This is a genomic window from Bradyrhizobium sp. Leo78 (genome assembly GCF_059512425.1).
Genome location: NZ_JCAMOT010000052.1, coordinates 1 through 44,249, shown reverse-complemented (window position 1 = coordinate 44,249; position 44,249 = coordinate 1). Strand labels below are relative to the sequence as shown.

Sequence of the window (44,249 nt, the reverse complement as noted above, 5' to 3'; positions counted from 1 at the left end):
CAAAGCGTCGCCTTCGGCTCCTGCATGCCGGTTGCTGGGTCGTAGCCATAGGTCGTCAGAGTATTCACGCTTTCGCCGAGCACGATCGGATCGGCGCCCTTCGGATATCTGGCGCGGAGGTCGGCGCCCTCGAACCAGCCAGCGAAGTGATAGGGCATCCAGGCGACGCCCTTGCCGACGCGCTCGGTGACCATCGCCTTGACACGGGTCCGCGAGCTGTTCTCGGCACCCGTCACCCACACCCAGCCGCCGTCCTTGATGCCGCGCTCGGCGGCGTCGGCCGGGTTGATCTCGACGTACATGTACTGCTTCAATTCAGCGAGCCACTTGTTGGAGCGCGTCTCCTCGCCGCCGCCTTCATATTCCACAAGCCTCCCGGAGGTCAGAATCAGCGGAAACTGTTTGGCGATGCCCCTGTCGACGGCAGACTTCTGCACAGTGAAGCCGATATTAGGTACGCGGAACTGTCTCGCATCCGGTGACGTCGGATAGTCCGCAACCAGATCGGGGCGCGGAGTATAGATCGGCTCGCGGTGAACGGGAATTGGATCGGGCAAATTCCAGGCGATCATCCGCGCCTTGCCGTTGCCAGACGGCGAACAGCCGTGTTCGATCGACACACGCTGAATGCCCCCGGAAAGATCGGTCGACCAGGACACCACATCGGGATTGGCCGGATTCACACGTTGGATGATTTCCATTTCCTGCGCGGTGAGATCCTTGTCCCAACCGAGTTTCTTCAGCACGGCCAGGGTGAATTCCGGGTATCCATCCTTGATTTCAGAACCGACTGAATAGGAGCCTTCGGCAAGCAGGTTGTCGTGTTCTTCCTTTTCGACTTCCTGTCCGTTCTCCATCACCTTGCGTTTGACGATGCGTTCGACGCCGAACCGGGCGCGGAAAGTGCCGCCGCCTTCCTTCACCGAAAGATTGTTGTTGTAAAGGATCGGCGTGCCCGGATGCCTGAACTCCGGCGTGCCCCAGCATGGCCACGGCAGGCCGTAATAATCTCCACCAACCTCCGGATCGTCTTTCGGCGCTCGCAGGGTGACCAGATCGAACTTGGCCTGGTTCCTCATGTGCGCCTTGAGCCGTTCCGGCGACTGCCCGCAATAGCCCGTTGACCAGCCGCCGCGGTTGATTTCGCGTAGAATATCTTCCGCCGACACGGCGTTGTTTTCGACCTTGATGTTCTTGAACATCCGGTCGGCGAAGCCGAGCTTGCGGGCGAGCAGGTACATCGTGTCGTAGTCGTTTTTCGCCTCGAAGACGGGATCGACGATTTTCTCGCCCCACTGCAGCGAGCGGTTCGAGGCGGTACGCGAGCCATCCATCTCGAAGCTGGTGCAGGCCGGCAGAAGGTAAGTGCCGTCTTTGCGTTCTGAGACGACCGACCATGCCGTGGGATAAGGATCGCAGACCACCAGCAGATCGAGTTTCTCCATGCCACGCCTGGCTTCCGCCATCCGGGTAATGGTATTGACGCCATGTCCCATAATGAACATGGCCTGCACATTGTCAGGCTGGCTCACCTGGTCTTTCGGCAGCAAGGTCGCGTCGAACCAGCGCGTACTCGGAATACCCGGTGTTTCCATCAGCTTCTTGTTCGGGAAGCGCGAAGCCATCCAGTCGTAGTCCACCTCCCAGACACCGCACCAATGGCGCCAGGCGTCTTCAGCAAGGCCGTAGTAGAGCGGCAGCGTTGTCACATCGAGACCAAGATCCGTCGCTCCCTGCACGTTGGTGTGGCCGCGGAAGATGTTGGCGCCGGCGCCGGCCATGCCGACATTGCCGGTGGCAAGCAGCAGAATGCAGCTCGCACGGACATTCGCCGTGCCGGTCGCGAACTGGGTCTGCCCCATCGCCCAGATCAGGGTTGCGGGCTTTTCCTTGGCGAAAAGTTCGGCGATGTGCTTGACCTGCGCTTCAGGCAGACCTGTGACGCGTTCAACTTCGGTGGGCGTCCACTTCGCCACAGCTTTGCGGATTTCGTCGACGCCATATACCCGCTGACGCAGATATTCCTTGTCCTCCCAGCCGTTCTGGAAAATGTGCCAAAGCATGCCGAAGATCGTCGCGATATGAGTGCCGGGACGCACGCGGACATATTCGGTTGCGTGCGCGGCGGTCCGTGTCATGCGCGGATCGATGACGATCATGTTGGCGCGGTTCAGTTCCTTGCCCTCAAGGATATGCTGAAGCGAAACCGGATGTGCCTCAGCAGGATTGCCGCCCATGATCATAATGGTCTTGGCATTGCGGATATCATTGTAACTGTTCGTCATCGCGCCAAAGCCCCAGGTATTGGCTACGCCGGTGACCGTAGTGGAATGACAGATACGCGCCTGATGATCGGAATTATTGGTTCCCCAGAAGGCGGCGAACTTGCGATTGAGATAGGCAGCTTCGTTGGTGAACTTGGCCGATCCCAACCAGTACACCGAGTCCGGTCCAGACTTCTGGCGGATCTCAAGCAGCTTGTCGCCGATTTCGTCGATCGCCTTTTCCCAGGAAAGCCGCACCCATTGACCGTTGACGAGCTTCACGGGGTAGCGCAAGCGGCGCTGGCCTAGTACGTCGTCACGCACCGCCGCGCCTTTGCAGCAATGCGATCCTCGATTGATCGGGCTATCGTAGTCCGGTTCCTGGCCGATCCACACGCCATTTGCGACGAGTCCGATGACCGAGCAACCGACCGAACAATGGGTGCAGACATTCTTGCGAGTTATAACCGCGGCCCCCGTGGGAGGTGGCGGACCAGCCTCGGCTTTGCGCACGCCGCCGAGCGGGAGATTGCCAAGCGCAGCCAACGCTCCGGCGGCGACGCCGGAGCGCTTCAGGAACGTCCGACGATCCAGGTCATTACTTGTTTCACCCGCCTGCGCGGCGGCCACCCTTCCGCGATACCGATAACCTTCCGTCCTCTTGATCAACATGGACGTCTCCTTTATCGGGTCGGATAACTGTTGACGCGGTAGAAGTCTCTGACCTCCGTGGAGCTGGCCCGGTAGCGCGCCTTGGGCTTATCTTTGAGATCGACGGATTTGGCGGCAGTCCGTTCAGGCACCACGGCGCTCGCGGCCGCTGCTCCAGCGCCGGCAACAGCAAAGCTCAGCAGATCGCGCCGGCGGATAATTGTGTTGAGGCGTTCCTTCATGAAGGCCGCACTCCCCACTCGAGCTGCGGCTCCATCGCCCGCACGCAGCTCGCCTTTGACTTCGCTGAAGTAAGTTACCACGCAAGTACCACGCTTTCAATCGCTCCAAGGAGGCGCGGTTACGGCCCGCGCGAAATTTTTCTTGTGAAGGCATCCAATAGAAGCCAGAAGCGTTAGGTAGGCTCGAAGATGCAGCCAGAATATTCTGCCTCGAGACGCATTCAGATGAATGCTCGACTTCACGGTGCATGGGCCGAGTAACCACGATGGCGCGAAGAAGCACGACGCAACGAAGCAGGAATCCTCTTCCGGTACCCGACAAGATGTCGGTAGCGATGATCGTCAACGGTGTCGAAACTCAACTCAAAGTCACGCCATGGACTACGCTCCTCGAGTTGCTGCGCGACCATCTGGATCTGACCGGCACCAAGAAGGGTGAAGCAGCCATGTCACAAACTCCCTTGGGTAGGCTAAAGCAAAGCGAAGGGCGCATCTCATTTGTTGATGACTAAGCGACGACGTCACACTCCTTCGTAGACAAGCCGAGTGAAGAAATCGGCGTCGATGACGAACGGTCCCCACTTCGTATCGAAGGCTGCGGTTGGCTTCGCAACTACGACCTCTTCTCGGGACTTGCCCTGCTTTTTTAAATTGGCCACCTTGTCTCGGATGGTCACGAGCATATCCCTGCATTCTTTGAGTTCAGCTTTATTGCTCACGGGTTTGCCGTGGCCGGGAATGATGATCGTATCGTCAGCCACGCGGGCAAGATTCTCCTCCGTTGCCTTGATCGTCCCGTCGATGCTTCCGCCCGTGGAATAGTCGATAAACGGATAGATCCCGTTCCAGAACGTGTCTCCCGTATGCAAGACGTTTGCCTCAGAGAACAAGACCGAGATGTCACTGTCCGTGTGGGCTGGCCATGCCCGTTTTGTCATGATGTCTCTACCTCTCGTGAACAAGGGCGGCCAAGCGCACCTGACCCGGATTTACGGGGGAGATCAGGACGACCTCGTCAGCGACGCGCGGCCGGGTTTCGTGGTCGACCAGCAGGGGTCCGCAGAATTGCCCGGCGCAACGCCTGCTCGTCCCACCGCCGCGGTCAGGCTGCGTCGCGTGCAGCCCTGATCGGATAAGCAGGGAAGTCCGTGAAACCCACCTCGCCGCGTCGGGTGTAATAAGTTGATCGGTCCGCTACGGCTAACGGCCAGCCGTGCTTGAGACGCTCAACAAGGTCCGGGTTTGCGATATATGGTCTGCCGAAGGCGATCAGGTCCACCAGCCCGGTGTCGAGCGAAGCTTGGGCGCGCTCGCGGTCCTTGAAGCCGCCACACCAAATGAAGGCGCCAGGAAACGCCGCCCGAGCCTTGGCAAGCAGAGCGTGGTCGAGGTACCGAGGTTTGAACTCCGCCGTCTCCATATTTCCTTCGGGCATCAGCTCGTAGAGCAGATGGATGTATGCCACGCCGCGTCGCCCCAATTGCTCGGCAAGGTACAAAAACGTTTCCTCGACAAGCGGCTCCGGCGGCATGGAGTTGTACTTGCCGAACGGAGACAGGCGAACACCCACGCGCCCCGGACCGAATTCAGCCACCACTGCATCGACGACTTCCATCAGGAAGCGCGTACGATCTTCCATGCTGCCCCCGCCGTAGCGGTCGGTGCGCGTATTGAGCACTGAGTTCATGAACTGGTCGAACAGATAGCCGTTGGCTGCATGGAGTTCGACACCATCGAAACCGGCGTGCCGTGCATTGGCGGCGGCTTTGGCGAAGGTGCCCACCATGGCCGACACCTCATCCGTGCTGAGCGGCCTCGGCGTCTCCGCAGGCATATAACCCAACCGGCCGTCCGGACCGTGGGCAAACACCGACGAGCCCTCGGCCCGTTGCTCGGTGACACCCACCGGGGCCTGGTCGTTCGGCAGAATCGAGGAATGGGCCATCCTGCCGACGTGCCACAACTGCAGAAAGATCGTGCCGCCATGACGGTGAACCTCATCGGTCACCAGACGCCAGCCCTGCATTTGGGCTTCGGAGTGAATTCCGGGTGTCCTCGCGTAACCGTGGCTGGACTGATCCACGTCGGCGGCCTCGGTAATGATCAGACCGGCACTGGCCCGCTGGCCGTAATAGGTGGCGATCAGCTCGTTCGGGAGGTCACCATCGGTCGGGAGGTCGCCTTCAGACGTTCGCGTGCGAGTCATGGGCGGCATGACGATGCGGTTCTTCAGCGGAACAGTGCCGCCAAGCAGTTGAGATTCGAATAGGTCAGTCATAGCTTTTCCCTCGGTCGGTTGCCATCGAAGGTTTACTTTTCGGCAGCCGTACCCATCTACACACCGTTTAGTCAGTGGTGGCGAATGAAGATCATGAAGAGACTCCCGGGCTTGCCGGCCGAGCGCGCGCTAGGCGTCTTTTCGGGACGTTGGAAGGCGGTCATTCTTCATGTGCTGTTGGATGGCCCGCAACGCACATGCGAGCTGGAACAGCGCATCACCGGCATCTCGCAGAAGGTGTTGCTCGAGCAACTGCGAGCGCTTGAGGAACACGGAATGGTGAGCCGGCAGCCCAGCGCCGGACATCGTCAGGGCATCGAATACCTGCTCACCCCGCTCGGCGAAAGCCTGCGGTCCATCTTGGAGGCGGTCATCGAATGGGGAGCCCATCACGCCAAGGAGCTCGATGAGGTCCATAGGCTTCTGCCATGCGACGCTGTCGTTCGAGATCGCACTGTCCGAGAGGTTCAGGCGCATTCCTCATCACGTGAGCCCCGCGCGACACCGCGTCCAGGCGTATCGTTGTCGCGCATCCGCCGTCCATAACTCCCGATCGGAAAGGCCCTTCGTTAGCTGATCTTTTGCGCGACGCTGGCCCGTCAAACACATCGTCGACCTCATGCCTCGACAAACTCCTGAACCGAGGCTCCGCGACCATGCCCGCTGCGTTCATGAAGATGCTGCGTTGGGCTGCGGTCGATAAGCAAACTAACCAGTTCCGGCCGGCTGTAATGACCGCGGGAATCCATCAGGCGTTTCCGCTGATCAATAAGCGCGAAGTCGAGATCTGCGATCACTTCACCCTCGCCCGAGCGAAGCGGCTCTCCGATCAATTGCCCATCCGGCGACACGATTGCGGTGAAGCAACCTCCCGAGATCGGCCCTATGCTGCAGCCAGTATCCTCCATGATTTGTGCCTGCTGGTCTGGGCTGAGCCAGGCGGTCGCATTGACCACGAAGCATGCCGATTCCAGCGCATGTTGCCGGATATTGACCTGCGTTTGTTCCGAGAACAGGTCGCCTGCAAACGAGCCGGGATACATTGAGGAATGGATCTGTTCGCCGTCGGCCATCAAGGCATAGCGCGCGAGCGGATTGTAGTGCTCCCAGCAAGCGAGCTGCCCGATACGCCCCACCGCGCTGTCGACAGCACGCAAGCCCGACCCGTCGCCCTGTCCCCAGATCATGCGCTCGTGGTAAGTTGGGGTCGTTTTCCTGCGGCGTTGAATCAGAGTTCCATCGGAGTCAAACAACAGTTGTGCGTTGTATAGGCTTCCTCCGTCACGCTCGTTGACGCCGATCGACGCGACCAAACCAGCTTGCCGGCACGCCTCGCCGATCGCGGAGGTGACTTCCGAGGGAACGGTGACCGCCTGATTGATCAACCGAAGATGTTCCTTACCGAGATTGAGCTGAAAAGCGGACTGCACGAACGAGAAGTAGGGATAGTACGGAATGATCGTCTCGGGGAACGTCGCGAACTGTACACCTTGACGTCCGAGCTCGGCGATTTTTTCAACTACTTTTCCCACCGTACCCTCACGGCTATATAGGACCGGACTGATTTGCACCGCGGCGGCTCTAACTTTACTCATGGATTGTACCTCCTTATGTTGTATCTACAACGGAATGGGCAAAAGGCTGCCTCTACGCGTCAAGCCGTCAGAGTCCCTTGGCAATACTCTTAACGGCCGCCACACCACTCTCGCCCAGCAGATCCTTTCCGAGCTTTTGGGCAGCGCGCCATGCTGGCGCGGCCTCGCTCAGCAGCTTTCTCCCTGCCTTCGTTATCGCGATTGCCCGGCCCCCCCGAGAATTGGAAGCCGCCGTTTCCATGATCCAGCCTTCTGACAGCATCAGCTGAAGATTTCGCGTTAGCGTCGATCTTTCCTGATGATTTTGCCGGCCGATCTCGGCGCGGCTCGCCTCTCCAAGCCGTGCGATGACGACCAGGAGAGAAAACTGAGGTGCGTTGATGCCGAATGGTCGAAGGTGCTGATCATAGATACTAGTGATAACCCGTGAAATCTGGCGCGTCCGCGTCAGTAGACACTCACGATTTATCTCGTTCGCCAAAGCGTCGATCATTTGCATTCCCTTGCTATAACTCACTTAGATTAGTGTATATGCAACATAAATCAACGGATTGCTCTCCAAATCGTGAATATGTTCTCGCAGTCGTCCCACCCACTGGAACCATGGCCGGACCGGGCGCGCCAACGTGTAACCGACTTACGTCAGTCGCGGATATACGGTACCCGACGGTGATTGAGCGCAAGAGACACGTCCTGTGCTGGCGCGCTTGATGATCAAGGCTGCGCGGGTCGATCACTTGCGGATGTCGATGTTCTTCTGCCCCCTTTCGACTTGGTCAATGACAAGCAACTTGACCGGCTCCAAGCCCTCAGCCCTGCCTGTGTGCCACCGCTCTATCGCCTCAACGACAAAGTCGCCAGGTCCGTAAACGTCGCTTCTACCGGTTGCGGTGTAGGTCACACGAAGCTGCCCGGACAAGACATACCCGTATCGCGGGTACTTGTGCTGATGTTCTGGCAGGACAGTGCCTGGACGGATCTCGTACACAGACACAGTCACCTGTGGGTCGTCTAGCGACAGGACAAGGGGTTGGTCAATCGCAGTTGTCGAAGTCGACAAAATCGGCTTCTCCACGATGCCATTCTCACCCGCTCGCAGCGGCGCCGCTAGTAGCATTATAACTGAACCTAGGTATGCAAACTTCATCGCAAGCTCCTGTCGAACTTTCACCGATGCTGTAGCAGCTGGACTGTCAGCTCTTTTGGCATGTCGAGCATCACATCATGTCCGCACGCAAGCTCCGCCTGCCACCAGCGGCGCTCTCCTGCCTGGGTGAAAAATTGCCTGAATGGCCCCTCAAAGCCGGCCGCCAGAATGTATCCGATGGCTGGGACGCCATCGCAGGCCCCGCTGATCTGCGCCGGCACTTCAAAAGTGGACAACGGGTGCATCGTGCACTGTCGGTCCACCCACTCGGCATCTGCCGCGTTGACCGCGAACGACCGCGCCGGGGGTGGCGGGACCTTCCAACCATCGCCGTTGGCCACAGCCAGCTCCCGGTACCTCCTGCCGCTATCAGGCAAGTAGTCAAAAAGGGCTTTGCCGTTGTCAGGCACGAAAGCATCGAGATAGACAAGAGAGCGAACCCGGTCCGGCATACGGTCGGCAACGTGACGCGCGACGACTCCGCCGTAGGAGTGTCCCACCAGGACGATTTCGCGCAGGTCTTCAAAAATCATGAGGTTGGCGACATCTGCGATGTGGGTGTCGAGGCCGACATCGCGGCTCAAGAGATGCGAGCGTTCTCCAATGCCCGTCAGCGTTGGCGTAAATACCCTGTGCGCTTCCGACGCCAGCAGGCCGCGCACGCGACTCCAACACCAACTGCCATGCCACGCTCCGTGGATTAGGACGTAATCTGTCATTGCGATGTATTCCTTGCGATATCGGCGCCGAACACGAGACGACCTGAAGGTGAAAGGGACCGCGCAAATAGCGGCATCGCGCCGACATGTGGAGGAGGCGCCTCCTTCTGCCTAGTCTGTTTTTCATACTTGAAGTTGACCCGCGGGTGACTACATCGCGCGCATGTCAACCGATTACGGTCAGTTCTGTCCGGTCGCAAAGGCATCGGAGATTTTCGCCAACCGCTGGACTCCGCTCATCGTGCGCGAGCTGATGGCTGGCTCACTCTCTTTCAGCGACATCCATCGCGGCGTGCCGCTGATCTCCCGGGCCGTCCTGGTCGCCCGGCTGCGTGAGCTGCAGAACTACGGTGTCATTGATCGCCGGCCGCGCTCCGATGGCGCCGGTCATGAGTACTGGCTCACGCCCGCCGGCGAGGACTTGCGTGCGGTGGTGGAAGCACTCGGCCAGTGGGGAATGACCCACACCCGGGACCGGATCAAACGTTCCGATCTTGATCCCGCCCTCCTGATATGGGGATTGCGCAGGCGTGTTGATCTGAGCGCGTTGCCGGATCGCCGGATCGTCCTGCGCTTCGAATTTTCAGGCGTGCCGGCGAGCCGTACGAAATTCCGAATCATGTGGTTGATCCTCGGACGATCGGGCGTCGATGTATGCATGAAGGACCCGGGATTTGCCGTCGATCTTACACTTCGCGGCAATATCCGCGATTACGTCGAGGTCTATCTTGGCCATAGGAAATGGCGCGACGCGGCCAGCACTACGCTGCAGCTCGATGGCGATCTGCAGATTGCAAGAGCGTTTCCTGTCTGGCTGCGATTTGAAATGGTAAACGGCCGAAATGCTCCAGCCCCGCATTTGGCTGCTGGGCCTGCTCCCGTTCAGACCGATCACTCGGATCGGCTGCCGTCCCGCCCCCGCGGAATGCGGGCTCGGTCGCCCGGCGGTTCGCGCGCGACAGATCGCAGGCGCGCGTACGACTCGCGGTCACCGTAACGCCGTCCTTGGCTCGGTTGTTCGTTATCCCTGGAGTGATCTCGAGCGGGGGCCCGCTGCAACCTCCCGGGGGACATCAGCCGCCCGTCTGGTTGTCTCGAGTCCCCCCGACTCTCATGGGCCAGCTAAGATGCGCGAACCAGCCCGACCTCGATTTCGCTCCGAGGACCGCTTCGGGTCAAAATGCGAAGAACTCAGCGTGAGCCCATGTTTTCCGCTTTGCCCCCGAATGCGGCCATTCATCATAGCAGTTGGCATGTCTCAGAAGGCCACATGCGGACTTCTGCACCGCAGCAAACAGGAGAGCGCCATTGCGGTGCGTGGCAACGTCGGATCTACTAGTTGCCCACTAGGGAAGCCCGACATGAAGGAAGCGCATCCGGACTCCAGCCATCTCTATGAGGTGGAGCGTCGTGTTGAGCATGCAGTCCGCCCGGGATTTCGTATTCTGGAGTTTGCAGCTCTCGCTGACGCAGAAGGTGCCCTGGCACAGCCACACCAATATCTCCGATACTTTCTACGTTCTGGAAGGACACGTGAAGCTGTTCTTGCAGGACCCAAAAGAGGAAGTGAATCTGAAGCCCGGCGAAGTCTATGTAGTCAGACCGGCGCGACCGCATCTGGTGACCAACGGTGGCGCGAAATCGCTCACGTTTCTGAATTTACAAGGTGTGGGTGAAATCGATTTCGTTCCGGCGCGTTGACTTTTCGCCACCGCGATTACTCGCTGCGCGCAGCCGACCACTCAAACCGGCAAAGCGTTATCCGCCGCTTTGCCCCTGGTACGCTCCCTGACTCCAGCCGAAAGCATGCGATGTCTCACGCGGCTCAACGCCGCTTCACGTACCATGCATCCGGGTCATCGCGGCCGAAGCGAGTCGTCGACGCTATGTCTGGTTTATCCGCGATAGTGACCGAACTGCGAACGTCCTTGATTGACGACATTGAGCGAAAAAGAAGCCGCCAATTACTGCAGCCCCCTTTCTCATGAGGTGAAAGTCACCACCAATGGCGATGATGCCACCAGCCACAGTGGTGGCCGCGGTGCCAACCGTAGTGATGGCCACGGTACCAACCAAAGTGATGGCCGCGACCGCCGTGATGGCCCCACCCATGCCCATGCCCGTGGCCGCCCTTGACCTGAATAACCGCTTCATCGGCTCCGCCCAGCGTATAGGGGGTTGCTACGGGCATAGCCGATGCCGAAACGGTTGGCGCGAGTGCAAAGGCACAGACGGTAGTCCGATTATCAGAAGCCGCTTCATTTTGGTGCCTCCTCCTTTCTGAGAGGTGCTCGCGCGAACTATCCGCTTCGTTTTGAATATTGACTGAACAGGCGTAAACGCCCGTTCAGCACCGTTGCGACTGACTGCTAGGATCGACTACTCATCCGCCTCCCGTTCGCGGCGCAGATCCGAGGAGGAGCGGGCCCCTGGTCTGTCGAAAAACTGTGGGGCTAGTGACGCTCTGGAAGAATCTCCAAAGCCACTATATTGTTAGCGTGCATCAAGAGAGGGGCTGACGCCCTCGCCAACCTGCCGTCCCGGGCAAGGTGGCTCCCGCAAGGGGATGCGGCCAATTCGGCAACGATACGGGTCGCACGGGTGTCAGCCTCCTCGCCAATGCGATGGAGGTATTTTTTATGGCTGACGTATTCTCTAGTCCCCTCGATGAGCATCAGAGCGCATTTGTCGATCCCTGGAGTCATCAGCCCCAGAATTGGGGAGATATTCCAGATGACGCGGTGTTCGCTGGGGCATGGCACCTAAACGTCGGAATCGACACTCTTCATGAAGCGCTTTTTCTTGCACGTGATGACCATGGGGACCGCCTGTGGTCACTAACAACACCAGCTGAGAAGGCCACGCGAGAGAATTTAGACGCCCGCGACAACGGCGATCGCGCCTGGATCAAGCGGAAGATCAGTTGCGGCTGTGTGGCCGGAGCGGTTCGCGTCGGAAGTCCGCGCGATGCGGCGAGCATCCTAATGAAGAGACTAGTCCGCTCTCGCCTTCATTTTTCAGGCTCGGAGCCGCCCCACATGCCCGGCCTGCTCACAAGCCAAGAGATGGGGGAATCGTTGGCGCCTTCGAGCAGGAGTTAAGACGGAATACGGTGGCGGCAGAAGCGGATCAGCAACGAGATGAGGCCGCCATCATCATACCTCCGGACCAAGGGCGGCCTCGGCGGCAAACTAGTAGGCTGTGTTCAAGGAGCTCGATGCCGGCTACGGCACGCCTCGGATCATCTATCCCAGCGCTGCTGGTGTTCGATACGACGAGCCCACGCTGCCGCCCAGAAAGAACTAATGGAGGCTGTCCTTCTCGCCCCGGCTGAGCGAAGCTTCCCTCGTGCCAAACTCGGGGAAGACTCTGGCGAGGAGGGATATGACGTCAGAGCGCTCGTCGAGCGCGGTTCAAAGCCCCAACTCCGAAAGCCCAGGGTGATCGTCCGGACGCCGCCCCAGAGGCCAGTGAAACTTCCGGTCGGCTTCCTTGATGGGAAGGTCATTGATGCAGGCAAACCGGCGTTGCATCAACCCTGCGGCATCATATTCCCAGTTTTCGTTACCATACGAACGGAACCAATTGCCGCTGTCATCATGCCACTCATAGGCGTAGCGGACGGCGATCCGATTATCGGTGAAGGCCCAGAGCTCCTTGATCAGCCGATAGTCGAGCTCCTTTGCCCACTTTCGGGTGAGGAACGCCACGATCTCGGTCCGTCCGTTGGCAAATTCAGAGCGATTCCGCCAACGGCTGTCCGGCGTATAAGCCAGCGACACCTTCTCGGGATCGCGGCTGTTCCATCCGTCTTCTGCCAGGCGAACTTTTTGTGTTGCGCTCTCGAGCGTGAATGGTGGTGCAATGATAGTCATTTCAGTTTCTCCTATACTGACAGGTACGATTTGCAAGTATGAACATTCAAGGCTCGGCCATATCCAATTTTACCATCCGGTCGGCCGAGAATCGTGCGCAACGCACTGATGAGCGCCGCATTTTCCTGCGGAGTGCCGATCGTGACTCGCAGCTTGTCACGCAGCCGATCGGTATCGAACCAGCGGACATAGATGTTCCGCTCCATAAGCTTCGTGACGACTTGGCGTGCGCTGCAGCTGCCATCAAACAATGCGAGCGAAACGAGAACGAAGTTGGCTTGAGATGGGCCGACAGCGAGGTTCAAGTCTTGCAGATTGCGCGAAAGTGTCTCTCGTTCCTTCCGAACTGCCTCCCAAGTACCGCTCGCATGCAGGCGGTCGTCGAGCCCCGCCGCACCGAGTATTTGGGCGATTGCATCGACGTTGTAGGTGTCCTTCGTTTTGTGAAGGATTGGCTGGATCAGCCTGACATCGGCGAGGCCATAACCCAAGCGGAGACCGGCGAGCGAATATCCTTTGCTCAGGGTGCGGAGCAGAAGGACATTTTGATGCCGCGATATCAGCGTTGTCGCATCATAGCCTAGCGCCGGATCAACGAAATCTACATAGGCTTCGTCAACAACGAGTACACCCTTAAAGGACGCGGCGAGCCGTTCGATCGTGGCGATTGGAAAAAGCGTTCCGCATGGGGCGTGGGGGTTCGTGAGGAACGCGAGCTGCGCGCCGGCGGCATTCCAGCGGCTCGCAGTTTCCTCGGGCAATTGCCAAGCTTCGGTCAAGGGAACGTCGCAGACGGGCGCAGGATGGAGACCTGCGAGCAAGGAATAGAAGCCGTAACCGGGCGAAACGATGCCGACCGCGCGGCCGGGATCGACAAAGGTCGCGAGCGCCAGTCGCAGCAGCTCGTCGCCACCATTGGTGGCAATAACCTGATCAGGCGCAACGCCGTGGGCGCGCGCGGCAACGAGACGAAACGCCATGGCCGACGGATCCGGATAGCGCTGGAGTGTGAGGGGAAGAATATTGCTGAGATGCGTCATCACCCTCGGGCTGGGCGGAAAAGGATTCTCATTCGTGTTGAGCTTGATCGCGCCGCTATCGGGCTGGAGGCCCGGTACGTAACCCTCAATTTGGCAAACATGCATTCGTTCGTACATCAGCGTCTCCGCCTGGGCCGGTCGGGTGCATAACCGGCGGATCGCTCCGCGACCAAGATCGGCTGCAACGAAGAGCGATGCAGGCACATATGCGGCCTTCCAATAGGGACGCGACTGGACGAAGATCTCCGCCGATCGCCGGGCACGTCGCTCAAGTCAGTCCTTCGCCCGAGCGCGATCGATCGACATTTGGGTCGGCATCATGTTGACGTTCGCGTTGTGGATGACCCACAGTGAGCCGACGACAACAGTCGCGATCAGCAGGCCAGTGAGGAGAAAAATCACCGTGTTGTTCCGCTGCTCTGGCGCGGTTCCGAGATGGAGAAAGAACGCGAGCTGCACCAGCAACTGAGCGACGGCAAGCAGCGTTATCGCCGGCAGGATCATGTCCCTAGCAACGGCACCGCTCATGACTGCTCCAAACGAGAGTGCGGTCAATCCGAGCGACAGGAAAAAGCCTGCTACGTAGGACTTAAGTGTAGCGTGGGGGGCATCATCTGCAATGTGGTTTGAAATACTCGCTTTCGACATCACAGCACCCCGCGCAGGTAAACGAAGGTGAAGACGCAGATCCACACCAGATCGAGGAAGTGCCAGAAGAGGCTGAGACAAGCGAGACGCCGACGAATGACCCCATCCAGCTCAAAGTGGGAGGCTTGGTGGATCATCACCGCAAGCCAGATCAGCCCCGCCGTCACGTGCAATCCGTGCGTGCCGACGAGCGTGAAATAGGCCGAGAGGAAGGCGCTTCGGTTCGGGCCCGCTCCCTCTTCGATGAGATGGACGAATTCTCGAATTTCCATGTTGATGAATGCCGCGCCCAACACGAAAGTGATGGCGAGCCACGCGATGACATTTCCCCTGCGGTTGGTCTGCAAGTTGAGTACGGCGACACCAAAGGTGAAGCTGCTCGCCAGCAGCAGAACCGTTTCAACCGCAACATACGACAGATCGAAAAGCTCCCGCCCGCCCGGACCGCCCGCAACATTTTCGGCAAGCACGCCGAAGGTGGCGAACAAGCACGCGAATATCAGGCAATCGCTCATCAGGTAGATCCAGAAACCGAGAACGGTCATCGACCCGTCATCATGCTCGTGGTGATGTGCGGCTGAAGCTTCGAACGTCGCTACCGATCTGGGGAGAACAGAGATGTTCATGGTTACACTGCCTTCGATATTTGCGCGTGGCGCTGTCTCTCGATGCGCGCGACCTCGGGTGCCGGAACATAGTAGTCGGTGTCCCGGTCGTAGCTGCGCGCGATGAACGTGCCGACCATCCCAAAGAGGCCAACCGCGGCGATCGCCCACATGTGCCAGACGAGCGCGAAGCACAGGACGAAGCTGAAGACGCCCATCACGAAGCCGGCCGCCGTATTCTTCGGCATGTGGATGTCCTCGTAGTACGACGCGGAGCGCCAGGCTCGTCCAAGCTCCTTGTCTTCCCAATGCTGCTCGAGCGAGGTGATACGGGGAATATGGGCGAAGTTGTAGAAGGGCGCCGGCGAGGCCGTGGACCACTCCAGGCTGCGGGCATTCCACGGATCGCCCGTCAGATCGCGGTTCTTCTCCCGATCCCTGATGCTGACCCAGAACTGGATGAGGATGGCGATGATGCCTATGCCGATAATCGCCGCGCCGACCAGAGCGACGATCAGGTAGGGGTGCCAGTCGGGCAGGTCATAGTGGTTCATGCGGCGCGTCATCCCCTTGAAGCCGAGGATGTAGAGCGGCGTAAAGGCGAGCCAGTAGCCGACCAGCCAGCACCAGAAGGAGACCTTGCCCCAGAATTCATTCAGCTTGAACCCAAACACCTTTGGGAACCAGAAACTCATGCCGGCGAGGCAGCCATAGACCACGCCACCGATGATGACGTTGTGGAAGTGGGCCACCAGGAACAGGCTGTTGTGCAGGACGAAGTCTGCGCCGGGAACCGCGAGCAGGACACCGGTCATGCCGCCGACAGCGAAGGTGACCATAAAGCCGATGGTCCACAGCGTCGCCGAGTGGAAGCGGATCCGGCCCCGGTACATCGTGAACAGCCAGTTGAACAGCTTCACGCCGGTCGGAATCGAGATGATCGTCGTCATGATGCCGAAGAAGGCATTGACGTTAGCGCCGGAGCCCATCGTGAAGAAGTGATGGAGCCAGACGAAGAACGAGAGCACGCCGATCGACGAGGTGGCGTAGACCATCGACTTGTAGCCGAAGAGCGGTTTGCCGGAGAAGGTCGCGATCACCTCGGAGAAGACGCCGAAGCACGGCAGGATCAGCACATAGACCTCGGGATGGCCCCAAATCCAGATGAGGTTGATGTACATCATCGCATTCCCACCAAGCTCGTTTGTGAAGAAATGCATGCCGAAGTACCGATCGGCGGCGAGCAGCGCCAAGGTGGCCGTCAGCACGGGGAAGATCGCGACAATCAGGATGTTGGTGATCAGTGCGGTCCAGACGAAGACCGGCATCTTCATGAAACCCATGCCGGGCGCGCGCATGCGCAGGATCGTGACGACGAAGTTGATACCGGTGAGTGTCGTGCCGAGCCCTGAGACCTGTAGCGACCATATGAAATAATCGACGCCCACTGTCGGACTGTATTCGAGCTCGGACAGCGGCGGATAGGCTACCCAGCCGGTCGCGGCAAAGTCGCCGACCCACATGGAGACCATGACAAGAGCGGCGCCGACGGCGGACAGCCAGAAACCCAGCGAATTGACGAAGGGATAGGCGACGTCGCGCGCGCCGATCTGGAGCGGCACCACGACGTTCATCAGCCCGATGATAAAGGGCGTGGCCACGAAAAAGATCATAATCACGCCATGGGCAGTGAAGATCTGATCGTAGTGATGCGGCGGCAGGTAGCCGGCGGCATCATTGGCGGCCATAGCCTGCTGGGTGCGCATCATGATCGCATCCGCAAATCCGCGCAGTAGCATGAGGAGCCCGAGACCGAAATACATTACGCCGATCTTTTTATGATCGACGGAGGTGATCCATTCGGACCAGAGATAACCCCACTTTCGATAGTAGGTGATCAGGGCAAGAACGGTGAAGCCGAGAATCGCGACGACGATGCCAGTCCCTGTGATGATTGGTTCATTGAGCGGAGCGGCACTGAGGGAGAGTTTTCCAAGCATCAGTAATTCCTCCGCGAGACCAGTCCCTGGGGCGTGCAGATCGCGTCGTTGAGCGCCACCGCCGGCATCCGTCCCGCCATGAAGCGATCGACGATGCTATCGAAAAGTCCGGGCGTGACCCTCGCGTATGTGGTAGCCGGCGTCTTGATGCTCGGCTGCTCGAGCCGCCTGTAACTCGCTTCGTCCAGCGCGACCGGCGCGTTCCTGGCCTGCGTAATCCAGGCATCGAACTGTTTTCTGGGCACAGCGACCGTGTCGAAATGCATGTCCGAAAAACCCGGCCCGCTGAAGGCCGAGGATCGACCAGCATAGGTGCCAGCCTCATCGGCGATGAGGTGCAGCTTGGTCCGCATCCCAGCCATTGCGTAGATTTGGCTGCCAAGCTGCGGGATGAAAAAGGAGTTCATCATCGACGCAGACGTCAGGCGGAAGTTGATCGGCGTGCCGACGGGAATCGCGAGGTGGTTTACGGCGGCGACACCGTAGTCCGGATAGATGAACAGCCACTTCCAATCCAGCGCGACAACTTCGACGTTCACCGGCGCGACGTCCGATTCAAGCGTCCGGTAGGGATCGAGCGAGTGGGTTGTCTCCCAAATGAGGACGGCGAGGAATGCTACGATGATGCAGGGGATCGACCAGATAACGATCTCGATCGGCGTCGAGTGCGCCCATTTGGGCATGTAGGTCGCCTTGGAGTTTGACTCCCGATAGCGCCAGGCGAAAACGAGTGTCAGCACAATCACGGGAATGACGACAAGCAGCATGAGGCCGAGCGCGATCAGGATCAGATCCTTCTCCTGCGCGCCGATGGACCCCTTGGGGTTCATCAGTTCCAGATGATCGCAGCCGCCGAGGGTCAAGAGGAGGATCGCAACGGCCACTCGGCCCGCGACTGTCGGGAGCCTAGCGAGCGCAGCGCCCTCTTCGCGTGTCGCACGCTCTACCCGTCGGCCACTATGAAGCGAAGCATGGCTGAAGAGCCCTCCGTGGCCTTGCTTGAGTGCCTTTGTGCTCGCCTCGGTGTGAGGCAACCATGATCCGCGCTGGAACAACTTACCCATCCTCTAGGATCAGCGGCTCATCAGGCGCCGCAGATTGGATTCCCGTTTGTATGGCTTCTGCCTTCGATATAGCTGACAAATCACACCATGATGTATGTTCGTCAAGCATACATTTTCGTTACCTGAACCGCTCAGTGTACGCCATAGAGATGAGAGCGCTCGGCAATTCGAGGCGAAGATCGAGGGAAAATGGCGCTGGATCAATATGTCCGAGCCTGGTGAATGCGGGCGACAGGCAGCTGCGCGTTTATGATAGTAGCGCGACATGGCTAGTCCCGCCCACTTCAGGGCAAACAAAAACATTTAAGTGTATGCTTAAATAACATACTATTGTGGCAACAATGTATGGCATGAGCGCTGCTGTGCCGCAACGATGCGGACGGTCCAGTCGGCATCCTCAACCCACGTCCAAGTCCAGATGCAAGGGACCATTCATGACAGACTATCGAACAATTCGTGCCGCCGCTGTGCAGATCTCCCCCGATCTCGCTTCTCTCGAAGGGACGCTCGACCGTGTGCTCGCTGCCATCGCCGAAGCGGCGTCAAAAGGTGTCGAACTAATTGTCTTCCCCGAGACGTTCCTGCCCTGGTACCCCTACTTCTCAATAGCTCACGGGCCGAGCGCCATTCGCGACGAGCACATCCGTCTCTATGAGAACGCCGTCGCCGTGCCCGGACCGGTGACCCACGCTATTTCGGCGGCCGCTCGCAAGCATAACATCGTGATCACGGTTGGGATCAACGAGCGCGACCATGGTTTGCTCTACAACGCCCTGCTGATCTTCGATGCCGATGGCTCGCTGCGCCTGAAACATCGCAAGATCTCGCCAGCCTATCACGAACGAATGATCTGGGGCGTGGGCGACGGATCGACCCTGCAAGTGGTCGAAACGGCGGTCGGCAGAATCGGCGGCTTGATCTGCTGGGAGCATTACAATCCGCTCGCCCGCTATGCGATCATGGCCCAGCATGAGGATATCCACGTGGCGCAATATCCCGGTGCGCTCTTCGGCCCCACCTTTAGCGACCAGACGGAGGTCCAGCTTCGCAACCATGCCCTCCAGAGCGGCTGCTTTGTGGTCAATGCGACGGCTTGGCTCACCGAGGAGCAAGTCATGAAGATCGCTGGCGAGAATGGCGCGGCCGCAGCAATCCGCGGCGGCTGCATGACTGCGATCATCGATCCAGAGGGAAGGCATGTAGTCCCACCGCTGACTTCCGGAGAGGGGATTCTGGTTGCCGATCTTGATCTCAAGCTGAACGTAGTCCGCAAGCGACTAATGGATTCTGTGGGCCACTTTTCGCGCCCAGAGCTCCTCCGGCTTCTTATGACCAACCAAGCGGTGGCGCCAACCGTCACCTCGCGCGAACTCGCCTTGCAGCGGCCGCCCGTGGCCCTGCCGGCACCTCTCCCGGAACCTACAGCGATGCCGATCCTCGCGGCCGCTATCGAGTGATCAAGACGCCTCGGCAAGAGCTGCCTGAGGCGTCCCCCCTTTGCCTCGTTCCGAACGGCCGGCCGCGGAAGCATCGTTCAACTGGACCAGCGTAGTGGTGGCGATTTTGAGCACCTCTCGAAGAGCTACTGGGCTCTATCCGTTGGTCAACCATCCGGTCTCGAGCTTCCAAGAAATTCGGTGAGCAGCGCGTTGAATCGTGCAGGAGCTTCGAGGTAAGGCAGATGCCCGCAACTCGGCATTCGTGCGATCGAGGATCCTGCGAGCCGCTGGTGGAGCTCCTCGACACAGTAGTCCGGGACGAAAGCGTCCCGTTCTCCTCTGATAAGAAGGATCGGGCAGCGGACATCGGCCAGCTCCGCGCGCTGGTCGAATGCGATGAGCTCGTTGAAACGGGCCCGGATATGTTGGGGATCGATCCAATTGAGCGATCGCAGGAAGCCCCGGACGATAGCGTCATGCTCGCTGACTCCCATCGCGTATAGTAGTTCTTCGGCCCATCCTCGCCCCCCGTCGGGCAGGAGGAGCAGATCATAGAGCTTGAGGCGCGCCTCCCTGTCCGCCGGCTTCAAGTGGATGAACGCGTTGACGACCGCGATGCGCTCAACGCGTTCTGGATGGCGTGCCGCGAACATCAAAGCGACGCGAGCACCTTTCGAAAGGCCACAGATTGCGATCCGTTCGATCTGGAGATGCTCAGTCAGCGCGAGAATCGCTTCCCAATAGCGATCGAATCGTACTTCGCGCCCCTCTGATCGACCGTGGCCGGGCATGTCAATTCCGACGACGCGATGAGTCGTCGCAAGGGCTAAGCGTTGCAACATCCAGTTGTCCACATTGCCGCCAAGGCCGTGAACAAAGAGCAATGCCAGTCCCGCTCCCTCAAGCGTATAGTGCAACCTTCGGCCGTCATGGATGAAAGAGCTCATTGCCTCATGCTCTCCGGAGCGAGCTTGGAATGCGCTGCCGTCGCGTCAAGCGGACTACACCGTACCGACGCATCTACGATCAGCACGACCCCTCTATACCTAAGGGAAACTGGCGGCACGGCAGCTGCGGGAGGAATTGCATCACGCCGTTTCCTCCATCGAAGAATATGATGACCGTTACACCGGTTGAGAACTTGCGAATGTTCGGCTTCATCGTTGAAAGCCGTCGCCCGCTCTATTGATCACGTTCGGACCGCCTCCCTGACTTCCTGGTAACACCAACTCAGCCACTCGAGCGCCAAGGCAAGATCGGATGCCGCGACGGTTGCTCCGCCCCAGAAGCGGAAGCCGGGAGGAGCCGTCCGGTAAGCGCCGGCATCGAACGCAACGCGCTCCTGTGCCAACCGCGCGACGACGGCGTTTGCCACCACAGACTGCAAGACTTGGTCCCCACCTAGCTCCGGATCGACAATCCTGAGGCAGATCGACGTCTGTGACCGGATCTCCGCGCGACTGGCAAGAAAATCGCACCACTTGTTCCGGCTGACCCATTGGGCGGCGCGGTCGAAATTTTCCTGGCACCGCGCCTTCAAGGCAGGAAGACCGCCAATGTCGCGCGCCCAACGCAGCCCGTCGATCGCATCTTCGACTGCCAGAAGCGATGGCGTGTTGATCGTTTCCCCGACGAACAGCCCTTCGATGACGAGGCCACTCTTGACCATGCGGAAGAGTTTCGGCATCGGCCAGCGCGGAACGTGATCAGTCAGACGCTCGACGGCCCGTGGGCTCAAGACCATCATGCCATGGGCAGCCTCGCCGCCGAGCACCTTCTGCCATGACCAGGTCGTCACATCGAGCTTGGACCAGGGCAGGTCCATGGCGAACGCAGCCGACGTCGCATCGCAGATCGTCAAACCGCTCCGGTCTTCGGTGATCCAGTCAGCATCGGGGACCCGGACGCCGGAAGACGTTCCGTTCCACGTAAAGACAATGTCGCGTTCCGGGTCCGCCCGCCGAAGGTCTGGAAGTTCGCCATGGGCGGCCATAAAGATCCTCAAATCACCGAGCCCGAGCTCCCGCGTGATGTCTACCACCCAGTCGCCGCCGAAGCTGTCCCATGCGAAGACATCGACGCCACGTGGCCCGAGTAGCCCCCAAAGCGCCATCTCCACGGCGCCGGTGTCGGAGCCGGGCACGATTGCGATTCGATAGTCGTCCGGAATCTCCAAAACCTCTCGCGTTAGGTCGATAACCTCGCGAAGCTTCGCCTTGCCTTCCTTGGAGCGATGTGATCGGCCTAGCGCAGCGCCGTTCAACGCCTGCAGCGACCATCCGGGACGTTTCCGGCAGGGGCCGGACGAGAAGTTCGGGTTCGTAGGTTTCCTAGCTGGTCGAGAAATCCCTTCGCGCATCTTTGCGTCCTTTCCGGTCTACGCAACTGCTCCGCTTTCGCGGTAGGCCGCGAGCGCGGTCTTGAGCTGGACCAGACTTGGCGTGACCACCGGAATGAAGGCGGCCTCCCTCCAGCGCCGATCGAAACTGGCCCCGGACGCCCTCAGATAGCCACGGCCACCCGTGCTCTGGAGCTCGAGCCCAACAGCCTGCATAACGATGTCGGCGAGAGCGATGCGGATCTTGAACAGCGCCTCCGGCTTAGCTCGGAACATGCCGGAGCGGAGCCCCTCCCGCAGATTGCTTTCCTGCTCGACCAGCGCCGAGGTCAGCGCAATCACCGGCTCAGTGAGTATCTGACGCCCGGGTGCGAGGCGGCCGTGCGCTTCCGCAAGCGCGCGCCGCGCCAGCCCGATGGACATGCCGCACTGGAGGCCGAGGAAGGCCGGGCGCACCTCCGGCAGCCAGACATTGGCACCGGGATGGATCACGCGATCCGCATCGATCTGCACGCCCGAAAGTGTTGCGCCTGCCGTGTTGCTCGCGCGCAGCGCGATGATGTCGAGGTCGGCTGAGCGGCTAAGACCTGCATCGTCATGCGCTACCGAGGCGATGAAGGCGCCTCGCCTGTGCTTTCTCGCCACAGCCACGGCGAGATGAAAGCCTTGCCAGCGCAGATTTGTGACCCAAGGTAACATTCCATCGAGCACGAGGCCGTCGGCTTGCGCGCGCACGTTCACCTGCAGCTCCTCGATGCCGGAGAGAAACTTCATCGCATTAGATAGACCGGTGGCGCCGGCCACGCGTCCAGCCAAGAGGTCCGGCAGCAGCGCCTGGCGCAACCCCGCATTGGGACTTTGTAAGAGATACTCGATGTAGCTACGATGCGCCCAGAGCACGAAGCCGGCAGCTACCGAATGTTCAGAAGCAGCCGCGATCGCCTCGACACCGTCCGTGACGTCGCCCCCTGCTCCACCGTCGGCGACGGGTAGGCCGGCACCAAGCAACCCGCCCGCCGCAAGCCGCGGGAGAAGTTCGCCGGCCAGGGTGTTCTCCGTGTCCAGGCTGAAGGCGTTCCTGTCCAACCATGCTGCAAGCTCGGCATCGACCGACACGGCGGATCATCCTTTCGCGGCAGCGGCGCGCACGCCATCCCAGCGGTAGGGCTCGAACTCCGGGTTGAGCGGTGAGTCGCCGAGATTGTTGGCGAAGTTGCACAGCGTGGCGAGGCTCACTCCGAGCACCACCTCAAGTGCCGCCTGGTCGCCGAATCCGGCCGACTTGAAAGCCTCGAGCTCGACATCGTCGACGCGGCCGCGTGTAGCGATCACCGCCTTCGTGAAGCGCGCGACGGCGTCTAGGCGCGCATCAGGCACATGACCGAGATCGCGCAGGGCCTCGACTGCTTCCTTATCGAGTCCTGCCTGCTTGTAGGCGGCAGACGTGTGACCGGCGACGCAAAAGCCGCAGCCATGCGTCGCGGCTGCAGTGATCTGCACGGTCTCGCGCTCCGCGACCGACAGAGAGGAGCGCGCATTGATGCCAGAGACCGTCAGATAGGTTTCCAGCGCCACTGGTGCATTGGCGAGCACCCGCAGGAGGTTGGGCAAAAATCCGTTGCGCTTCTGTGCGGTAATGAGCAACTCCTTAGCAGCTTCAGGAGCATCTTCAATCGTTCGTAGGGGCAGTCTTGTCATGATCTCTCCTCTTCATTCGCGGGCGCTGCAGCGCGCCGTCCGATCAGGCGCTGCAGCAGCGGCCCTCCGCTCAAAAGTCTGGACGCGGAGAGAGCACCTTGCTGCCACTGCGCAGGCGGATGCTCCGGCGGCGTTACGATGGTCGAGAACCCACACTGCACGAGTGCGGCGAGCTGATCCGGCAGGATGTGTCCGATCGCGCGGATGTCGCCCTTGAATCCATGTCTGTCTCGAAGCGCGCGAGCAACGGTGAAGCCGCGGCCGTCGCGAAACTTCGGGAACTCGACAACGACAAGCTCGAGCTTGTCGAGGAAGGGAAGGATCTTATCAGCCGTAACTCCGGCAGCCGCGAACACACCGATTGGGCCGTCGATGCGAATCTCTGATCCCACCGACGCCAACACGTCGAGCGGGATGACATACTTCGGCCGGATCGCGCCGTCTCCGTTCGCGTCGGGATAGCTCCAGCCGTCCTCGATGACCCGCGCTTTGTTATTGATGAGCGCCATAGACCGCCTCCCTGAAGGGTGCCGTTCCAAGCCGCCGGCAGGTGTCGATGAAGCTCTCCCCGTCGGTACGGTGCGCGAGATAGGCGTCGACGATTGCCTCGATCGCGTCAGGCACGGCCCCGACAGCGACCGAGGGACCGATAATCGTGCCGATGGACGCTTTCTCGTCGGCCGCGCCGCCGAGCGTGATCTGATAGACCTCCTCGCCATTCTTATCGACGCCGAGCAGCCCGATGTGCCCGACATGATGATGACCGCACGCGTTGATGCAGCCAGAGATGTTGAGGTCGAGAGGTCCAATCTCGGCTTGCCGTGCCGGATCGGCGAAACGATCCGCGATCTTCTGCGCGATCGGGATTGAACGGGCCGTTGCGAGGCTGCAATAGTCCATGCCGGGACAGGAGATGATATCGGTGACGAGGCCGACATTCCCCGTCGCAAGACCGCCATCAACCAGGGCCTGCCATAGGTTAGGGAGCTGTTCCTTGCGGACATGCGGCAGAACAAGGTTCTGCTCGTGCGATACCCTGATCTCACCGAAGGAGAAGTGATCAGCTAGATCCGCGATCAGGTCCATCTCGTCGGCGCTCACGTCGCCGGGGATTCCGCCAATGGGCTTTAGCGAGATCACCGCGGAAATGTAGCCCGGTTCGCGATGTGGGTGCGTGCTCGTTCGAACCCAGGCTCTGAACGCACGGTTCGACTTCACCGCACGTTCGAACTCTGGCGTTTCCGAGGGCAAGGGAACAAAGGGCGGCCGCACGAAGCGCGCAGCAACCACCGAGACCACGTCATCCTCGAGGACGCAAGAGTCAGCAGGCATGGCCGCGAACTCATGCTCGATCATCTCGATGAAGCGCTCCGGCTTCATGTCGCGAACGAGGATCTTGATCCGCGCTTTGTAGATGTTGTCGCGTCGACCCAGCGTGTTGTAGACGCGAAGGATTGCCTCGACATAGCGCAAGAGATTGCGAACCGGCAGCCAGTCCCGGACCTTGGTGCCGACCATGGGCGTGCGTCCAAGACCGCCGCCCGCGTAGATCTGAAATCCCGGCTCACCTTTCGCGTTACGCTTCGCGAGTATGCCGATGTCATGGACGCGGACCGCCGCGCGGTCCTGAGGGCTGCCTGTGATCGCGATCTTGAACTTGCGGGGTAGATAGGTGAACTCGGGATGATCAGTCGACCATTGCCGGAGGATCTCCGCGTAGAGACGCGGATCGACAACCTCTTCCGCAGCGGCGCCAGCGAAATGGTCGGTCGTAACGTTGCGCACGCAATTGCCGCTCGTCTGAATGGCGTGAAGATCCGCTTCTGCCAGCACAGCGAGAATGTCCGCCGCATCTGTCAGTCGAGGCCAGTTGAACTGAATGTTTTGGCGCGTCGTGAAATGCCCGTAACCGCGGTCGTAGTAGCGAGCGACATAGGCAAGCTGCCGCATCTGCGAAGCGCCCAGCACGCCATAGGGTAGCGCCACCCGAAGCATGTAGCCGTGGAGCTGGAGATAGAGGCCGTTCATCAGGCGGAGCGGCTTAAACTCGTCCTCGTTCAGCTCACCCGAAAGACGGCGCTGGACCTGTCGACGAAACTGCTCGGCGCGGTCGCGCAGGAACTGACGATCATATTCGTCATAGCGATAGATGCCCGCGTAGGGAGACCTCGAAGTGGCCGATGGTGGTGCCAGCAATGGTGGGCGCGCCCACCGCTCCCCGACCGCCGTTTTGGCCAAGTCCTCCCGAACACTTGGTCCTGCGCCTCGTAATCGTTCGCGGCGCGCTTGGGGGACAGGACGCCCCTCAACAAGATCGGCCGGAATATCCCGAATGTCGACGGCAACATCCCGGTCGCGATCTCTGACCGTCTCAAGCGCGGATTGGAGCGCGTTACCATCGAGGGCGTCCGCGGCTTCAAGTCGATCGGTCCACTCCCCGTTCGAGCCCAACCAGACAACGACGCCATCCGATAAGCGATTTGCAGTGACGATGCTCTTGGGCATGTGGTATCTCTTCAGGTGGGCTAGACTCAGGCAGCTTGGCGGGCTGCGGCCCAGCCCAGGTCACGGCCCACGGCGATGAGCGCGTCGACGAGATCACGCATGTGCGCTTCAGTGTGGAACGGCGTCGGCGTGATGCGCAGGCGCTCCAGACCGCGCGCCACCGTGGGATAATTGATGGGCTGGACATAGATGCCGCGACCGGCCAAGAGCAATTCGCTGATACGCCGGCACAGATGCGCATCCCCCACCATCACCGGCAGGATATGAGTGGGCGAGTCGAGCACGGGCAGGCCCCCGCTCTTGAGCATCGCCTTCAGCCGAGCCGCATTCTCAGCCTGCCTCGTGCGGTCTTCAGGGTGCGCTTTCACATGCTGTATGGCGGCCAGGGCTCCCGCAGCAAGGTGGGGAGGAAGCGACGTAGTGAAGATGAAGCTGTCGGCGAGGCTCCGGATCACGTCGATCATGAGCGCCGAACCGGCGACATAGCCGCCCATCACGCCAAAGGCTTTCGCCAGGGTACCTTCGATCAGTGTCACACGATGGGCTACGCCGTCACGCTCGGCGATTCCGCCGCCGCGCGCGCCATAGAGCCCCACCGCGTGAACCTCATCAAGATAGGTGATAGCGCCATGCTTCTCAGCGATGCCGCAGATGGCGGCAATCGGCGCCACGTCGCCGTCCATGCTGTAGACGCTCTCGAAGGCAACAATCTTAGGGCGCGCTGGATCGACGCTGCCCATCAGCTCATCGAGATGAGCGACATCGTTATGCCGAAAGATGAGCCTCTCCGCGCCAGATCGGCGAATGCCCTCGATCATCGAGTTGTGGTTGAGCGCATCGGAGAAGATGACGCAGTCTGGCAGGAGCCGGCCTAAGCTGCCGAGCGCCGCGAGGTTCGAGATCCAGCCTGACGTGAAGATTAGTGCCGCCTCCTTGCCGTGAAGATCGGCAAGCTCGGCTTCGAGAGCAACATGCTGACGATTAGTACCGGAGATGTTGCGCGTCCCTCCGGTGCCGGCACCGGAGATATCGATCGCGTTGTGCATGGCTGCAAGGACACGGGGATGCTGCCCCATGCCGAGATAATCATTGCTGCACCAGACCGTGACGCGCTGGATCCCACCATCCGGGCGATGCCAGAGAGCCGTAGGGAATTCTCCCGCGATCCGCTCCAGCTCGATGAACGTCCGATAGCGGCCGTCCAGTTTCATCTCGGAAATTAGTTCTCGAAACTTGGCGTCGAAATCCATCGGTTATCACCCATCGCACGCGATTGTCGCTCAAAGACGGTAAGTCTCGGCGAAACATGCCATACATCTTCGCCCAGTTTAGTAGGTTATATAAGCATACATCTCAACCATACTGCAGGCGAATTGTATGGATCTAACCCCTACGCCTGGAGCATAATCCCTGCTTGCAATCGCACGCGGCGCCTCCGACGCAACCGTGGCGGTCCATATCGCGAAGACAGCCCGATGCCGCGGGCGGAACCCGAAAGACAGGCCTCGCCCAGCGGATGCAATTGGCGGCAAAAGTCGTCGAATGAGGGGTAGTTACTTTATGTATGAATGCGGCACGGCCACGAGATTTTGGTCGCGCAGGAAGCGATCCATCCACCTGACCCCGTCCGCGATGCCGCCGAATGGATAGAGATGATACAGCAGGGTGCCGAAATCCCGTCCGTTCAATCCGAGGGCAAGCCGTTCGACAAAGCGATCCGACGTGACGCGCTGAAGGAGATTGGTGAGCGAGAGGCCATACTTTCGCAGGAGCCCGTCCGATCTGATGACACCAAATTGTTCAGCGTATCTGAGCAGTCTGCCGGCATCCGTTGGCCCAGGGATGCCGATTCGAACGGGCGTAGTGATCTCCTCGCCGCGTAAGCGCGTGATCCAGCGCACGATCGCATCGGCATCGAGTCCGAACTGAGTCGTGATTTCGACGGAGCAGCCGGCCTCCTTCAGGAAAGCGAGCTTCCATCTGAGAGCTCGCCACAGCGTGTCGGCATCGATCTTTGGATGCCCTTCCGGGTGTGCGACAATCCCTACATGGCGAATGGCGTGGCGCTGGAGGATCCCACTTTCCAGTAGGCCCAAGGAGTTTACATAGGGACCGGCAGGCGTCATCGGGTCGCCCCCGACCAGCATGAAACGCGTCGGGGCTACCTCACCGATCAAGTATCCAAGGAAGTTGTCGAGCTCTCTCTCGGAGAGCAGCCGCCGCGCTGAGATGATCGGCACTGGCTCAAAGCCGTATTGCCGCACTATGCGCGCTGCATGGATACGCTGCGCGTGGTTTTCGCTGCCCAGGAACGCAATATTGATGGGCGTTCCTGGTGGAATCTCGGCTTTGGACTCCGCAATCCGCGCGACGGTCTTCGCGGTGACCTCCAAGGCGTAGAGACCGCGCGGAGAAGAAACCAAGGCTGGCGGTTGAATATGAAGACTATGTATCGGCGTCACCGCGCTTCTCTAAGATTGTTGCGCTAACCGCGGGCCAGCGACGATTGCACGTATCTGCCCTTCCAATCATAACCCATACACGCTATCTATAGCGTATGTTTAATTAGCATACAAGCGAGGGAATAGTATGTGGCGACCGCGACTAATCGAGAGCGCCCGCATGAAATATCTCGGAATTGTTGAAGCCCTTGAGGCGGATATCAGGTCCGGGCGGGTCGCACGGAGCGACAGGCTGCCGCCGCAGCGAGCCATCGCGGAAGCTCTCGACGTCGATCTGACTACTGTGACGCGGGCCTTCAATGAGGCGCGCCGGCGCGGGCTCATCGAGGCGCAGGCCGGCCGCGGCACCTTCATCAGAGAGAAACTTGATGGCAACGAGCCCGCCGGAGCGGCGCACCCCTTGATCGATCTCAGCATGAACATTCCGCCACAGCCGTCTGAGGTGGAGTTCCGAAAGATCTTTCCGCAGGGGATCGCCGGCATCCTCGGAAGTCCGCGCGGCCTGCTCAGCCTGCATTACCAGGATAGCAGCGGCGCAGAGCCCGATCGCTATGCAGCCGCAGCCTGGCTTGCGCACCGGCTCGAAGGCGTTGCTCCCGACCGGCTCATGGTTACGGGCGGCGCTCAAAGCGCATTGTTTGCCGTCTGCGAACTTCTGCTCGCTCGCGGCGACGTGCTTCTTGCCGGTGCGATGACCTATCCCGGGCTGAAGGCTGTCGCCGCACAGAAAGGGCTCGTCCTCGAACCCCTCGCAATGGATGAACAGGGGATCGTTCCAGACGCATTCGAGAAAGCGTGCCGCGAGAAATCCCCCAAGGCGCTATACGTGATCCCAACCATCGACAATCCAACGACGGCGACAATGTCGGAGGATCGGCGCCATAAGATCGCGGCCCTGGCGCGGAAGCATGGCATCGCCATCATTGAGGACGATCCTTATGCGCCGCTTCGGCCGGAGCGGATTGTCACGGTGGCGGAGCTGGCTCGCGACCTCACCTGGCATATCGCCACTCTTTCGAAATGTGCGAGCCCCGCTTTGCGTGTTGCCTATGTCGTCGCACCTAATGCTGGGATGGCGCTTCGACTGGCGGGCGTGTTGCGTGCGACCATCCTCATGGCACCGCCACTCATGTCAGCCCTTGCGACACGCTGGATCGCCGACGGCTCGCTCGATGAAATCGCGAAAGCCATCAGCGCCGAGAACGCGGTTCGCCAGAAGCTTGCCGCTTCGATCCTGGGTGACGTCAGCTTTGCGGCAGATCCGCACGGGCATCACCTTTGGCTACGGTTGCCCACTCATTGGCGCGCAGGCGACTTCGCGGAGCACGCCGATCGTGTCGGTGTATCGATCGTGCCGAGCTCCGCCTTCGCCGTTGCCGCGCATCCCACTGAGGCCGTGCGTATCTCGCTGGGCGTCGCGCCCGACCGAGGTGCGCTCGAAGATGGCCTCACCCAGCTCGCCAGTCTCATGGCGCAGCCATCGCTCGCTACCAGAGCCGTCGTGTAGTTCATAAGGATTGATTACGATGTCCAACGCCATCAAAGCCGCCGTTGTTCAGGCCGCACCTGTCCTCTTCGACAAGCCGAAGACCTTTGCCAAGCTCGCCAATTGCACGCGCGAAGCGGCCGGTTTGGGGGCGGATCTCGTGGTCTTTCCCGAGGCGTTCGTCGGCGGCTATCCGAAAGGCATCGACTTCGGCGCGCGTCTGGGCATGCGCAGCGCCGAGGGGCGGGAAGATTTCCGCCGCTACTACGATAGCGCCATCGACCTGCCAGGACCCGAGGCCACTCGGCTCGGCGAAATCGCGCGGGACAATGGCGTGTACCTCGTGGTCGGTGTCATCGAGCGGGATGGCGGGACGCTCTATTGCACGGCCTTGACCTACGGATCCAACGGTCGGTTGCTCTTGAAACACCGCAAGCTCATGCCGACGGCGCTGGAACGGCTGGTCTGGGGCTTCGGTGACGGCTCGACAATTGGCGTGGTCGAGACGCCGCTCGGCCGCATCGGCAGCGTCATCTGCTGGGAAAACTACATGCCGCTGCTGCGTGCCGCGATGTACGCCCAGCGGGTCGAGCTTTACTGCGCGCCAACGGTCGATGATCGTGACACTTGGTTGCCCACGATGCGCACCATCGCGCTTGAAGGCCGGTGCTTCGTGATCTCGGCCTGCCAGTATTTCACGCGTAACGATGCTCCGCGGGACTACGCGCCTGTTCATGGTGACGACCCGAAAACGGTACTTATCCGCGGCGGATCCTGCATCGTCGACCCGCTCGGCAATGTCCTCGTCGAACCCGATTTCACCGGAGAGGCGATCAAGCTTGCCGAGATCGACCGGCGGGTGATCGTCCGCGGCAAGTACGATTTGGATGTTGTGGGTCATTACGCCCGCCCCGACGTATTCAGGCTTTCGGTCGACACGCGACCGAAGCCTGCAGTCGCGTTCAAGGGACAACCGCCCTTGTCGGTCGTCCAGGAGCTGAATGTCACGACGGAGCCGAATGAGGACGCGCTATGTTCGGATTAACGGCGCTCGAGCTCGCCCGTATCCAATTCGGATTCACGATGTCGTCCCAGATCATCTTCCCGGCGATCACCATCGGTCTTGCGAGCTATCTCGTGGCACTGGAAGGCCTGTGGTTGTGGAAGAAAGAATAGTCTACCGCGACCTTTATCATTTTTGGAGCCGCGAGCGCATGACGGCACGAGGGATAAGCGCGGGAGTTTTCGGTTCCTCACCAGGACGATAAGATTGAGCTGACCATCGGGAAAAAAGCGGACCTTATCAGTTAGCGTGTCCGCTCCCGATTATTCGCGTTGTGAAGCAGCATTTGGCTGGCGCGCGGATTATCGGCATTGCACGGAAATGGGTTCCAGATGTCCGGCGGGGTTACGGCCCTGACCGGAATGTCCTAAGCTGCAATGGCGTTTCGTTTAGGTAAGGATTGAAGCCGATACGGAAATATTAAGAGCGGATGGGAAGCTTTTCGGGCACAGCGATTGCTGCGGGAGGTAACGACGATGGACTTAGATCCGGTTGTTCTGTCGCGATTGCAATTTGCCTGGGTGATTGGCTGGCACATTCTGCTCCCCGCATTCACCGTCGGTGCCTCTGCGTTCATTACCGTCCTTGAAGGATTTTATCTCACGACCCGGCGCGACGTTTATCTTCGCGTCTCCATGTTCTGGATCAAGATTTTCTCGATCGCGTTTGGCATGGGTGTTGTGACCGGCGTCGTTATGCCGTTTCAGTTCGGCACCAACTGGAGCCGCTACTCGGACGCTACCGCAAACGTTCTCGCGCCGCTGTTCGCCTATGAAGGTCTGACGGCGTTTTTCCTCGAAGCTGCATTTCTTGGCGTCCTCCTGTTTGGACGAAAGCTGGTGCCGCGCTGGGCGCACTTTTTTGCGGCGCTGATGGTGGCGCTGGGCACGCTGTTCTCGTCTTTCTGGATTCTGTCGGCTAATAGCTGGATGCAGACGCCGGCCGGTTACGAAATCATCGACGGCCGTATCTTTCCGACAAACTGGATGGAAGTCGTCTTCAGTTCTTCATTCCCGTACCGGCTGGCTCATACGGTTGTGGCTTTCTACATCACCACCGGTTTCGTCGTCCTCGGCGTTGGCGCTTATCTGATGAGGCGGGAACAATTTGCAGAAGAAGGCCGCACCATGCTGTCGATGACGCTGTGGCTCCTGACCGCGCTGGTGCCTCTGCAGATCTTTCTCGGCGACCAGCATGGCCTTAATACGCTGGAGCACCAACCTGCAAAACTTGCGGCCATCGAGGCACACTGGGAGACCGGCCGCCGCATCCCCCTGGCGCTGTTCGCCATTCCCGACGACAAGACCGAAAGCAACTATGCTGCGATCGAGGTGCCCTTGCTGGGCAGCTTGATCCTCACTCACAGGCTCGACGGCGAAGTCAAGGGCCTTAAGGACTTTCCCGCTGATCAACGGCCGCCCGTCGCAATTCCCTTCTTTTCTTTCCGGATCATGGTTGGATGCGGCATGCTGATGCTTGGTATCGTGCTGCTCGGCGGATGGCTGCGCTGGCGTGGGCGGCTCAACGACACTCCGCTTTTTCTGCGGCTGTGCCAACTCGCGATGCCCATCGGGTTCATTGCGGTTATCGCCGGCTGGGTGACCACCGAAGTCGGACGCCAGCCCTGGACCGTCTATGGCCTGTTGCGAACCGCGGAGTCAGTCTCGCCGTCGTTGACGGGCCGTGACGTGCTGATCTCGCTGCTCGCCTATATGGCCGTCTATCTCGTTATGTATCCAGCCGGATTGTTTCTCATGATCCGCCTTGTCCGCCTCGGCCCGACGCCCACCGCGGAACGAGACGCGGAAATCGAGGCCGGACGTCCACAGGCGCCGGTATTGGCCGCGCCGGTGATTTCCGAGGAGAACGTACCATGAGTCAGGGCGTGATTCAGGTTATGGATTTCGTGCCGATCTGGACGCTGATCCTCGGCCTCGCCGTGTTCTTCTACGTGCTCCTTGACGGCTTCGATCTCGGCGTCGGCATTCTTTTTGGCTTGGCGCCGGACACAGCCTCTCGCAATACGATCATGAATTCGATTGCGCCGATTTGGGACGGAAATGAAACCTGGCTCGTGCTCGGCGGCCTTGGCTTGCTCGCGGCCTTCCCGCTCGCGTTCGCCATCATCCTTCCCGCGGTTTATTTTCCAATTCTCGTGATGCTGCTGGCATTGATTTTTCGAGGGGTGGCGTTCGAGTTCCGCTTCCGGGACGCTGAGCGCAAGACCTTTTGGGACCACGGGTTCAGCTACGGATCGGGCATTGCAACCTTCGCGCAGGGCGTGGTTCTCGGCAACTTCATCCAGGGATTTCGAGTCAGCGGGCGGGTGTTCTCCGGTAGCTCGTTTGATTTCCTGACACCATTCTCGGTTCTGACCGGAATCGCCCTGTTGTTCGGATATGCGCTTCTCGGGGCGGGCTGGCTGATCCTCAAGACCCAAGGAGAGCTACAGGACGCCGCCCGTCATCAGGGTCGTGTCTGTCTGATCGGCGTTTTGGCGGGCATCGGCATCGTCAGCATTTGGACGCCACTCATGAACCCGGCGATCGCCGCTCGTTGGTTCACGTTTCCGAACATCATTTTTCTGGCGCCGGTTCCGATTGCCACTATCGCTGCCACGCTGCTCACCTGGCACGCGCTCGGCAGCCGTTCCGAAGTGCTGCCATTCGTAGGTGGGATCGGCCTTTTCGTCCTTTCATATATCGGGATTGCCATCAGCCTTTACCCAATGATCGTGCCGTATCACTTCACGTTGTGGGAGAGTGCATCTTCCGACCGGACTCAAGTTTTCCTGCTGATCGGAACGCTCGTGCTCCTGCCGGTGATCCTGATGTACACCAGTTGGTCCTATTGGGTATTTCGCGGCAAAGTGCGGGCTGACATCGGATACCACTGACAGTGTTGCGCCCGCGATGGCCAGCCCCGCAAACAGTCGGGAGCTTCAGTTGGCGCCGCGCACGATGGTCGCGGAGCCAGGTGATGATCCGAACAAGATGCGAGAAGGGCGAGGAGCCATTCTCATGGATCAGGCATTTTTTTGACCAGCCTCCCTGACTATTGCTTTCTCAAAGAAGGACGATGCGCGCACCGTTCGAAACGCCAAGCGTATCGACAGGTAATTGAACGCCCGTGGCTGGATTCTGACGCGTGAGAGCCGCAGTCTTGTCATCGAGGCGGTTGGCAGAGGTGTCTTACAGGCCCGTGAACAACTGGAACGGATCAAGGGTGGTGACTACCGGCTGGATCCAGAAGGCGACCGAGCGGAGCATCAGCATGCAATCCGCCAAAATAGCTCTAAGTCAGCGGCGGAGACATCGTGAGGCTCGCAACAACGCTTCTCACACCGGCGACAAGCATTGAACGCCGACCAACATTTAGGATGGATACTAAGAGTTCTGGAACGGCGAATTCTGGATGTGATCGTAGAAGTTGCTGTGCCTGTAATTGCGGATGAAATGCGAGCAGATGTCTTCGTTGCAGGTATACACAGTCGTTTCGGGCTTGTGTTCGAAGCCATGAAAGAACGCTTCCGCGATTTCCTGCTTGAAATTGGCTCGCGGAAACTGGCTCACCACGCTTTTGCGAACGTCTTCAGGAAAGGTTTCGTACCCAATACCAAGCGAATCCAGGGCCACGCCGTTGTATAGTAGTTCCACTTCCAAGGGCTTGTACGCGGCGATGCCGGGCGTGGTGTGAAGCGCGATCGCATCCCAAGCCGTCTGAATACGGGCGGTGGGCACGCCATGACTTTCGAGAAACTGACGCACCGCGTTTGCACCATCGACTTCGAAACGGTCAGTGGCACTACTGAACTTCTTAAGCAAACCCAAATCGTGGAAGGCAGCGCAGATGAACACAAGCTCCGCGTCGAATTTCTGTCCCATTTGGCGCCCCATCTCGTTTGCCCAGAAGAACACGCGATGGGAGTGGTTGATCAACACTGGCGTGCTGAATTCCCGCAGTATGCCGGTCGCCTCACGGGTCATTTGGGTGTCCGGAACTCCGGGCTCCACAGACTGAAACTTGGGCGAAGGAGTTGGTACCGGAAGAATGGTCTTGGGACGACGAAATGTTGACGACTCGTCGATTGAGTTTTGAGGCTTCAATTGGATCATCGCTCTCTCCCTGAGGTATCCTTCGATTGGAACAACCCCACCCACTCTTAGCGCCGGCGATAAAGGAATGTCAGCTCGGTGGACGCACCGATAGCACGATCGCCGCCCATTATTCGCACATGGCAATCTCGGCGCGCTCTCGTTCATGGGGCAGCCTAGAGATAACCTACCGCTAAAACTCGAAATGGAAGGTGTGCCGCAATTTTTATTTCGATCTTACGTGAGTCACGCTGACTTTTTTCAAGAACCACTATAGCCGCAACAGGCCGTATACGAGCCTCAACGAAATTACCCCCCGACGCAGTTTGCAGGCCGCCCGATGAGCCTCTGAACTTCCGTCTCGACCAAGTGGGGCGGCCCGTCAGGGCGAGTGATGAGCGGTTCCAAAAGCCGCACGCTTTTTACCTGCCATTTTCCGTGCAATTTAGACATGCGCGCCTGATGTCGACGATTAGATGACAGCCACGGGAACATCCGAGAGGAGGATCGGCATGGAAAGCAGGAATCGACACCTGATGTGGCATGGCATGTGGCTGTTTCTTCTTGGTCTGCTTACGGGCCTCGCCGAGCAACAGTTTACCAATGTGCGCATGGGGCTCTCGGCGCACCTGGAAGGCTTGATGAACGGCACTTTCCTGATCGCGTTGGGTGCGATCTGGAGTGCAGTGAGACTGCCGCCATGGGCAAAGACCACGGCATACTGGGCTGCGCTTTACGCCGGCTACATGAACTGGCTGTTCACAACGCTGGCCGCGGTTTTCGGTACCGCGGCCGACACTCCAGTCGCCTCGGCAGGCCATAGTGGACAACCCTGGCAAGAAAGTCTTGTCGCAGCCGGATTCCTCAGTGTCGCCGTGATGATCATCGCCTGCTCGCTGCTCCTGCTTTGGGGCCTCTGGCCCACTTCGTTGCAGTCGAATCTCGATGTTCCAGGCGTTACTCAAGCGCGAAGAAACTATGAGTCAGCAGGCAATGGTCAAAAAGACGGCCCCCGCGCGACTCTGGCCGGAGACCGCGCGAGTGATCTGTCACACAATCGCTGAAGGAGACACAGGATGGATCCTCCACCAGCGCGATCAAGGTACCAACGCCGACCAAACTATGTGTTGCTCCCCAAAGTTCCGCAGTTCGAAACGGCTCAGCGCGGGACGCCCGGCACCGGCTTCAACCGCACCACGCGCGTGCCGTCGGTGAAGACGGCGACCACCACGATGTACCCGAACAGCGACACCTCGGCGAGCCGCTCGGGCTGTATGTCCAAGAGAACTTCCGTAGTGCTTGAAGAAGAGATCAAGCTTCACGGGTTCGCCGGTGTCCCGCCGGAACAGTTTTTTCCGAGGCTGGCCGCCACCGCGAGGCGATGGTGGCCGCCGTGTGGACATCCGTCGCCTTGGCGATGATCTCGCCGGCTTCGTCAACGATGATTTTCATGCGCCGCCTCCAATGCAACGCGCCGGTCAGCGCAGCCGCGATGGCACAAAATCTATCCTCCTATTCATGAAGATCTCGGCTTCCGTATTCGATATGCGCCAGATCGCCCAGCGCCTTGCGTGCCAACCCGCAGAAGACATAGCCAGGATTGCGCGATGCCAAATGTCGTGGGGGCTGCCGTCGCGCGTTCCCCGCATTTCCTCACGCTTGGCCGTAGGATGGTCTTTCGAGACCGCTGACGCCGTCTACACCTATCAACGCGCCATCACTCCTTTCTTCTGGGCAAACTACCTCCCGGTCAAGCTAGGAGCCGAACAGTTGTACCTGACAGGGCTACGGGACACGACGGGCGCACTGTTTCCGGCGATGCCGTTTACCGGGTCCGTGTGCTCACGAACTCGGACATTTCGTCATCGATCGAGTGACCGGGACCGACAGCATCTCGCTCATTTCGATCACGCCTCGCGATGGTTTCGAGGTCATCTGTCGCGGCACGCGCAGTGAGGCTTTCGTGAACAATGGCGCGACCGGCACCGGTTGCCTCGATGCCTCCGACGTTCGCGCAATCCTTTCGCCGTTGATGCCGAAGGCCGGCGAAGTCGCGACTGCAAGGCCGATGTCTACGCGAGCGTGTTCGACTCAGTCGTGCAGTTGATGGGCGGTGAAGCAGCAGAGCAATTGCTGCTTGGCGATGCGTCTTTTGCCGCAGATGATCGCCGACAGGCGATGGAATTGGCCGCGCTTATCTGCAAGTCGCAGGAGGCTATCGCCGCGTTTTTCACATTCTGCAAACAGCAGGCGACCGATATGCTGAGCGAGCACGTCACTCTGCTTTGGTCGCTCGGCATCATTCTTCGCATGCGTCGCGACATGACGGCGGCTCAGATGGACGAGGCGATCGCGTCGGTCCTTGCCAGCGAAGTGGCCGGCGCTTGAGCGTACTCGGCGTCGGCGGTGCCGGAAGCGGGTTGAGAACGCGGGCAGGTTCAAGGCGGAATAAAATGTGGAGATCACACGTGGCGGATCAGTGCAAGCGCCGTCAACTTCCGCGATTAGGGGGCCAACCGGACGTCGTGGCGCTGCATAGGGGTGTCGCAATTTGCTCCTTGAGCCATACCGACCGGCTCTGAAATTGTCTGCTTTCAGGGGTAGACCGGAAGTGACCGGCGCATGGTCAGAACGACGCGAATGACCCGAAGCCGACTCCGGCGAGGCAGCGGAAACTTCAGCACGTTCGACGAGTGTGCGGTAGCGCGCGGGCCGCGAGCTGTCGAAGACAATCCCTACAACTTCTCAACCGAACCCCGCACTATCGAAGACAATCCCTACAACTCCTCAATCGAAATTCGCACGGTCATCCAACGCATTGGATGCTGGATTCTGAATTTTTGGTCTTGTGATTGGCGAGCTTCGTTCCAACTACGCCGATGCAATTCCGCCACCTTGGAAGCCCATCCGATCTATCAAAGGAGTCTCCGATGTCCTTGCATACCTCGCTGTCACGACGCGGCTTCTGCACATGCTGTGCCGTAGCCGCCGCCGCTTTCGCAACCAACCGTGGCTGGTTGAAGCCTGACGAGGCCTACGCCGAGTCACGCAACATCGTCGATACGATCCGCGACGCCGCCGCAACGATGCCCCTCCAGGTCCACAAGCTGCGTGGCAACGTGACGGTCCTCGAAGGCTCCGGAGGCAATATCGCGGTCCTCACCGGCGAAGACGGCAAGCTGTTCGTCGATGCCGGCATTACCCCGACACGGCCGCGGATTCTGGAGGCGGTCAACAGCCTTAGCCGCGATCCGATCAAACACCTGATCAACACCCACTGGCACTTCGATCACACGGACGGCAATCAGTGGCTAAACGAAGAAGGCGCTGCCATTCTGGCTCACGAGAACACGCATAAGCATTTGCTGACTGCCCAGAGGGTCGAGGACTGGGACTACAATTTTCCTTCGCCGCCCTTGGCCGCGGTGCCGACCGAGGTGTTCGCTTCGGAAAAACGCCTCAGCCTCAATCGCTCCACCCTCGATCTGAAGCACTATAGCCCCGCGCATACGGACAGCGACATCTCGGTTCGCTTCGCTGAGGCTGATATCCTCCATTGCGGAGACACTTACTGGAACGGCTTCTATCCGTTCATCGACTATTCGACCGGTGGCAACATCGACGGGATGATCCGGGCGACCGAGCAGAACATCGCCGCCACCAGCGGCGAGACCATCGTCATTCCCGGCCACAACATGCCGGGCCAAGCCAGCGCCGTGAGCAACAAGGACGAGTTGATCGGCTATCGCGATATGCTCGTCGCCATCAGGGAGAAGGTCACAACGCTCAAGCGGTCGGGCCGCTCGCTCGATGAGACCATCGCAGCCAAGCCAACCGAGCAGTTCGACGCGAAATGGGGCCGGTTCCTCATTACGCCGGCCTTGTTCACCAGGCTGGTCTACGAGGGCGTCTGATGGCAAATCCTGTCGTAGGTTCGAAGGCCCCGCGTTGGCCGGTCGCACCATCAGCGACGGCACCCGCGACGGCAACGCCGCCGCCGCTGCTGGCATTGCCGGTGGCGTCCGTAGCGAGGACAGCTTCCGCGGTTTCCCGCTACGCGGCTTGTGCGCCGGCATCGGCACAAGATGGCGATTATGGGCGCTCACCTGACCTGCTCGCCGTCCTGAAATGCAAACAATATCTCCGCCGCGGTATGCACGGTGAAGCGGCTTTCGTCATTGAACGAACGCATGAGTGCCCAATCCTCGGCGGGCGCCTTCTTGGCGAAGGCCGCCACACGGTGCTCCTGCCCGCTTCTAGGCGCCGGGATTCCCGCACTTGTGATCGGACTAGGCTATGGCGCTTATTGGCTCGTCCGCCGCCGCCGTAACGCTAGCTGATTTTCCGAGAGACTTACATAAATTGAAACGAGGCCGCTCTTTGGCGGCCTTTTCGTTTTTCCCTTGCGAGCGTGCTGTCCGTTCATGGCCCGAATGCGAAGTCCGCGCGGGATCGGAAATCGTCTGCTTATCGGGGTAGATCGGAAGTGACTGGTCGACCTTCCAATCGGCGCTTTTGACCCAAAGGCGACGTGGCAAGTTGCCACTGCAATCAGGCGAAATCATAGATGTCCGGAGTACCTCGATGTAGAGGATAGCATTTTCGCATCGGTATCGCCTGCAGGATCAGGAAGGTTCTGCTTGTTCCATCAGTCCAGCGAGGCTGCGTCTTGGGCGGCCTCTGCCTTCACGGCGCTCTTCAGCGAACGGATCCATTCCGTGTCGCCCACCGATTGAGAGAGAAGCCGCGCTCCGATCATGGCCGCGAACAGAACCTTGGCTTCCTGATCGGACGACGCGCCGTTCGTACCGCGCGACTTCGCCAAGTGATCGAGAAACTGTGCGTACAGAGCCTCCGTCCCGTCCCTGTAGGACTCGCGCGAGGACTCGTCGGCGGCCTCGGCCGTCACGTGAGGAGCGAAGGCGATCATCGGACAAGCCTGATCGGCCCCTTTCTTCGTCAGATAGTAGTCGACGATGGCGGCCGACCGGACGCCCGGATCGTCGTACTTGCGTTCGCAGACCTGCCGCCAGGCGGCGGATGACTGCTCGAAGGTCAGGGAGAAGACTTGCTCGACGAGGGCGTCCTTGGACTTGAAGTGCTTGTAGAAGCCGCCAACCGTCATGTCAGCGGCGTTCATGACCTCGGCCACCGAAACGCTGTCCACACCGAACTCGCGGAAGAGGCGGGACGCGCACTTCAGGATCTTCTGCCGATTCTTCTGCGCCTGCTCCTGCGATGAGCGACCCATGTCCGTTGTTCCTTTCCGAACTCGATCGAGATCCGCGACTTTACGCCGGCCTCGGTCGTAAGAAACCGCCGTCCCGCAAGCAATCGTGACTGGCTAGAATAGATTATATATATTATCTATTTTTTTGAAAGTCTCCAAAGCCACGTTTTCGCGAAGGAACTCGACATGGCGACCACCTACGACCCCAAGATCACGGCGCTTCTCTGCATCGATTTCTACAACGATTTCCTCCATCCAGACGGCAAGCTTTGGCCTTCGGTCAAGGACGTCGCCGAGCAGGTGAACCTGCTCGACAATCTCCGTGCGATCGTCGTCGCCGCGCGGGAGGCCGGGATCAAGATCATCCATGTACCGCATCACCGCATGGAGCCCGACACCTACAAGGACTGGAAGTATCCGTCGCCCTATCAGTTGCAGGCGGCGAAGAACATGATCTTCGCCCGCGGTCAGTGGGGCGGCGAATTCCACGATGATTTCAAGCTCCGGCCGGGCGATCTCTGCTGCACGGAGCATTGGGCTTCGAGCGGCTTCCCCAATACCGACCTCGATCAACTGCTGAAGCGGCACGGCAAGGAAAAGATCATCTGCGTGGGTCTGCTCGCCAATACCTGCCTGGAGGCCACCGCCCGCATCGGCATGGAGCTTGGTTATCACGTCACCTACGTGCGCGATGCCACCGCTGCCCGCTCGCCCGAGGCGATGCATGCGGCGGTCAACATCGACGCGCCGACCTATGCCCATGAGATCGTGACGACCGCCGAACTGATCGCGGCGATCAAGGCTTCCCCGGCGGCGGCCGCGGCGTGAGAGGAAGCGACGTGACTGCCGATATCGAGACTGCGGTCCACTATCGGTACGTGGAGCCGCTGCCAACCGAAGGAGGTTTTTGAGATGCCCGTAGCCAAGATTCATGTGCACGAAGGTGCGTTCAAGGATAGCGAGCTCGCCGCAATCGGGACGGCCGTACAGGCAGCACTGGAGGAAGTGCTCTCGGTCCCGCCGGAGGACTACTTCCGCATCACGCACGTTCTTCCGAAAGGACAGTTCGTCCACACGCCGGCTTTCGTCGGCTGTACGTACAGCGATCGCTTCGTCCTCCTCGAGCTGACCTTTATCTCCGGTCGCCCGAAGGAGAAGCGCCTGGCGTTGCTCGCCGCGCTGAACCGGCTCGTCGTGGAGAAGGCCGGCGTGAGGGCGGACGACCTCGTCGTTCTGATCTATGAGATGCCCGGCGAGAATATCTCCTTCGGCCAAGGGCTCGCGCAGCGAGCGCATATCTCGACCTGAGGGGCTCCGCGCCCCGTCATGTCCGGCCGTGCAGACGAAATGATCGAATAGCTCGACAGTGTGCTGCAGTGCATGAGTCCGAAAATGGCCCGATTGAGACATGCAGGCGGACACAAAGAAGGTCTGCTTATGAGGAAGAACCGGAAGTCGTCGGCGCACGGCCAAATCGACGCGATTGACCCATAGCGGGCCTTCAGAACCCTATGGACTCGCCGCGATTTTATCTCGTAGTCTTGTTTTTTATAAAGCGGAGCCTACACATGGCGGAGGCGCGGGTCGGACGCAGGTTGGCGGCCATAGTCGCGGCTGACGTTGCAGGCTACTCGCGGCTCATGAGCTTCGACGAGGTCGGCACCGCCCACACGCTCCGCGAGCACCGAGCGGTGATTGACGCACTTGTGGCCAAACGCGGCGGCCGCATCGTCAAGACTACCGGAGACGGTGTGCTGCTTGAGTTTCCCTCGGTAGTTGATGCAGTCGAGTGCGCGGCCGCTATGCAAGTGGTGATGGTCCAGCGGAACAATGGGATCCCCGAGGCGCGGCGCATGCTGTTTCGGATCGGGATCAACCTCGGCGACATTCTGATCGAGGGGGATGACATTCTTGGCGATGGCGTCAATGTCGCGGCCCGACTTGAGGGCATCGCCGAACCGGGCGGCATCTGTATCTCAGCTTCCGTGTACGATCAGGTTCGCGGCAAGGTCACGGTCGAATTCATTGATCGTGGCGAGCAAAGGCTGAAGAACATCAATCGCCTGGTGCGCGTCTACGCGACAAAGTCGATTAGTAATTTCGGGACGGTTGCGCCTGACATGCCGCCTCCGCACCCTCAGATCCATGAGTCACTTCCGCTTCCCGACAAGCCGTCGATCGCGGTGTTGCCGTTCCAAAACATGAGCGGCGATCCGGAACAGGAATATTTTGCCTGCGGCATAGTCGAGGATATCATTACAGCGCTCTCCCGTATCCGCTGGCTTTTTGTGATCGCTCACAATTCGAGCTTTACCTACAGCGGGCATGCCGTCGATGTGAAGCAGGCTGGGCGCGAGCTAGGCGTTCGCTATGTGCTCGAGGGTTCAGTGCGCAAAGGCGGCAACAGGATACGCATCACCGGACAATTGATCGATGGGCTTACAGGCGTGCATCTGTGGGCCGAGCGCTACGACCGCGATCTTGGCGACATCTTTGCGGTTCAGGATGAGATCGCCGCGAGCGTCGCCGCAGTTATCGAGCCGGCATTGGCTGCCGCCGAGCAAGAGCGCGTGCTGCGCAAACCGCCTGAGCGACTTGACGCGTGGGAAGCCTATCAGCGCGGCCTTTGGCACCTCCACAAATACCGACCGCAGGAGAACAAAGCCGCGCTCGCCTTCTTCAGCCAAGCTATCGCGCTCGATCCGAATTTCGCTCCCGGCCACTATGGATATGCGCTGGCTCTCCAATGGGACATCTGGCACTTCTCGAGTCGCCCCTTCTTGGAGGTTCAAGAAACCGCTCGCGAAGAAGCGCAAATCGCGGTATCGCTCGATGACAAGGATGCGGTGGCGCATGCTGTGCTGGCACACATGCTGATGTGGGGTAGCGAATGGGAGGCGGCGATCGCCGAAGCGCGCACCGCAATTGCCCTCAATCCAAACAGTGCCTTTGTCATCAGCATGCTTGGTTGTGTGCTCGGGTTCGGCGGTTATCGAGAGGAAGCACTCGAAAGGCTGCAGCAGGCAATGCGTGCCAGTCCACACGATCCGCTGATTTGGCTTTGGTTGATCTGGCGTGGGCTTTTGCAGTTCTTTTCACGCGATTTCATCGCTGCGCTGCAGACATTGCGCCAAGTTGCTCGCCTGCGTCCGGGTTATGCCGTCACTTCCCAGTACCTCGCGGCGTCGCTTGCTTATCTCGGGCGTTCGGACGAGGCGCGCGAAACACTTGAACGTATCCCCCCTCAATCGGCGGATCAGCTTCAGCGTTGGCAGCAAAGGCCGCCCTGGATGCGGCCCGAGGATTATGCGCTTCTCGTCGAAGGTTTTGGCCTTGCAGCAGGAGAGCGGCGTTGAGTGACGCCGCGATCTCTATCATCTCTACGACTTTCAGACGGCAAGCTCGCTGTTCTGCAGCGAGCGAGGACATCAAACTGGGCCGACTTCCGTTGTTGTGAAGGGTTTCGGATGCCGGCCGCTTGAGGGAGGGCGCGGCGTATTCGGCGGCCGGCGTCCGAAAGCCTCCAAGGGAGGAAACCGCGCGTGAGAACGTAAGGCGGTGCGGCAGGCGTTATGGGGATTTGAGCGCCGCGGGCGAGTTCGTTGATTGAGATCGAGTCGGCCCAACGAGTTGCGCGACGGTGAAGTCGCTGACGAATGCGCGGCGGATGGCCTTGAACTCGACAAGTTGTCCGACGATTTGCGACGGCTGGTGGATATCTGGGCGCGCTCTGCCGTGGCCGGTCGAGGGCCAGCGAGCGCGGCGAGCGGATTTGCGGGATTGCGGCACGGTCAAGAGGTGTCGAT

42 protein-coding genes, 4 pseudogenes and 1 riboswitch are annotated in these 44,249 nt (G+C 59.8%); of the genes and pseudogenes, 18 read left to right on the top strand and 28 right to left on the bottom strand.

What is annotated here, in order from left to right; translation table 11 throughout:
- On the bottom strand, positions 1–2,936 hold a 2,936-nt coding region (locus AC5ZG1_RS38145), incomplete at its 3' end, for a formate dehydrogenase subunit alpha (protein WP_496135963.1).
- An 11-nt stretch (positions 2,937–2,947) separates the two neighbouring features.
- Positions 2,948–3,157 carry a hypothetical protein gene (locus AC5ZG1_RS38140; RefSeq protein ID WP_464349665.1) on the bottom strand — a complete coding sequence of 70 codons (210 nt, stop codon included), beginning with the start codon at positions 3,155–3,157 and terminating at the stop codon, positions 2,948–2,950.
- Between the two features lie 323 nt (positions 3,158–3,480).
- On the opposite strand from AC5ZG1_RS38140, the pseudogene AC5ZG1_RS38135 reads away from it, so the two are divergent.
- Positions 3,481–3,594 (top strand): annotated as a pseudogene (locus AC5ZG1_RS38135) ((2Fe-2S)-binding protein); the annotation flags it as partial.
- A gap of 84 nt (positions 3,595–3,678) precedes the next feature.
- On the opposite strand, the pseudogene AC5ZG1_RS38130 reads toward AC5ZG1_RS38135, so the two are convergent.
- Together AC5ZG1_RS38130 and AC5ZG1_RS38125 are read right to left on the bottom strand one after the other, a co-directional pair.
- Positions 3,679–4,083 (bottom strand): annotated as a pseudogene (locus AC5ZG1_RS38130) (MBL fold metallo-hydrolase); the annotation flags it as partial.
- A gap of 176 nt (positions 4,084–4,259) precedes the next feature.
- Positions 4,260–5,435, bottom strand: a complete 1,176-nt coding sequence (locus AC5ZG1_RS38125) for an alkene reductase (RefSeq protein ID WP_496135962.1) — start codon at positions 5,433–5,435, stop codon at positions 4,260–4,262.
- An 84-nt stretch (positions 5,436–5,519) separates the two neighbouring features.
- Here AC5ZG1_RS38125 and AC5ZG1_RS38120 point away from each other — a divergent pair, with 84 nt between their 5' ends.
- Positions 5,520–5,981: a winged helix-turn-helix transcriptional regulator gene (locus AC5ZG1_RS38120; RefSeq protein WP_496135961.1), complete on the top strand. Its 462-nt coding sequence runs from the start codon at positions 5,520–5,522 to the stop codon at positions 5,979–5,981.
- A 71-nt stretch (positions 5,982–6,052) separates the two neighbouring features.
- Here AC5ZG1_RS38120 and AC5ZG1_RS38115 read toward each other — a convergent pair whose 3' ends face one another.
- The 4 genes from AC5ZG1_RS38115 to AC5ZG1_RS38100 all read right to left on the bottom strand — a co-directional run bounded on the left by AC5ZG1_RS38115 (position 6,053) and on the right by AC5ZG1_RS38100 (position 8,896).
- Positions 6,053–7,030 carry a nitrilase-related carbon-nitrogen hydrolase gene (locus tag AC5ZG1_RS38115; RefSeq protein ID WP_496135960.1) on the bottom strand — a complete coding sequence of 326 codons (978 nt, stop codon included), beginning with the start codon at positions 7,028–7,030 and terminating at the stop codon, positions 6,053–6,055.
- Positions 7,031–7,097: 67 nt separating this feature from the next.
- The gene (locus AC5ZG1_RS38110) at positions 7,098–7,523 is read right to left on the bottom strand and encodes a MarR family winged helix-turn-helix transcriptional regulator (protein ID WP_245287694.1); all 426 of its coding nucleotides are present in this window, start codon (positions 7,521–7,523) and stop codon (positions 7,098–7,100) included.
- A 240-nt stretch (positions 7,524–7,763) separates the two neighbouring features.
- A complete protein-coding gene (locus AC5ZG1_RS38105; protein WP_028169187.1) occupies positions 7,764–8,177 on the bottom strand; it encodes a cupin domain-containing protein in 414 nt (137 codons plus the stop codon).
- Between the two features lie 20 nt (positions 8,178–8,197).
- On the bottom strand, positions 8,198–8,896 hold the full coding sequence (locus AC5ZG1_RS38100) for an alpha/beta fold hydrolase (RefSeq protein WP_464349668.1): 699 nt from the start codon (positions 8,894–8,896) through the stop codon (positions 8,198–8,200).
- Between the two features lie 163 nt (positions 8,897–9,059).
- Between AC5ZG1_RS38100 and AC5ZG1_RS38095 the strand changes: the two genes are divergently transcribed.
- Positions 9,060–9,893 carry a winged helix-turn-helix transcriptional regulator gene (locus AC5ZG1_RS38095; RefSeq protein ID WP_496135959.1) on the top strand — a complete coding sequence of 278 codons (834 nt, stop codon included), beginning with the start codon at positions 9,060–9,062 and terminating at the stop codon, positions 9,891–9,893.
- Positions 9,894–10,315: 422 nt separating this feature from the next.
- Complete coding sequence (locus AC5ZG1_RS38090) at positions 10,316–10,597, top strand: cupin domain-containing protein (protein WP_051397351.1); 282 nt, start codon at positions 10,316–10,318, stop codon at positions 10,595–10,597.
- 794 nt (positions 10,598–11,391) lie between these two features.
- A riboswitch (SAM-I-IV-variant riboswitch) is annotated at positions 11,392–11,494 on the top strand.
- Positions 11,495–12,309: 815 nt separating this feature from the next.
- Here the strand turns inward: AC5ZG1_RS38090 and AC5ZG1_RS38085 are convergent.
- The 6 genes from AC5ZG1_RS38085 to cyoA all read right to left on the bottom strand — a co-directional run bounded on the left by AC5ZG1_RS38085 (position 12,310) and on the right by cyoA (position 17,948).
- Positions 12,310–12,771, bottom strand: coding sequence for a nuclear transport factor 2 family protein (locus AC5ZG1_RS38085; protein ID WP_028167718.1), 462 nt, complete (start codon positions 12,769–12,771; stop codon positions 12,310–12,312).
- Between the two features lie 11 nt (positions 12,772–12,782).
- Positions 12,783–13,928 (bottom strand): histidinol-phosphate transaminase, encoded by a 1,146-nt coding sequence (hisC, locus tag AC5ZG1_RS38080; RefSeq protein ID WP_496135958.1) that lies wholly within the window; start codon positions 13,926–13,928, stop codon positions 12,783–12,785.
- A 156-nt stretch (positions 13,929–14,084) separates the two neighbouring features.
- Positions 14,085–14,459: a cytochrome o ubiquinol oxidase subunit IV gene (gene cyoD / locus AC5ZG1_RS38075; protein ID WP_028167719.1), complete on the bottom strand. Its 375-nt coding sequence runs from the start codon at positions 14,457–14,459 to the stop codon at positions 14,085–14,087.
- Positions 14,459–15,079 carry a cytochrome o ubiquinol oxidase subunit III gene (gene cyoC / locus AC5ZG1_RS38070; protein ID WP_433994555.1) on the bottom strand — a complete coding sequence of 207 codons (621 nt, stop codon included), beginning with the start codon at positions 15,077–15,079 and terminating at the stop codon, positions 14,459–14,461. Before cyoC ends, cyoD begins: the two co-directional genes overlap by 1 nt.
- A gap of 8 nt (positions 15,080–15,087) precedes the next feature.
- Positions 15,088–17,064 carry a cytochrome o ubiquinol oxidase subunit I gene (gene cyoB, locus AC5ZG1_RS38065; protein ID WP_496135957.1) on the bottom strand — a complete coding sequence of 659 codons (1,977 nt, stop codon included), beginning with the start codon at positions 17,062–17,064 and terminating at the stop codon, positions 15,088–15,090.
- On the bottom strand, positions 17,064–17,948 hold the full coding sequence (cyoA, locus tag AC5ZG1_RS38060) for a ubiquinol oxidase subunit II (RefSeq protein WP_464349034.1): 885 nt from the start codon (positions 17,946–17,948) through the stop codon (positions 17,064–17,066). The genes cyoB and cyoA overlap by 1 nt, the downstream gene beginning before the upstream one ends.
- Before the next feature lie 614 nt (positions 17,949–18,562).
- On the opposite strand from cyoA, the gene AC5ZG1_RS38055 reads away from it, so the two are divergent.
- Positions 18,563–19,585 (top strand): nitrilase-related carbon-nitrogen hydrolase, encoded by a 1,023-nt coding sequence (locus AC5ZG1_RS38055; RefSeq protein WP_496135956.1) that lies wholly within the window; start codon positions 18,563–18,565, stop codon positions 19,583–19,585.
- 146 nt (positions 19,586–19,731) lie between these two features.
- Here AC5ZG1_RS38055 and AC5ZG1_RS38050 read toward each other — a convergent pair whose 3' ends face one another.
- The 9 genes and pseudogenes from AC5ZG1_RS38050 to AC5ZG1_RS38010 all read right to left on the bottom strand — a co-directional run bounded on the left by AC5ZG1_RS38050 (position 19,732) and on the right by AC5ZG1_RS38010 (position 28,570).
- Complete coding sequence (locus AC5ZG1_RS38050) at positions 19,732–20,514, bottom strand: alpha/beta fold hydrolase (RefSeq protein ID WP_496135955.1); 783 nt, start codon at positions 20,512–20,514, stop codon at positions 19,732–19,734.
- 242 nt (positions 20,515–20,756) lie between these two features.
- Positions 20,757–21,926: a phosphoserine transaminase gene (locus AC5ZG1_RS38045; protein WP_028167722.1), complete on the bottom strand. Its 1,170-nt coding sequence runs from the start codon at positions 21,924–21,926 to the stop codon at positions 20,757–20,759.
- Positions 21,927–21,944: 18 nt separating this feature from the next.
- Positions 21,945–23,021, bottom strand: a complete 1,077-nt coding sequence (locus AC5ZG1_RS38040; RefSeq protein ID WP_496135954.1) for an acyl-CoA dehydrogenase family protein — start codon at positions 23,019–23,021, stop codon at positions 21,945–21,947.
- A 6-nt stretch (positions 23,022–23,027) separates the two neighbouring features.
- Entirely contained in the window at positions 23,028–23,603 is a 576-nt protein-coding gene (locus tag AC5ZG1_RS38035) for a carboxymuconolactone decarboxylase family protein (RefSeq protein ID WP_464349031.1), read from the bottom strand.
- Positions 23,600–24,112, bottom strand: a complete 513-nt coding sequence (locus AC5ZG1_RS38030; RefSeq protein WP_051397129.1) for a DUF934 domain-containing protein — start codon at positions 24,110–24,112, stop codon at positions 23,600–23,602. Before AC5ZG1_RS38030 ends, AC5ZG1_RS38035 begins: the two co-directional genes overlap by 4 nt.
- Positions 24,096–25,754, bottom strand: a complete 1,659-nt coding sequence (locus tag AC5ZG1_RS38025) for a nitrite/sulfite reductase (RefSeq protein WP_245287551.1) — start codon at positions 25,752–25,754, stop codon at positions 24,096–24,098. The genes AC5ZG1_RS38030 and AC5ZG1_RS38025 overlap by 17 nt, the downstream gene beginning before the upstream one ends.
- Positions 25,755–25,856: 102 nt before the next feature.
- A pseudogene (locus tag AC5ZG1_RS38020) lies at positions 25,857–26,108 on the bottom strand (DUF2849 domain-containing protein); the annotation flags it as partial.
- Positions 26,109–26,134: 26 nt separating this feature from the next.
- Positions 26,135–27,358, bottom strand: a complete 1,224-nt coding sequence (hemA, locus tag AC5ZG1_RS38015) for a 5-aminolevulinate synthase (RefSeq protein ID WP_028167726.1) — start codon at positions 27,356–27,358, stop codon at positions 26,135–26,137.
- Positions 27,359–27,661: 303 nt separating this feature from the next.
- Entirely contained in the window at positions 27,662–28,570 is a 909-nt protein-coding gene (locus AC5ZG1_RS38010; RefSeq protein WP_196237389.1) for a methylenetetrahydrofolate reductase, read from the bottom strand.
- A 160-nt stretch (positions 28,571–28,730) separates the two neighbouring features.
- Between AC5ZG1_RS38010 and AC5ZG1_RS38005 the strand changes: the two genes are divergently transcribed.
- The 5 genes and pseudogenes from AC5ZG1_RS38005 (at position 28,731) to cydB (ending at position 34,015) form a co-directional block, all read left to right on the top strand.
- Complete coding sequence (locus AC5ZG1_RS38005; protein ID WP_210164723.1) at positions 28,731–30,077, top strand: aminotransferase-like domain-containing protein; 1,347 nt, start codon at positions 28,731–28,733, stop codon at positions 30,075–30,077.
- A gap of 19 nt (positions 30,078–30,096) precedes the next feature.
- On the top strand, positions 30,097–31,101 hold the full coding sequence (locus AC5ZG1_RS38000; protein WP_464349029.1) for a carbon-nitrogen hydrolase family protein: 1,005 nt from the start codon (positions 30,097–30,099) through the stop codon (positions 31,099–31,101).
- Positions 31,089–31,264 (top strand): annotated as a pseudogene (locus tag AC5ZG1_RS37995) (cytochrome ubiquinol oxidase subunit I); the annotation flags it as partial. The gene AC5ZG1_RS38000 and the pseudogene AC5ZG1_RS37995, both read left to right, overlap by 13 nt.
- 331 nt (positions 31,265–31,595) lie before the next feature.
- Positions 31,596–32,996: a cytochrome ubiquinol oxidase subunit I gene (locus AC5ZG1_RS37990; protein WP_035691958.1), complete on the top strand. Its 1,401-nt coding sequence runs from the start codon at positions 31,596–31,598 to the stop codon at positions 32,994–32,996.
- Positions 32,993–34,015: a cytochrome d ubiquinol oxidase subunit II gene (cydB, locus tag AC5ZG1_RS37985; RefSeq protein WP_035691960.1), complete on the top strand. Its 1,023-nt coding sequence runs from the start codon at positions 32,993–32,995 to the stop codon at positions 34,013–34,015. Before AC5ZG1_RS37990 ends, cydB begins: the two co-directional genes overlap by 4 nt.
- Before the next feature lie 490 nt (positions 34,016–34,505).
- Here the strand turns inward: cydB and AC5ZG1_RS37980 are convergent, their stop codons facing one another.
- The gene (locus AC5ZG1_RS37980; protein WP_080664022.1) at positions 34,506–35,234 is read right to left on the bottom strand and encodes an HD domain-containing protein; all 729 of its coding nucleotides are present in this window, start codon (positions 35,232–35,234) and stop codon (positions 34,506–34,508) included.
- Between the two features lie 491 nt (positions 35,235–35,725).
- Between AC5ZG1_RS37980 and AC5ZG1_RS37975 the strand changes: the two genes are divergently transcribed.
- Positions 35,726–36,277, top strand: a complete 552-nt coding sequence (locus tag AC5ZG1_RS37975; protein WP_464349028.1) for a styrene oxide isomerase — start codon at positions 35,726–35,728, stop codon at positions 36,275–36,277.
- Positions 36,278–36,372: 95 nt separating this feature from the next.
- Here AC5ZG1_RS37975 and AC5ZG1_RS37970 read toward each other — a convergent pair whose 3' ends face one another.
- Together AC5ZG1_RS37970 and AC5ZG1_RS37965 are read right to left on the bottom strand one after the other, a co-directional pair.
- Complete coding sequence (locus AC5ZG1_RS37970; protein ID WP_283807038.1) at positions 36,373–36,495, bottom strand: hypothetical protein; 123 nt, start codon at positions 36,493–36,495, stop codon at positions 36,373–36,375.
- Positions 36,496–36,524: 29 nt separating this feature from the next.
- Positions 36,525–36,665, bottom strand: a complete 141-nt coding sequence (locus AC5ZG1_RS37965; RefSeq protein WP_155255490.1) for a hypothetical protein — start codon at positions 36,663–36,665, stop codon at positions 36,525–36,527.
- A gap of 645 nt (positions 36,666–37,310) precedes the next feature.
- Between AC5ZG1_RS37965 and AC5ZG1_RS37960 the strand changes: the two genes are divergently transcribed.
- The 3 genes from AC5ZG1_RS37960 to AC5ZG1_RS37950 all read left to right on the top strand — a co-directional run bounded on the left by AC5ZG1_RS37960 (position 37,311) and on the right by AC5ZG1_RS37950 (position 39,323).
- Positions 37,311–37,601 (top strand): hypothetical protein, encoded by a 291-nt coding sequence (locus AC5ZG1_RS37960; protein ID WP_155255491.1) that lies wholly within the window; start codon positions 37,311–37,313, stop codon positions 37,599–37,601.
- A gap of 542 nt (positions 37,602–38,143) precedes the next feature.
- The gene (locus AC5ZG1_RS37955) at positions 38,144–39,127 is read left to right on the top strand and encodes an MBL fold metallo-hydrolase (RefSeq protein ID WP_028167735.1); all 984 of its coding nucleotides are present in this window, start codon (positions 38,144–38,146) and stop codon (positions 39,125–39,127) included.
- A gap of 34 nt (positions 39,128–39,161) precedes the next feature.
- On the top strand, positions 39,162–39,323 hold the full coding sequence (locus AC5ZG1_RS37950) for a hypothetical protein (protein ID WP_165435228.1): 162 nt from the start codon (positions 39,162–39,164) through the stop codon (positions 39,321–39,323).
- On the opposite strand, the gene AC5ZG1_RS37945 is transcribed toward AC5ZG1_RS37950, so the two are convergent.
- Positions 39,316–39,450: a hypothetical protein gene (locus AC5ZG1_RS37945; RefSeq protein ID WP_283813261.1), complete on the bottom strand. Its 135-nt coding sequence runs from the start codon at positions 39,448–39,450 to the stop codon at positions 39,316–39,318. The genes AC5ZG1_RS37950 and AC5ZG1_RS37945 overlap by 8 nt on opposite strands.
- A 411-nt stretch (positions 39,451–39,861) precedes the next feature.
- Positions 39,862–40,464 carry a TetR/AcrR family transcriptional regulator gene (locus AC5ZG1_RS37940; RefSeq protein WP_028167736.1) on the bottom strand — a complete coding sequence of 201 codons (603 nt, stop codon included), beginning with the start codon at positions 40,462–40,464 and terminating at the stop codon, positions 39,862–39,864.
- Between the two features lie 165 nt (positions 40,465–40,629).
- Between AC5ZG1_RS37940 and AC5ZG1_RS37935 the strand changes: the two genes are divergently transcribed.
- The 4 genes from AC5ZG1_RS37935 to AC5ZG1_RS37920 all read left to right on the top strand — a co-directional run.
- On the top strand, positions 40,630–41,271 hold the full coding sequence (locus AC5ZG1_RS37935; protein ID WP_028167737.1) for a cysteine hydrolase family protein: 642 nt from the start codon (positions 40,630–40,632) through the stop codon (positions 41,269–41,271).
- A gap of 84 nt (positions 41,272–41,355) precedes the next feature.
- Positions 41,356–41,751 (top strand): tautomerase family protein, encoded by a 396-nt coding sequence (locus AC5ZG1_RS37930; RefSeq protein WP_028167738.1) that lies wholly within the window; start codon positions 41,356–41,358, stop codon positions 41,749–41,751.
- A gap of 260 nt (positions 41,752–42,011) precedes the next feature.
- Positions 42,012–43,799 carry an adenylate/guanylate cyclase domain-containing protein gene (locus tag AC5ZG1_RS37925; protein ID WP_028169192.1) on the top strand — a complete coding sequence of 596 codons (1,788 nt, stop codon included), beginning with the start codon at positions 42,012–42,014 and terminating at the stop codon, positions 43,797–43,799.
- 250 nt (positions 43,800–44,049) lie between these two features.
- On the top strand, positions 44,050–44,249 hold a 200-nt coding region (locus tag AC5ZG1_RS37920; protein WP_496135953.1), incomplete at its 3' end, for a hypothetical protein.

Excerpts from the sequence above, each read along its gene's own strand:
- AC5ZG1_RS38140 (WP_464349665.1), bottom strand. The coding sequence starts at position 3,157 with ATGAAGGAACGCCTCAACACAATTATCCGCCGGCGCGATCTGCTGAGC.
- AC5ZG1_RS38125 (WP_496135962.1), bottom strand. The coding sequence starts at position 5,435 with ATGACTGACCTATTCGAATCTCAACTGCTTGGCGGCACTGTTCCGCTG.
- AC5ZG1_RS38120 (WP_496135961.1), top strand. The coding sequence starts at position 5,520 with ATGAAGATCATGAAGAGACTCCCGGGCTTGCCGGCCGAGCGCGCGCTA.
- AC5ZG1_RS38115 (WP_496135960.1), bottom strand. The coding sequence starts at position 7,030 with ATGAGTAAAGTTAGAGCCGCCGCGGTGCAAATCAGTCCGGTCCTATAT.
- AC5ZG1_RS38110 (WP_245287694.1), bottom strand. The coding sequence starts at position 7,523 with ATGATCGACGCTTTGGCGAACGAGATAAATCGTGAGTGTCTACTGACG.
- AC5ZG1_RS38105 (WP_028169187.1), bottom strand. The coding sequence starts at position 8,177 with ATGAAGTTTGCATACCTAGGTTCAGTTATAATGCTACTAGCGGCGCCG.
- AC5ZG1_RS38100 (WP_464349668.1), bottom strand. The coding sequence starts at position 8,896 with ATGACAGATTACGTCCTAATCCACGGAGCGTGGCATGGCAGTTGGTGT.
- AC5ZG1_RS38095 (WP_496135959.1), top strand. The coding sequence starts at position 9,060 with ATGTCAACCGATTACGGTCAGTTCTGTCCGGTCGCAAAGGCATCGGAG.
- AC5ZG1_RS38090 (WP_051397351.1), top strand. The coding sequence starts at position 10,316 with ATGCAGTCCGCCCGGGATTTCGTATTCTGGAGTTTGCAGCTCTCGCTG.
- AC5ZG1_RS38085 (WP_028167718.1), bottom strand. The coding sequence starts at position 12,771 with ATGACTATCATTGCACCACCATTCACGCTCGAGAGCGCAACACAAAAA.
- hisC (WP_496135958.1), bottom strand. The coding sequence starts at position 13,928 with ATGTACGAACGAATGCATGTTTGCCAAATTGAGGGTTACGTACCGGGC.
- cyoD (WP_028167719.1), bottom strand. The coding sequence starts at position 14,459 with ATGTCGAAAGCGAGTATTTCAAACCACATTGCAGATGATGCCCCCCAC.
- cyoB (WP_496135957.1), bottom strand. The coding sequence starts at position 17,064 with ATGCTTGGAAAACTCTCCCTCAGTGCCGCTCCGCTCAATGAACCAATC.
- AC5ZG1_RS38055 (WP_496135956.1), top strand. The coding sequence starts at position 18,563 with ATGACAGACTATCGAACAATTCGTGCCGCCGCTGTGCAGATCTCCCCC.
- AC5ZG1_RS38050 (WP_496135955.1), bottom strand. The coding sequence starts at position 20,514 with ATGAGCTCTTTCATCCATGACGGCCGAAGGTTGCACTATACGCTTGAG.
- AC5ZG1_RS38045 (WP_028167722.1), bottom strand. The coding sequence starts at position 21,926 with ATGCGCGAAGGGATTTCTCGACCAGCTAGGAAACCTACGAACCCGAAC.
- AC5ZG1_RS38035 (WP_464349031.1), bottom strand. The coding sequence starts at position 23,603 with ATGACAAGACTGCCCCTACGAACGATTGAAGATGCTCCTGAAGCTGCT.
- AC5ZG1_RS38030 (WP_051397129.1), bottom strand. The coding sequence starts at position 24,112 with ATGGCGCTCATCAATAACAAAGCGCGGGTCATCGAGGACGGCTGGAGC.
- hemA (WP_028167726.1), bottom strand. The coding sequence starts at position 27,358 with ATGGATTTCGACGCCAAGTTTCGAGAACTAATTTCCGAGATGAAACTG.
- AC5ZG1_RS38005 (WP_210164723.1), top strand. The coding sequence starts at position 28,731 with ATGAAATATCTCGGAATTGTTGAAGCCCTTGAGGCGGATATCAGGTCC.
- AC5ZG1_RS38000 (WP_464349029.1), top strand. The coding sequence starts at position 30,097 with ATGTCCAACGCCATCAAAGCCGCCGTTGTTCAGGCCGCACCTGTCCTC.
- AC5ZG1_RS37990 (WP_035691958.1), top strand. The coding sequence starts at position 31,596 with ATGGACTTAGATCCGGTTGTTCTGTCGCGATTGCAATTTGCCTGGGTG.
- cydB (WP_035691960.1), top strand. The coding sequence starts at position 32,993 with ATGAGTCAGGGCGTGATTCAGGTTATGGATTTCGTGCCGATCTGGACG.
- AC5ZG1_RS37980 (WP_080664022.1), bottom strand. The coding sequence starts at position 35,234 with ATGATCCAATTGAAGCCTCAAAACTCAATCGACGAGTCGTCAACATTT.
- AC5ZG1_RS37975 (WP_464349028.1), top strand. The coding sequence starts at position 35,726 with ATGGAAAGCAGGAATCGACACCTGATGTGGCATGGCATGTGGCTGTTT.
- AC5ZG1_RS37965 (WP_155255490.1), bottom strand. The coding sequence starts at position 36,665 with ATGAAAATCATCGTTGACGAAGCCGGCGAGATCATCGCCAAGGCGACG.
- AC5ZG1_RS37955 (WP_028167735.1), top strand. The coding sequence starts at position 38,144 with ATGTCCTTGCATACCTCGCTGTCACGACGCGGCTTCTGCACATGCTGT.
- AC5ZG1_RS37940 (WP_028167736.1), bottom strand. The coding sequence starts at position 40,464 with ATGGGTCGCTCATCGCAGGAGCAGGCGCAGAAGAATCGGCAGAAGATC.
- AC5ZG1_RS37935 (WP_028167737.1), top strand. The coding sequence starts at position 40,630 with ATGGCGACCACCTACGACCCCAAGATCACGGCGCTTCTCTGCATCGAT.
- AC5ZG1_RS37930 (WP_028167738.1), top strand. The coding sequence starts at position 41,356 with ATGCCCGTAGCCAAGATTCATGTGCACGAAGGTGCGTTCAAGGATAGC.
- AC5ZG1_RS37925 (WP_028169192.1), top strand. The coding sequence starts at position 42,012 with ATGGCGGAGGCGCGGGTCGGACGCAGGTTGGCGGCCATAGTCGCGGCT.